Origin of the sequence: Polaromonas sp. YR568 (genome assembly GCF_943369675.1) — a bacterium.
Classification (GTDB): domain Bacteria; phylum Pseudomonadota; class Gammaproteobacteria; order Burkholderiales; family Burkholderiaceae_C; genus Polaromonas.
Window position 1 is genome coordinate 56,256 of sequence record NZ_CALROB020000002.1, and the last position, 53,691, is coordinate 109,946.

Sequence of the window (53,691 nt, forward strand, 5' to 3'; positions counted from 1 at the left end):
CGTCCATCAGCCGGCCCACGCGCAGGCAGCCTTGCAGTCCCAGCGTGATTTCGGTCTGCATGTCGGCGAGTTTTTTCTGGATCAGCTGGTTTTGCGCCAGCGGGCGGCCGAACTGCTGGCGGTCCATGGTGTACTGGCGCGCGCGGAACCAGCAGTCCTCGGCCGCACCCAGGGCGCCCCAGGCAATGCCGTAGCGTGCCTTGTTGAGGCAGCCGAAGGGGCCCTTGAGGCCGCTCACGTTGGGCAGCAGGTTTTCTTCCGGCACAAACACGTCGTCCATCACGATTTCGCCGGTGATGGAGGCGCGCAAGCTCATCTTGCCTTCGATCTTGGGGGCGGAAAGGCCCTTCATGCCTTTTTCCAGCACAAAGCCGCGGATGCTTTCCTGGCCGCCGACCTTGCCGTCCGGGTCCTGCAGCTTGGCCCAGACGACGAACACGTCGGCGATGGGGCTGTTGGTGATCCACATCTTGGCGCCCTTGAGGATGAAGCCGCCGTCCACCGGCTTGGCGCGCGTCAGCATGCTGGCCGGGTCGGAGCCGTGGTTGGGCTCGGTCAGGCCGAAGCAGCCCACCCATTCGCCGGTGGCCAGCTTGGGCAGGTATTTCTGCTTCTGTGCTTCGCTGCCGTAGGCGTTGATGGGGTGCATGACCAGCGAGCTTTGCACGCTGATGGCGCTGCGGTAGCCGCTGTCGACACGCTCGACTTCGCGCGCCACCAGGCCGTAGCTCACGTAGTTAAGGCCGGCGCAGCCGTAGCCTTCAATCGTGGAGCCCAGGAAACCCATGGCGCCTGCTTCATTCATGATCTCGCGGTCGAATTTTTCGTGGCGCGCCGCCATCAGCACGCGTGGCTGCAGCTTTTCCTGGCAGAAGGCGTGGGCGGCGTCGGCAATGGCGCGCTCGTCCTCGCTCAGTTGCTCCATAAAGAAGAACGGGTCTTGCCAGTTGAAGGTGGTTTTCATGGGTCTTGTCTCCGAAAAAGGGGGATGGGCGCTTGGTTGCAGTGTAGGGCGCGCGGCCTGGGCGGCTGCAACCATGGCTGATTGTTTGACAAGCATGAATAGTTGTCTAATATCAATTATTGATTCAACGATATTATTTTTGTATTCATGGAATTCCGCCACCTTCGTTATTTCCTGGTCTTGGCCGAAGAGCTGCACTTTGGCCGTGCGGCCCGGCGCTTGTCGATCTCGCAGCCGCCGCTGTCGCTGAACATCCAGCAACTGGAAGCCTCCATAGGTGCGAAGCTGTTCACCCGCAGCAGCAAATCCGTGCAACTGACGGCGGCGGGCCTGGCTTTTGTGCCGGCGGCGCGCGCCTTGCTGGACCAGGCCGCGCAGGCGGCCGGCCATGCGCGCGACGTGGGGCAGGGCATGGCCGGCAGCCTGGCCATAGGCTTTTCGGGCACCATGCTTTACAGCGGGTTGCCCCATATCCTGGAGCGCTTCCAGGCCGAGCATCCGCTGTTGCGCCTGACGCTGAAGGAGCTCAGCTCCAGCGAGCAACTGGTGGAGCTGGCGCATGACCGGCTGGACCTGGGTTTTGTGCACACCACGCGCGTGCCGCCGGAGCTCTCGCAAATCCTCGTGTCCAGCCAGGCCTTCGTCTGCTGCCTGCCCGCCGGCCATGCGCTGGCGCGCAAGCGTTCGCTGTCGCTTTCGGCCCTGCAGGGCGAGCCTTTTGCCGTGGTGTCGCGCGCGGTCTCGCCCGACTACCACGAGCGCATCCTGGCGATCTGCACCGAAGCCGGCTTTTACCCCGAGATGCGCTACGAACTGCGGCATTGGCTCAGCGTGGTCTCATTGGTGTCGCAAGGCATGGGTGTGGCGCTGGTGCCGGCCGCGCTGCGCCAGTCGGCCATGGCCGGCGCGGCCTTTGTGCCGCTGGATGCGGCCACCACACCTTACGACACGCACTGCCTGTGGAAGACCGCGCGCGGCGGCCATGCGGCGCTGTCGGCCTTTGTGCAGGCCGTGCAGGCGGCTTCGATGCTTCCTGGCGCACCAAACGGCCCAGGAAAAGCTACAGTGAATTGAAACGGGCGCCGGCCGGCCCTATATGGAATCGTCCACCTGCACTTACCACTACACAAGGAAACACCCTATGAGCGAATCGCAAACCATCACCCTGGGCGGCGGCTGCTTCTGGTGCACCGAGGCTGTCTACGTCAAGGTGCGCGGCGTCACCGACGTCGAGTCCGGTTACAGCAACGGCCAGGCCGCACGGCCCAGCTATGAAGAAGTCTGCACCGGCCACACCGGCAGCAACGAGGTGGTCAAGCTGACTTACGACCCGGCTGAAATCACGCTCAAGGAAATCCTCGAGATATTCTTTGTCATCCACGACCCGACCAGCCTGAACCGCCAGGGCAACGATGCCGGCACGCAGTACCGCAGCGGGATTTATTACTCGACACAAGAGCAAAAAGAAGTCATCGACGGCTTCATCCGCGACGTCAGTCAGGACAAGACCTTCGGCAAGCCCATCGTCACCGAAGTGCTGCCGGTCGAGAACTACTGGCCGGCCGAGGACTACCACCAGGATTACTTCGAGAACAACCCCAACCAGGGTTACTGCGCGTTTGTGGTCGGCCCCAAGGTGGACAAGTTCCGCAAGACCTTCGCGTCGCGCGTGAAAGACTGAGTCCGGCGCTCATCCGCCCAGGTGTGCGGCCAACTGGTCGAAGGTGCCGCCGTAGCCCTGCGTCATCGACGGACGCAAATCCTCGAAAAACTGCCGCTCCGCCGCGCTCTCTCCGAAAGGCTGCGCGCGCAGGGACACGATGGTGCTGCCGTCCCGCTCCGTGAAGCTCACCGTGTTTTCGATTTCGAGCGGGCAGTCCTCGCTGAACGGCGCGCGCGCGATGCCGCAGTGTTCGTTGGCGAACGAGTTGAGCCAGACGATGCGTTCCTGCGGGACGATCTCGCGGTAGTTGAAGCGGCCCCACATCGTGGGCGCATTCGGGAACTGCATCGCGTAATGGAAAAAGCCGCCCGGCCTGAATTCAAATCGGGAAATCTCGACGGTGCAGCCCTTGGGGCCCCACCAGTGGCCGAGCTGGGCGGCATCGCTCCAGGCTTTCCAGACGCGTTCGCGTGGCGCCTTGAAGATGCGGTCTATCAGGAAGGCCGGGCTTTCGGCTGTCTCGTCGTCACTTGCGGGCATTTTTCTTTCCTTTTGTTGGGCTGGTTTGGGTGGCTTCGGCCGATTGCAAAAACGCATCGAGCCGCTCAAAACTGTCTTCCCAGACATGGCGGTACAGCGCCATCCAGTTTGCGACGTCCTGGAGCGGCGCCGCCTCCAGCCGGCACGGCCGGGTCTGCGCCGCGCGCCCGCGAGAAATCAGGCCCGCGCGTTCCAGCACCTTGAGGTGCTTGGAGATAGAGGGCTGGCTCATGTCAAAAGGAGCGGCCAGTTCATTGACCGTAGCCTCGCCGGCGGCAAGCCGGGCGACGATGGCGCGGCGGGTGGGGTCGGCAAGTGCGGCGAAGGCCTTGTTTAGGGTATCGAGCATCATATTTCCATTTGGATATATATCTATATGGCTATATTACGGTGGTTACGGCGAAGCGTCAATTGCGGCTGCCGGCCGCGTTGTTACAAATTGCAGCGTGCTGTCACTCCCTGCGACATAAGGTCTTTCTCGATGGGGGCTGGTGTCACCAGCGAAGTTGGGGAGAATAACAGAATAGATTTTTTCTGAATATCAGAGTAGATTTTTATTGAATACCAGAGTAAAATTTCAATAAATAACAGAATAAATTTATGACCCAGTCTGCTGCAAAAAAAGGCAACCCCGAGCTGGCCGCAGCCCTGCGTGTTCTCAAGCGGCTGCAAGAAAAACACCAGGGTGTGGTCGAAGCATCAGACCTCTCCGAGGGGCACCGAGATTTGCTGACGGATACGGGGTTTTTGAGGCCTATCATGAAGGGCTGGTACGTCTGCGGCAACCCTCGCGACGGCGCTGGTGACACCACGTCCTGGTACGCCACTTTTTGGGCCTTCGTGTCGGGCTATCTGGGCAAACGATTCGGGAAGCGCTACTGCCTGAATCCCGAAGCCTCGCTGATGCTCCACACCGGCAACACCACAGTTCCCCGTCAGGTTACGTGCGTCACTATCGAGAGCGGGAATTCCAAGGTCGATTTGCCTTTTTCCACCTCGCTGCTCACCTACCCTCAGCCCAAGAACGTGCCGTCCTCGCGCGTGGAGGTCCGAGGCCTGCAGGTTTGGCCGGTGAATGAAGCGCTGTGCATGACAGGCCCGCAGTTCTTCGTGAACAACCCCCGCGAGGCCGAGATCGCGCTGGCCATGGTGCGCAATGCCTCTGAGCTGCTCACGACACTGCTGGCGGGCGACATGATGGTGACGGCGGCCGCCCGCCTGGCCGGCGCCTTCCAGTTCGTCAAACGCCCTGACGACGCCGACAGGATCGTGAAGGCCTTCGCCCAGGTGAGGGTCAACCTCAAGCCGGTGAATCCCTTCAAGCTCCCCGAACCGACTCTTGAGCCGACCCGTGATCGCTCACCTTACGTGCTGCGCCTGCGGTCCATGTGGGCGGGCTGGCGTCAGGATGTCATTGACGTCTTCCCTCCGGCGCCGGGGCTTACGGGCACGGCCGACGAATACCTTGCGCAGGTCGAGGAGCGCTATGTCTCTGATGCCTACAACTCCCTGTCGATCGAAGGTTACCGCGTCACCGACGAGCTCATTGAGCGGGTGGCGCGGGGCGACTGGGACCCTGACGGAGACCCGGAGCACAACAAGACGAAAGACGCGCTGGCCGCGCGTGGATATTTTCAGGCCTTTCGCGCCGTCAAGCACAGCATCGGCAAGGTGCTGGGGGGCGAGGACGCCGGGGCCGTGGTTGGTCGCGATCACCACGATTGGTATGCCGAGCTGTTCGGGCCGGCGGCTACCGCCGGCATTGTTGAGCGCAGCCAGCTGGCCGGCTATCGGCGCGGCCCGATCTTCATCCGGAACTCGATGCACACACCTGTGCCGCGCGAAGCCATCCTGGACTCGCTGGAAGCCCTCTGGGATCTGCTGAAGGCGGAGTCCGAGGCGTCGGTTCGCGCGGTACTGGGACATCACCTTTTCGTGTTCATTCATCCCTATTTCGACGGAAATGGCCGCATCGGCCGGTTCCTGATGAATGCCCTGCTGGCCTCCGGCGGCTACCCCTGGACAGTAATCCGGGTGAGCCGGCGCGACGAGTACATGAAGGCCCTGGAAGCCGCGAGCGTGGAGGGTCGGATCACCCCTCTGGCCGAATTCATCGCCCAGGAGATGGCTGAATGGTCTCCCGAGCGCGAACACAAGCCGGGAACCAAGGCATGAGTCATCACATGTCCCCACAGGAATGGGTACCGTAAGGGACAGGTTTTACCGTTTCCGCACGATTTTCCGAATAGTCCAAATATAGATATAGCGGCTAACGGTTAACGGCTCAATGCCTGCGGCTGCAACCGCTTTGACTTCAGGCCCTGCGCTGCGCGAAATAAAACCATTCTTGGCCCACCTCGCCGCGCGGGTTGGGAAACACCACAAAGCCATCGGCCGGCGCGGTGATGGCTTCGCCGCCGTGCCGCGTGCCTATCGCTTCGCCAGCTTTCACCGCGTCAAAGCTGCGCCACTCGCGGGTGAAGCTGTCGCCCTCATGTTCGCGGTCCATCACGTCGACCAGGCGCAGGATTTCACGCTCCATAGGAACCGGTGCGGCCGCTTGCGCGATCAAGCCCAGCAAGCCCAGTGTTTGCAAGATCGCATAACGCGCCACCTGCACCGCCTGCGGGTCTTCATGCTGGCCGCATTCCAGCGTCACGCCGTAGCCGCCGCGCGAGCGCATGTACTCGGTCGTGCCCACGCCATAGTTGGGGTCCGTCACCAGGCTTTGCGCGCGGCTTGCGCCGCTCGCTTCCGCCAGCGCCGTGCGCCGCTTCACGCCGCGCGCATAAGTCTCAAGCCAGCCTTCAACGATGCGGTGCGGCCCGGTGTGCAGCGCCAGTTGCATTTCCTCGGGCGCGTGGGTAAAGGGCTCCAGCGCGCCCTGGTTGTTCTGCGGGCCGATCATCACAAAAGGCGCACCGCCCGTGTGGAAGGAATGCAAATCCAGCAGCACGTCGTGCGCATCCAGCAACGGGCACAGCACGTTGGCGATGCGGTCTTCAAAGTCCTGCGGGATCGCGCTGGGTGCCATGTTGCGATTCAGGTTGCGCTCGCCCATGCGTTGCTTGAGCCGGTAGGCCAGCGGATTGGTCACCGGCACAAAGGTCACGGTGCCGCGCTCAATGGCCAGCGCACCGCCGTCGATTTCTTCCAGCAGCTGCGTGATGGCCCGCGTGCCGCAGGTTTCGTTGCCGTGCACCGCGCCGGTGACCAGCAGGCGCGGGCCGGGGGCCAGGCCGTGGTAGGTGTGGGTGCGCAGGTGGGTGGGGTGTTGGGTGGTCATGGTGAATACGGGGTGGAGGAGGGCTTGATGGCGTCGGGTGACGTCGCGCCTATGTGACGTTATAGCGCAGCCGCGCATGGATGGCCGGAATCCCCGGTATACATTAGCCTGCATCGCGGTCATGCCGCAGCGCGGCAAACAGCACGGAACACGCACACGAAAGGCCAGCCGGTATGCACACAGCTTGCAAAGCCCTCTTCCTGGTCCTGCTCATCAGCTTGGCGCTCTTCACCGTTGCCTTCGGCACTCCGGTCCTGAGCATGTTCACCTCGGCCAAAGTGCTGGGATGGGTGGGCTGCTCGTCGGCCGGCTTTGACACGCCGGCCATCCGTTGCAACTACAGCGGTGGCGGTGCGGTGAGCGAGCGCTTCGGGCCGCTGAGCTATTGGTTCACCACATTGCTGGCGCCTTATTTTCTGGTCAAGCACTTCTGGGATGTGTTGCTGGGCTGGCTCGCGCTGACGCTGGTGTTTGGCGGGTTGGCCGCATTCAGCAGCGGCAAGCCCGGGCAGAAAAAATCGATTGCATGGCCGGATACGCGCCCTGAAACCTGAGGGCCCGTTTGCCCTTGCCTGACAACTGAAACAACTCGTGAGGCCCGCGGTCCTGCAAGGTTTGCCGCCTATCATGGACACGGTGTTTTTTCAGATACGGAGGCATCATGGACGCTGACCTGGACGGCTTGTCGCGTGAACAACTCATAGTGGAAGTGAAGAAGCTGCGGCAAGGTATTCGCGAGCACCGCGACAGCACGGGCCATGAATTGTGCTGGCACCATCCCGCGCTGTGGGCGCTGCTGCCGGAAAAATCCGACCCGCTTCCCGTGGTGCCCGATTGGCCGCAGTTCCTGCGGGGCTGCCTGCACTACCGGCAATCGCTCGACGAGCAATTGCCCCTGGCCCCCAGGAGCGACAAGCCCTACCGCAGCTAAAGGCCCGGTCAGTTCTGTTTCATTCCCGATACCAGCTGCGTCACGTTGTGCCGCATCAGCCTGAGGTAGGTATCGGCCGGGCCGCCCGAAGCCGACAGGGCATCGACATAAAGCTCGGGCCCCACCGTCACGCCCGCATCCTTGCTCAATTGGGCCAGCAGCTTGGGGTTGCTCATGTTTTCCACAAACACGGCCTTGATCTTTTCGCGCTGGATCTGCCTGATCAGTTGGGCGACTTCTTTGGCGCTGGGCTCGGCTTCGGTTGAAAGGCCTTGCGGCGCGAGGAAGCCGACCTGGTAGTGGGCGCCGAAATAGCCGAAGGCGTCATGCGAGGTGATCACCTTGCGTTTGGCGGCCGGGATGGCGGCGAACTGTTCTTTGGCCCATGCGTCCAGCGCCTGCAGTTCTTTGACGTAGGCCTCGCTGTTTGCCTGGTAGCTTGAGGCGCTGGCCGGATCGAGTTGGCCCAATGCCGCGGCGATGTTGCGCACATAGACCATGACCAGGGTCGGGTCCTGCCAGGCGTGGGGGTCGGTTTCCGCGTGGCTGTGGCCTTTTTCGGAGGGCAGGGTGCGGGGCTTGACGCCCTGCGACGCGACGACGCTCCGGCCTTTGTAGCCGGCGGATTGGACCAGCTTTTGTGCCCAGGGCTCAAAGCCCAGGCCGTTGGTCACCAGCAGCCTGGTTTGCAGGATGTTTTTGGCGTCCTGCGGTTTGGGTTCGAACACATGGGCGTCCTCATCAGGGCCTACCAGGGTGGTGACGGACACCCGCTCACCGCCGACCACGCGCACCAGGTCGCCAAGGATGCTGAAGCTGGCGAGCACCGGCAATTTGTCGGCGGCGTGGCTGGTGGCGGCCACCGCGAAAAGCGCGAGCGCCGCCAGCTGGGTGATGAATTTGCTAAGAGGGATTTTCATGAGGTGCCTTGGAGTGAGGAAAAAAGAAGAGAGAAAAAGAAGATTCACGCGGCGCGGTGCCTGCGATGGAGCGCACGCGGCAACCAGCCGCCGGGCGCCAGCAGCAAGGAGGCAAAGTACAGCGCGCCCGCGCAGCCGATGATGGTGGGGCCGGAGGGTGTGTCGAGGTGGTAAGACAGCAGCAAGCCGAGGTAGCCGGCCAGCATGGCCTGCAGGCTGGCGTTGACGAGTTGCGCGGGCAGGGTGTCGTGCCAGAGCCTGCTGGAGACGGCGGGCAGCATCATCAGGCCCACGGCCATCAGCGTGCCCAGGGTCTGGAACCCCGCCACCAGGTTGACGACCACCAGCATCAAAAAGCCCTGTTGCCACACCCAGGGCCTCAAACCCCGGCGGCCGGCCGCGCTTAAAAACACCGGGTCAAAACTCTCCAGCACCAGGCCGCGGTAAGCGGCGGCCAGCGCCAGCACGCTCACGCTCGCCACCGTGGCCACCAGCAACAAGCCGGGCGTGTCGACCCCCAGCGCGCTGCCAAAGAGGATGTGCAGCAGGTCGAGCTGCGTGCCGTGGCCGGAGATCAGCGTGACGCCCAGCGCCAGGGCCACCAGGTAGATGGCGGCCAGGCTGGCGTCCTCCTTCAGCACGGTGGAGCGGCTGACAAACCCGGCGAGCGCGGCCACCAGCATGCCGGCGATGACGCCGCCCGCCGCCATCGCGGTGAGAGACAGGCCGCACAGCATGAAGCCGATGGCGACGCCGGGCAGGATGGCGTGGCTGAGCGCGTCTCCCAGCAGGCTCATGCGCCGCAGGCTCAGGAAAACGCCCAGCGGTGCGGCACTGAGCGACAGCGCCAGCGTGGCCACCAGGGCCCGGCGCATGAAGGCAAACTCGGCAAACGGGGCCGCCAGCAGCTTCCAGGCGCCCAAGGCCACGCTCTGGTGGAGATTCAGGCCGGCGTCCATCAGGCCGCGACCTTTTCGATGCTGAAAACCTCGGCTGCTTCGTCCCATGCTTCGGCCATGGCGCGGGACTGCGCGAGCCTGGCGTCGGTCACCACCTCCGCGGTCGGCCCCCACGCGACCAGCTCACGGGCCAGCAGCAAGGCCTGCGGAAAGTGGCGGCGCACCTGCCCGTCGTCGTGCAGCACGGCGATCACGGTGCGCTGCTGCTGGTGCCATTGCCTGACCAGCGCGAGCAGCGCCGAAGTGGTTTTGCCGTCCATGGCGCTGAAGGGCTCGTCCAGCAGAATCAGCTCGGCGTCCTGCACCAGCAGGCGGGCAAACAGCACCCGTTGCAACTGCCCGCTGGAAAGGGCGCTGAGGGGCCGGCGTTCAAACCCCTCCAGTCCCACGGCATGCAGGGCGGCATCAACGCGCGCCAACTGCGCGCCTTGCACGCCGCCCAATGCGCCTTGGGTGGGCCAGCAGCCCAGCAGCACGCAGTCGCGCACGTCGATCGGAAAACCGCGGTCAATTTCGGCGAGTTGCGGCAGGTAAGCGATGCGCGCGCGCGGCACGGACACGGCCACCCGCCCAGCCGTGGCCGGCAGCAACCCGGCGATGCTTTTGAGCAGCGTGCTTTTGCCGGAGCCGTTGGGGCCTATCACCGCCGTGAGCGAACCCCGCGCGAAGTGGCCGCTTATGTGATGAAGGGCAGGATGCCGGCGGTAGCTGACGCTAAGGCCTTCGAGCGTCACCACGGCGCGGCCTCCAGGCTGGCCCAGCTGACCGCCAGCCACAGAAGCGCCACCGCAGGCACGACGGCCAGCACGCGCAGCCAGGCGGGCCAAGCCAGCACGCTGCGCGCGGCGCGGGTTTTGTTCATCGAGGGGAAGGGTGTCGGTGAGGGCGGCAAGTGATATCCCGTCTTTACAAAATTCAGGCTGGAGGGTGTGCAAAAAAACCGCTGAATCAACGCGATAATGCAACTCGATTGCAGTATAGTTTAATGAAACTGTGTTGCGTTATTCTGTGGCCTGACGTATTTCATGATTTATTGCCCGGCACTGGCAGACGGAAAACCCAAAGACCCATGGCCTCATCCATTCCCCCAAGCGGCTTCGCGGCCGACCCCATCGACACGCTGCTGTCCGCCCACGGCCTGCGCCGGACGGCGGCGGCGCGCCGTGTGCTGGGCTGGTTGCTTGCGCACCCGGATACCAGCTACACGCATGCGCAACTGCAGGCGGCGCTGGAGGGCGATGCCGATGTGGCGCTGGACCGCGTCACCTTGTACCGGCTGATCGACCGGCTCACGCAGGTTGGTTTGCTGCTGTGCCGGGTCGATGCCAAACGCGTGCGGCGCTACCAGGCCATGCCCAGCAGCGTGCATGCGATTCCGCACTTTGAATGCCAGAGCTGCCACCGCGACAGCCCTTTGTCTGGAGCGCTTTCAGGCGCGCGTTCGGGGGCCTTGAAGGCCAGCGCCAAAGACCTGGAGCGCGCGGCGCAGACCGCGCTGGAAGCGCTCAAGGCGCTGGGCTACCAGGGCATGAGCATGGACTTCGCCGTGCGCGGCGTGTGCGCCGACTGCGCCACTTCCGGATCGGGTGCGGCCGCGTCATGATCAGCACGCGCCAACTGGTTTACCGCTACGCCAAGGGCCCCGAGCTTCGCTTCGAGGACGTGGACGTGGCCCAGGGCGGGGTGCTGCTGCTGCGCGGCGCTTCGGGGTCGGGTAAGTCGACCTGGCTGGCGCTGGCTGCTGGTTTGCTGGCACCGGCTGAAGGCGAGATCACGGTGGCGGGGCAATCATTGAAGACATTGGGCAAGCTGGCAAGTGATGCGTGGCGGGCCGCCACCATCGGCTTTCTTCCGCAAAAACTGCATTTGAGCGCGGCGCTCACAGTGCATGGCAACCTGGCGATGGCGCAGTGGGCCGCGGACTGGCCGGCCGATGAGGGCCGCATCACCGAAGCGCTGGCCGCGCTGGACGTGCAGGCACTGGCGCAGCGCAAACCGGCGCAGCTCTCGGGCGGGCAGGCGCAGCGCGTGGCGCTGGCGCGCGCGGTGCTGCTCAAACCGCGGGTGATCCTGGCCGACGAGCCCACGGCCAGCCTGGACGACGAAGCCGCGTCGGCTTCGCTGGATTTGCTGCGGGCCACGGCGCGCCAGCAGGGTGCCACGCTGGTGATCGCCACGCACGACGCGCGCGTGGCGGAATTTTTCAAGGACGAAAAAGGCCTCAAGGCCTTGCAACTCGGGCGAAGCCGGCCATGAAGACCATCGCATTCGCCTGGCGTTATTTGTGGTCGCGCCCGCTGGCCGCGGCGCTGAACCTGTTGCTGCTCACCTTGGGACTGGCGTCCATCACTTTCCTGCTGCTGGTCGGCCACCAGATCAACCAGGCCTTTGACCGCGACCTGGCCGGCATCGACGTGGTGGTGGGCGCCAAGGGCAGTCCCATGCAACTGATCCTCTCGGGCGTGTTCCACCTCGATGTGCCGACCGGCAACGTGCCGCTGGCCGCGGTGAAGGAACTCGAAAAACATCCCCAGGTCGCCAAGGTCATTCCCATCAGCCTGGGCGACAGCTTTCGCGGCTTTCGCATCGTGGGCACCATGCCCGACTACATCAACCACTACGACGCGCAACTGGCCCAGGGTACGTTGTGGGCCAAGCCCATGCAGGCGGTGATTGGTGCACAGGTCGCGCAGCAAAGCGGCCTCAAAGTGGGCGATAGCTTCACCGGCACGCACGGCCTGGGCGGCGGCGGTGAAGAACACAAGCTGAGCCCTTATGTGGTCTCCGGCGTGCTGGCGACCAGCCGCACGGTCCTGGACCGCCTGGTGCTGACGGCCACCGAATCGGTCTGGCAGGTGCATGAGACCGACACCGCGCTGGACGACGACGACCGCAAGGTGCTGGAAGAAGACCGCGAAATCACGCTGGCGCTGATCCAGTACAAAACGCCGCTGGCGGCGGTGACTTTCCCGCGCTACATCAACAGCAGCACCGAGATGCAGGCCGCCGCGCCGGCGCTGGAAATCACGCGCCTGCTCAGCATGGTGGGCGTGGGAACCGACGTGCTGCGCGCGCTGGCCGGTGTGCTGCTGCTGACAGCCGGCCTCAGCGTGTTCATCGCGCTCTGGGGCGCGGTGCGTGAGCGCCGGGCCGACCTGGCGCTGCTGCGCATGCTGGGCGCGCCGCCGGGCAAGGTGGCCGGCCTGCTGCTGTGCGAGGCGCTGTGGCTGGCGCTGCTGGCCACCGTGCTGGGTGTGCTGGCGGGGCAGGGCCTGACGGCGCTGCTGGCCTGGGCGCTGCAGCTGGAAAATTCCGTGTTGATCGGCGCGATGGTGTGGCCGGTCGAGCTGGTCAGTGTGCCGGTATTGGCCCTGGGGGTTGCGCTTGCGTCCGCGCTGCTGCCCGCCTGGGAGGCCTACCGGGTTAATGTGTTTGAACTTCTCCAATCAAGGTAACTTTTTTATGACAAGCCTTCGTTCCGTCAAGACCTTCCTCACCGTCTCGCCCATCCTGGCCGCCGTTGCCGCGGTGGCGCTCAGCGTCAGCTTCTCCGTCGCCCATGCGCAGCACAACGACAAGGACAGCAAGGAAACCAAGGAAGACATCCAGCGCCACCGCGCCATGGCTGCCGCCCACGAAGGCGCGGCCAAATGCCTGGAGTCGGGTAAAAAAGACGAAGTCTGCGAAAAAGAACTGCAGGCTGCTTGCAAAGGGCTGGCCGTCGGCAAATACTGCGGCATGAAACACGTTCACTGAGCCTCGCGAAAATCAGCTCTTGAACCGGCGCCACACCTCCAGGAGTTCCGTATGCATCCCATCCTTCGTCATTGCCTGAGCCATGCTGCTGTGCTGGCCTGCGGCCTGTTCACCATCGCTGCGGGCCTGCAGGCGCAGACCCTGTCTTCGCCTGTGGCGGGCGGCGCCAAACCGGCCGCGCCCGCGCCGGGTTTTGATTTGCCGGCAGGCCAGGGCGCGGGCGTGCACGGCGCCAACAGCCCGTTTCCGCCGCTGGCGGCGCGCGGCGACGTGGTGCCCTGGTCGGTTCTGACGGCGGTGAAAACCAAGAACGAAAAGAACCGCATCCTGCCGGTGTTCAACCTGGACCAGATGGCGCTGAACCAGAAAACCCAGCGCATCCAGGGGTTCATGATGCCGCTGGACCCGGGCGAAAAACAAAAGCATTTCCTGCTGTCATCGGTGCCGCTGACCTGCGCTTTCTGCCTGCCCGGTGGGCCCGAAAGCATGGTCGAGGTCAAGACCAAGACGCCGGTGAAATACAGCATGGAGCCGGTGGTGGTGGAGGGGCGTTTCCTCGTCCTGAACGACGACTCTTACGGCCTCTACTACCGAATCACGGATGCCACCAGCGTCAAGTGAGCGCCTGGGTGTGAATCGTGCCGGGGCCATGGTCTGGCTGCTGGCGGCCGCGCTCCTGCTTGCGCAACTGCTGGGGCTGATGCACGGCGTGGTGCATGGACCGCAGGCGCACATCCATTCGCATTCACATGCCCATCACGGCGGCCATCACCAGGAACATTCCGCGCTTGCGCATGCCGAAGAGGCGGCTGAGCGTGCGGATGAGGGCGGCTGGGTGGCCTCGCTGTTTTCTTCGCACGACGGCGATTCGGACTGCCGCCTGTTTGACCAGGCCAGCCACGGCCAGGCCGCGCCCACAATTCCCATGCTGAGTTTGCCGCTGGTGCTTTGCACCGTGGCGTTTGACATTTCCCGCGGCGAAGCACTCGCCCGCTGGGCGGCGCTGTTCGACGCGCGCGGCCCGCCTTCCATTCGCTGATCTTCCCCGTTGGCTTTGCGCCGGCCGCCAGGCCAGGCGCAGCCATGCTCTTTTTGTTTTTCCCGATTCAGCGAGTCACCATGAAACCACCTTTTATCAGCCGCGCGCTCTGCGTCGCGGCAACGCTCTCTTGCGGCCTGGCGAGTGCCCAGACCGCATCGCCGGCACCCGCGTCCAGCCTTAAAGAAGTCACCGTCACCGGCAACCCGCTGGGCGCCACCGACCTGATCGCGCCGGCCGCGCAGTACTCGGGCACCGGGCTGCTGCTGCGCAGCAAAACCACGCTCGGCGAAACCCTGGACGGCGTGCCCGGCGTGAGCAGCACCTACTTCGGCCCCAATGCCAGCCGCCCCATCATTCGCGGCCTGGACGGCGACCGCATCCGCATCCTGGGCAATGGCGGCGCGACGCTGGATGCGTCCAGCCTGAGCTACGACCATGCGGTCACTAGCGACCCCATCAGCATCGAGCGCATCGAGGTGCTGCGCGGCCCCGGCGCCTTGCTCTACGGTGGCAGTGCGGTGGGCGGTGTGGTCAACGTCATCGACAACCGCATCCCGCGCGAGGCGCTGTTCGATGAAAAGGGCGGCGTGGGCGGCAAGGTCGACCTGGGCCTCGCCAGCGGCAACCGCGAAAAAAGCAGCGGCGTGCTGCTGGAGGGCGGCAACAACCGTTATGCCCTGCATGTGGACGTGTTCAACCGCGAAACCGGCGACGTGAAGGTACCGACGGACCTGGCCTGCGGCAAGGGCGGCATCAACACCTTCACCAACCGCATCTGCAATTCCGACAGCAAGGTCCGCGGCGGCGCGGCCGGCGGCTCGGTGTTTTTCGACCATGGCTACCTGGGCGCCGCCGTCAGCACCTACCGCAGCAACTACGGCACAGTGGCCGAGGACGACGTGACGATAGACATGAAGTCGAATCGTGTGGCGCTGGAGGGCGAGGTGCGTGATCTCGGTGGCTTTATCCAAAGCGTGAAGGGCCAGCTCAGCCACACGGATTACCAGCACACCGAGTTCGAAGGCCCCAACCCCGGCACCGTGTTCAAGAACAAGGGCAGCGATTTCCGGCTGGAGGCCCGCCATGCCCGCATCGGGAACCTGGACGGTATGGTCGGCTTTCAGGCCGAAAACAACCGCTTCTCGGCCGACGGCGCCGAGGCCTTCGCGCCCTACAGCAAGACCTCGCAAAATGCCGCGTTTGCCTACGAGGAATACGCCACCAGCTGGGGCAAGCTGAGTTTTGGCGGGCGGCTGGAGTCGGTCAAGGTGGAGTCGCTGGGCAACCCGCTGGTGGCGCGCTTTGCGCCCCTGACGCGCGACTTCACGCCGCACAGCTATGCGCTGGGCGCCTTGTGGAATGCGGCGCCGGGCTGGCAGCTCACCAGCAACCTGGCCTACACCGAACGCGCGCCCAAGGACTACGAGCTTTTTGCCCAGGGGCCGCACGTGGCGACCAAAGCCTGGGAAACCGGCGACGCCACGCTGGGCAAGGAAAAATCCACCAGCCTGGACGTGGGCGCCAGCTGGAAATCGGGCGCTAACAGCTTCAGCGCCAACGCCTATGTGCACCGCTTCAAGAACTACATAGGCCTGCTGGCCACCGGCAACAACTATGGCCAGGAAGACGGCGCGCTCAACCCGGCCGACCTGGACGGCGACGGCGCGGACGACAAGGACCCGGACAACAAGTTGCTGCCGGAGTTCGCCTATACCGGCGTGCGTGCGCGTTTTGTGGGCATGGAAGCCAGCGGCAACATCAGGCTGGTCGAGGGGGCATCAAGCCTGGACCTGGCGCTGCGCGGCGATGTCGTGCGCGCCACCAACCTCAGCAATGGCCAGCCGCTGCCGCGCATCGCGCCGGCGCGTGTGGGCGCCAGCCTTATCTGGGCCAGCGGGCCCTGGGGCAGCAGCATAGGCTTTGACCATTCGATGGCGCAAAACCGCGTGGCCGCCGGCCAGCGCGCGACGTCTGCCTATACGCTGTGGAATCTTGCGGCCACCTACCGCACGAAGGCGGGCGTCAGCAGTGTTCTCTGGTACGCCAGGCTGGACAATCTGACCAACCAGCTGGCCTACAGCGCGGCCTCGGTGCTGACGACCACGGCATTCCCCAAGGCGCCACTGCCGGGACGCAGCCTGAAAGTGGGCATGCAGCTCGCGTTTTAAGCAATGCCGGGAACGGGGGCGGTGGGGACCGCAAGCTAAGATTGCGCGCATGAACCAGCTTGTCTTTGAGTCCCTGTTCCCCGTTGTGTTGTTGATTGCCGCGGGTTATGCGGCGGGCCGGGCGCAATGGATCCGGGCCGATGCCGTCAAAGACCTGTCTAACCTGATTTTTTTGCTGCTCACGCCGGCCCTGCTGTTCCGCACCATGAGCCGGGTGCGCATCGAGCAACTGGACTTCAAGCCGGTGCTGGCTTACTTCCTGGCCGTCGTCATCCTGTTCGGCGGCACCTTGCTGCTGCAAGGCTTCAACCGCCGCGCCGCCGTGCTGGCGCTGGCCAATACCTTTTCCAACACCGTCATGATCGGCATCGCGCTGATAGGCCTGATGTACGGGCCCGAAGGGCTGGTGACGCTGTTCACGCTGGTCTCGGTGCATTCGCTGGTGCTGCTGACCAGCGCCACGGTGGTGCTGGAGCTCGCGGTGGCGCATGAGCAAAAGCTGGGCACCAACGACGAGGTAACCTCCGCGCCGCGGCACCCGGTGGCCACCGTGATGATGGCCGTGAAGAACGCGCTGCTGCACCCGGTGCCCTTGCCCATCATCGCCGGGCTGTTGTTCGCGCAGACAGGTTTGTCGATTCCCGCGGTGGTCGACAAGCCGCTGGAACTGCTGGCCAACGCCTTCGGTCCGCTGGCGCTGGTGATGGTGGGCGTGACGCTGGCCAACACGCGCGTGGGTGAACACTGGCGCCAGGCGCTGGCGCTGGCAGGCGTGAAGAATCTGCTGCACCCGCTGCTGGTGTTCGGCCTGTGCCGGCTGCTGGGCGTGAGCGGCGTGCCCATGGCGGTGATGGTGGTGGCCTCGGCCCTGCCGATTGGCGCCAACGTGTTTTTGTTTTCGCAGCGCTACAAGGTGGCCGAGGAGCTGATCACCGCCAGCGTGGTGGTGTCCACCGCGCTGGCCATGGTGACGCTGACCATCGTGCTGTTGCTGGTCGGCCATTTCGGCTGATGCTTACACCGGAGTCCTTCTGATGCAATTTCTCCAATCCCTGCCGGTGTCGGCGCAAACCATAGGCCTGCTGTTGCTGTCCAATGTGTTCATGACCTTTGCCTGGTACGGGCACCTGAAGAACCTCGCGACGTCGCCCTGGTACATCGCGGCGCTGATCAGCTGGGGTATCGCGCTGTTTGAATACCTGCTGCAGGTGCCCGGCAACCGCATCGGCTTCACCCAGTTCAGCGTGGGCCAGCTCAAGATCATGCAGGAGGTCATCACGCTCACCGTGTTCGTGCCCTTCGCGGTGTTCTACCTGAACGAGCCGCTGAAGCTTGACTATCTGTGGGCGGCGCTCTGCATGGTCGGCGCTGTGTATTTCATTTTCCGTAGTGCGTAAAGCCCCCACGGTCGCTCACTTCGTGTAGCTTCCTGCCCCCCGAGGGGGCCGCTGCGCCTGCGGTCTGGCAAAGCCAGTCCCGCGGCCCCTGCTTGGGAAGAGTCCAGGGCCCGCGAGGTTCGGCGGTTAAACTTCTGGCTGTCATAAAAACGTCATATTTCTGACACATTCCCCAGGAGTTCTCATGCTGTTTGGCAAATTGCTGCCGCGCGAAGGCAATTTTTTCGAGATGTTCAACCAGCATGCCGAACGCATCGTCGAGGCGGCGCATGCCTTTTCGAACCTCGTGGCGAACTACAGTGATGTGGAAAAGCGCGAATCGTACAACCGTGAAGTCGACCACGCCGAGCGCGCCGCCGACCGCATCACGCATGAAGTCAACCGCGCGCTGCACAAGACCTTCATCACGCCGATAGACCGCGAGCAGATCCACAAGCTCATCAACACCATGGACGACGTGGCCGACCTGATCCAGGACTCGGCGGAAACCATGGCGCTTTACGACGTGCGCCACATGACGGATGACATCGTGCGGCTGACCGACCTCAGCGTCAAATGCTGCGAACGTCTGCAGGACGCCGTGGCGCTGATCGAAAAAGTCAGCGATGCCGCGACGGCCGAAGCCGCGCTCAAGACCTGCGAGGAAATCGACAAGCTCGAATCCGACGCCGACCGCGTGATGCGCTCGGCCATGAGCCGGCTGTTTCGCGAAGAGCCCGACGTGCGCGAAGTCATCAAGCTCAAGGCGGTCTACGAGCTGCTCGAAACCATCACCGACAAGTGCGAGGATGTGGCGAACCTGATCGAGGGCATCGTCCTCGAGAACTCCTGAACGCGGGCGCCTGAATCATGCAAACCGTACAGGCCGCCCTGTGGGTGGTGTTCCTGCTGGTCTTCCTGGCCATCGCCTTCGACTTCATGAACGGCTTTCATGATGCGGCCAACTCGATTGCCACGGTGGTGTCGACCGGCGTGCTCAAGCCGGGGCAGGCGGTGCTGTTCGCCGCCTTTTTCAACTTCCTGGCGTATTTCATCTTCCACCTGAGCGTGGCGGCGACCATCGGCAAGGGCATCGTGATGCCGGGCGTGGTCGATACGCACGTGGTGTTCGGCGCGCTGATGGGCGCCATCACCTGGAACATCCTGACTTGGTTCTACGGCATCCCCAGCAGCTCCTCGCATGCGCTGATAGGCGGCATCGTGGGCGCTGTGATCGCCAAAGCCGGCGCCAGCGCACTGATCGCCTCGGGCGTGTTCAAGGTGGTCGCCTTTATTTTCGTGTCGCCCTTGCTGGGCTTTTTGCTGGGTTCGCTGATGATGGTGGCGGTGGCCTGGCTGTTCCGCCGCTCGACGCCGTCACGGGCCGACCGCTGGTTCCGCCGATTGCAGCTCGTATCCGCGGGCGCCTACAGCCTGGGGCATGGCGGCAACGACGCGCAGAAGACGGCCGGCATCATCTGGCTGCTGCTGATCGCCGCGACCACCAGCAACGTGCAGGGCCTGCCGGTCTGGATGATGGCGACCACCGAGCACCTGCCAATCTGGGTGGTCATCGTCTGCTACATCGCCATCGGCTTCGGCACCATGTTCGGCGGCTGGCGCATCGTGAAAACCATGGGCCAGAAAATCACCAAGCTCAAACCCGTGGGCGGTTTCTGCGCCGAGACCGGCGGCGCGCTGACGCTGTTCCTGGCGACCGGGCTGGGCATTCCGGTGTCGACCACGCACACCATTACCGGCGCCATCGTCGGGGTAGGTTCCACGCAGCGCGCTTCAGCCGTGCGCTGGGGGGTGGCCGGCAATATCGTCTGGGCCTGGATTTTCACGATTCCCGCCTCGGCCTTCGTGGCAGCAATTGCTTACTGGGTCAGCCTGCAGGTTTTCTGAAGCCCCCACGGTCGCTCACTTCGTGTAGCCTGCGGCATCTCCCTGCCCCTTTAATCACCATAGGGGCCGCCCGCCTGCGGCCCGGCAAAGCCGGTTCCGCGGCTCATGCTGGATTGAAGAGCTCCTATTGAGATATCTTTTTCGCTTCTTCGACCTGATATTCGAAGTAGCGCTGGAAGCTGAAGACGATGCTGGACATAAGCGAGATCGTGCCGAACAGCAGCGCAAACACGACGGCGCCTATGGTCAGCCAGTTGGTGTTGCCGGCCTGGGTGGCCGGCGTGCCGGCGTTGTGCAACGCGTTCCATTTTTCCGTCGGCATCAGGCCGTAATAAATCGCGGTCAGCGCCGTGCCGGCCAGGGTGAAACCCAGAAGTGGAATCAGCACCCAGGCGAGGTGATCGTCCTGGCCATAGAGCCGCACGCGTTCCACCCCCCACCAGCCCAAGGCCGCGGCGATGGGGTGCAGCCAGGCCCAGACGTCACCCAGGCCAAACAGGTAGAGGCGGTGCACGCCGAGCTGGCCGGTGATAAAGGCCAGCCAGGCGGCCAGGGTTTTGTTTTTGGGGGATCTGGGAGAGGAGGCGATGGCGGTCTGCATGGGCTGATTATGCGGCTGGCACATCCTGCGGTGGCAGCGTGTCGCCAGCGCCCAGGGTTTTTTCCATGATGACGATGTCGCGCCAGGCGCCGAACTTCCAGCCGCAGGAGCGCACGGTGCCGACCTCGCTGAAGCCCAGCGAGCGGTGCACGCCCACCGAGCCGGCGTTGGCCGAGTCGCCGATCACCGCCATCGCCTTACGTATTCCGACGGCTTCAAACCGCGCCAGCAGTTCGGCCAGCAGGGCGCGGCCCAGGCCTTTGCGGTGCTGGTCGGGCGCCAGGTAAATCGAATCTTCCACTGAAAAGCGGTAGGCCGGGCGCGGCTTGAACCAGTTGCCGTAGGCGAATCCGGCGATCTTGCCATCCTGCTCGGCAACCAGGTAGGGCAGGCCCTTGGACAGCACGTCGGCGCGGCGGGCCGTCATGTCGGCGACGCTGGGCGGCTCGGTTTCAAAGGTGCCGGTGCCATGCAGCACGTGGTGGCCGTAAATGGCGGTGATGGCGGGAATGTCTTCGTCGCGGCTCGGGCGTATGAGGGGCATGTCGGTGGCAGGGAGGGTTGAAAGGGGCTTGAATGGGTGGGGGAAAGAGCGCGAAGAAGGGCGAATTTCCGGCAAAACCGTTCCGCAGGCTATAATCTCAGGCTTTGCAGCAATTCGCTGGCCGGGTGGCCATGTCGTGTGTCTCAAGCGCTGCAGAACATTGGGGTACCTACTTTACCGGTAAGCCCCCCACCCGAAGGATTAATTATGGTCGTCATCCGACTTGCACGCGGCGGTTCCAAGCACCGTCCTTTTTTCAATATCGTTGTGGCTGACAAACGCGTTCGCCGCGACGGCCGTTTCATCGAGCGCATCGGTTTTTACAACCCGATCGCCAAAGGTGGCGAAGAAGGCCTGCGCATTGCGCAAGACCGCCTGACCCACTGGATCGGCGTCGGCGCACAGCCGTCCCCGACCGTTGAGCGCCTGGTCAAGCAAGGCGCTGCGGCTGCTGCCAAAACGGCCTGAGCTTTAGAAGTTTGATGCAGCCCGGCCTTCAGCCGTCCGCAGGCTTGACGCCTTCAAGTCTGCCGGACGACGCTATCGAAGTCGGGCGCATCCTGGATGCCTGGGGCGTCAAGGGCTGGGTGAAAATCCTGCCGCACAGCACCGATCCGGAGGCCCTTTTTGCGGCCAAATCCTGGTTTCTGCAGGCGCCTGACGCCAAGTTCCGCCCAGGGTTCACCTTGTTTTCCGGCACCGTCACACTCAGCGTGGACGAGGCCAAAATTCACTCCGACACCGTCGTCGCCAAGTTCCTTGGTGTGGACGACCGCAATGCCGCCGAGGCCTTGCGCGGCGCCCGCATCTTTTTGCCGCGCAGCAGCTTCCCCGCCGCCTCCAAAGACGAGTACTACTGGGTCGACCTGATCGGCCTGAAGGTGGTCAACCGTGAAGGCGTTGACCTGGGACTGGTGCGCGACCTGATGGCCACCGGCCCGCATTCGGTGCTGTGCGTCGAATACACGGTCCCGCAGGAAGACGGCAGCAGTTCCACCGCCGAACGCATGATTCCCTTTGTCTCGGTCTATGTCGACGCGGTCGACATTCCCGGCAAGTGCATCACCGTAGACTGGCAGCCCGACTACTGACGCCTGCCGCTTTCCGGTGCCGATTGCTTACTGGCGCCCGGCTCGCGCACAATGGCCTTCCCATGCGCTTTGACGTCATCACCCTGTTTCCCGAGCTCTTCGCGCCCTTCCTGGCCAGCGGCGTCACCCGCCGTGCTTACGAATCGGGCCTGGTCGAGGTCAAGCTCTGGAACCCCCGCGTATTCGCCGATGGCAATTACCGCCGCGTGGACGACCGGCCTTTCGGGGGCGGCCCCGGCATGGTGATGATGGCCGAGCCACTTACCTTGTGCCTTGAAGCCATACGCGCCGACCGTGCCGCCGCTGGCGCGCCCAAGGTTCCTACTGTGTTGTTTTCCCCCGTCGGCAAGGCGCTGGACCATGCCGGCGTCGAAAGCTGGTCGGCCAGCGCCGGCGCGGTGCTGATTTGCGGGCGCTACGAGGGCTTGGACCAGCGCTTCATTCAGGCCCACGTCGACCTGCAGGTCAGCCTGGGCGACTTTGTGTTGTCGGGCGGCGAGATCGCCGCCATGGCTTTGCTGGACGCGGTAGCCCGGTTGCAGCCCGGCGTGCTCAACGACGAGGGCAGCCACCAGTTCGACAGCTTCAACCCGGCGCTCGACGGCCTGCTCGACTGCCCCCATTACACCCGGCCCGAAAGCTGGCGCGGCCAGCCCGTACCAGCCACCCTGATGTCCGGAAACCATGCCCACATCGAGCGCTGGCGGCGCGAGCAGCGCCTGGCCCTGACGCAGCGCCAGCGCCCGGAATTGGTGCAAAAAGCGCGGGAACGTGGCCATTTAAGCGAAAGTGATGAGGCTTTTCTGGCCGATCTGGTCGAAAACCCGGACAAGGACGCTTGAGCAAAGTCCCAGCTTGCTATAATCAAAGGCTTTTCGATCCTCTGGCGGCCACTGCAACCATCTGAATCATCCCCGGATGAATCCATGGATTTGCGGTCTTTAGCGTAGCGCGTGCATGAACGAAGAAGTTAGATGGAAAAATCATGAATCTGATCCAGACCCTCGAGCAGGAAGAAATTTCCCGCCTCAACAAGACCATTCCCGCTTACGCACCTGGCGACACCGTCATTGTCAGCGTGAACGTGGTTGAAGGTACCCGCAAGCGTGTGCAGGCTTTTGAAGGTGTGGTGATTGCCAAGCGCAATCGCGGCCTCAATTCCAGCTTCATCGTCCGCAAGATCTCCAACGGCGAAGGCGTCGAGCGCACCTTCCAGGTGTACAGCCCGCTGATCGCCAAGATTGAAGTCAAGCGCCGCGGTGATGTGCGTCGCGCCAAGCTGTACTACCTGCGTAGCCGCAGCGGCAAATCCGCACGTATCAAGGAAAAGCTGGGCGCCTGATCTGCAGGCCCGGCACTGCCGGGCGCAGGGCAGCCTCAACAGCCCCTTTGAAAAAAGCCGCTCACCGAGCGGCTTTTTTTATGTCCGCAGCCCTGCCGCAAACAACACATCGCTCCACGCCCACGCGCCCATGAATTCCTCCAAGCCGCTGCCCAAGTTTGACCCTCGCAGCATTCCCGTGCTCGGCATTGACGACCACCTGGCGGGCGTGCCGTTGGAGCGGCTGTCACCGCAGGCCCTGCGCGAGCGCTTCCGGCATCCACCGGTCTGGACGCCCGAGCACAGCGTCGAGAAAAAATTCACCGACCGCACGCCGGCGCTGGCGGCCGTGTTGCTGCCGCTGGTCATGCGCGAGGAATTGATGCTGCTGCTGACCGAGCGCACCACCAATCTTTCAACCCATTCCGGCCAGGTGGCCTTGCCGGGCGGCCGCACGGACGACACCGACCGCGACGCGGTCGACACCGCCTTGCGCGAAGCCCACGAAGAAGTCGGCCTGCCGCGCGACCATGTGGAAGTGCTGGGCACCTTGCCCACCTACGTCACGGGCACGGCCTTCATCATCACGCCGGTGGTGGCGCTGGTAAAACCCGGCTTCGCGCTGCAGCCCAATCCCGGCGAAGTGGCCGACGTGTTCGAAGTGCCGCTCGGCTACCTGATGAACCCCGCCCACCACCGCCGCCACGAAGTCGAGTTCGACGGTGTCGTGCGCCAATGGCTGTCCATGCCGTACTCCGACCCAGCCGGCGAGGGTGACAGCAGCGAAGCCAGGGAGCGCTACATCTGGGGCGCGACGGCCGGCATGCTGCGCAATCTCTACCGTTTCCTGAGCGCTTAGAGAAGCACACCCCCGTCCAGGCTCACTGCGTGTAGCCTGTTCCCCCCTCAAGGGGGCGGCGCCCGGGGCCGGCGAAGCCGGACCCGCGGCCCCCGCTGGTGAAATACCTCCATCGGTGGCCACGCCCACAGAATTCTTCAACCCAGCAGGGGCCGCGGAACCGGCTTTGCCGGGCCGCAGGCGCAGCGGCCCCCTCGGGGGGCAGCGACCCACACGAAGTGGGGGAGCGTGGGGGCCGCTATGATTCGTGCATGAGCTTTTTTGCCGTTTTGTTTGCCCTCATCATCGAACAGGCCAGGCCACTGGCCCGCGGCAACTGGATCCATGCGGGCTTTCGCGGGTGGGCGCGCTGGACCAACCGCAGCCTGGACGCCGGAAAACCGCATCATGGCTGGATCGCCTGGACGGTCGCCGTCATCGTGCCGGCACTGGTCACCATGCTGATCCACTGGCTGCTCTGGCGCATCAACATCGTGCTGGCCTTTGCCTGGAGCGTGGCGATCCTTTACGTCACGCTGGGCTTCCGGCAATTCAGCCACTACTTCACCGACATACGCGACGCGCTGGACGACGGCGACGAGGCCACGGCGCGCGAACTGCTTGCGCAATGGCGACAGGTCGACGCCAGCGAATTGCCGCGCAGCGAAATCGTGCGCCACGTCATTGAATACTCCGTGCTGGCCGCGCACCGCCACGTGTTCGGCGTGCTGGGCTGGTTCTCGGTGCTGGCAGCGCTGGGCTTGGGACCTGCGGGCGCGGTGCTGTACCGCATGAGCGAATTCGTCTCGCGCTACTGGGCCTACAAACGCAAAACCGCCGCAGCGGCCGGCGAGGGCGCCAGCATGGCGCTGCAACTGGCCGCCAGCCGCGCCTGGGGTGTGATCGATTACGTTCCGGCGCGCGTCACCTCGCTGGGCTTTGCGGTCGTCGGCAGTTTTGAGGATGCCATCGACGCCTGGCGCAATTACACGCAGCGCTTTCCGGTCAACGCCCCGGCAGCCGCGGAGAACCGCAACGACGGCATCATCCTGGCCGCCACCTCCGGCGCCGTGAACGTGCGCCTGGGCGGCGAGGCGCTTAAAGCCACTTTTTCGCCGGACAGCTCGCAAGGCTTCCAGGCCGGCGGGCTGGACGCGGAGGACGGCATTGCCACTGAAGCCACGCCGGGCCGCGAACCCGAGATTGCGCACCTGCGCAGCATCGTGGGGCTGGTGTGGCGCTCCGTGGTGTTGTGGATGGTGTTGCTGGCGCTGCTGACGCTGGCCCGCTTATTGGGTTGAGCGGCGCGGGGCCGCCAACACCTCAGTAACGGCTCTGCGACAGCTCCGCGAACAACTCGCTGTACAGGCGATAGCGGTTGGCGCTGATGCTGCTGGGGTGGTCGGTCGCGTTGACCTCGGCAATCACACCGCATCCCGGTTCATGCAGGTGCGTACAGTTATAAAACTTGCAATTCTGCGCATGGATCTTGAGGTCGGGCATGTAGCCGGTCAGCCGCATCGGTTCGATGTGGTGCAGGCCGAACTCCTGGAAACCCGGCGAATCGATCAGCGCCGTTGTCCGCGTGTTTCCCTCCCCGGTGTCCACCCAATAAAGCGTGGTGCTTGTGGTCGTGTGTTTGCCTGAATTGAGCGCCTGCGAAATCTCCGCCGTCAGCACGCGTGCGTCGGGCACCAGCAGGTTAGTCAGGCTGCTTTTGCCGGCGCCTGAGGGGCCCAGCACCAGGGTCTTCTTGCCGCGCAACAACTCCACCAGTTCCTGCAGCTCCGCCGCCTGTGTGTTCGCCGGCCTGGACGCTTCGGTTTTGGGCTTGATCGCCAGCGAGAGCATGCGGTAGCCCATGACCCGGTACGGTGCCAGCTTGGCCCATGCACGGGTGAAGGGTTCGCCCAGGTCGCTCTTGTTCAGCGCAATGACGGGCGTGATGCCTTCGGCCTCGGCGGCGATAAGGGCGCGGGTCAACTGGCTTTCCGAGAACTCGGGTTCGGCCGCGATCAGGATCAGCACCTGGTCCAGGTTGGCCGCGAAGGACTTGGTGCGCATCTCGTCCTGGCGGTAAAACAGGTTGCGGCGCTCCTCGATCTTTTCGATGGTGCCTTCGTCTTCCGAGGGCAACCAGCGGATGCGGTCGCCGACCACGGCCTGGCTTTTTTTGCCGCGCGGGTGGCAGATCAGACGCTCGCCGGCGTCGGTTTCCACCAGCACGTGGCGGCCGAAGCCGGCCACCACCAACCCCGGCTGCGTGCCCGCCATGGGGGCCGCGGCGGGGCGCGCCGGTTTGCTCAAGCCAGCAAGGCGTCTACCTTCGACGCGCAGAAAAAGTCACTGACGGAGATGCCGTTCACATCGTGCGTGTTGAAGCGCACCGTGCACTTGCCGTAGCTCACCGCGAGGTCGGGGTGGTGGTCTTCGGCGTTGGCGATGAAGGCCAGTGCGTTGACGAAGGCGATGGTCTCGTAGTAGTTCTTGAAGCTGTAGGTTTTTTCGAGCGAGCCGTCGATCAGGCGCCAGCCCAGGGCCTGCTCGCCGTTGAGCTTGCTCAGCTGCGTCACGATCTCGGTGGCGCTCAGGGCCCGGCGGTTCTGGTGGATGGGGTTGCTCATGTCGCTGCGCTTTCAAGGGAAGGGGTCATGCGGCCCAGGCGCTCTGAAGCGGGCGGGTGCGAGTAGTAGAACTTCACGAACACCGGGTCGGGCGTCAGCGTGCTGGCGTTGTCCTGGTAGAGCTTGAGCAGCGCGCTCTGCAGGTCCCTGCCGTCGGTCTGGGCCACGGCATAGGCGTCGGCCTCGAACTCGTGCTTGCGCGAGAACTGCGCGAACAGCGGCGAGATGAAAAAACTGAAGAGCGGCACCACCAGCAGGAACAGCAGCAGGGCCAGCGCGTCGTTGGCGCCATTCAGGTTGGGCCGCACGCCCAGACCCGTGTAGAACCACACTTGCGACGACAGCCAGCCCAGCAGCGCGAAGCCGGCCAGGCTCATGGCGAACATCGAGACGATGCGCTTGATGATGTGTTTGTGCTTGAAGTGGCCCAGCTCATGCGCCAGCACGGCGTCGACCTCGCCGGGGCTCAGCTGCTTGAGCAGGGTGTCGTAAAACACCACGCGCTTGGCCGCGCCGAAGCCGGTGAAGTAAGCATTCGCGTGGGCCGAACGTTTGCTCCCGTCCATGACGAACAGGCCTTTGGCCGCGAAGCCGCAGCGCTGCATCAAGGCCGTGACGCGCGCCTTCAGCGCTTCGTCTTCGAGCGGCTTGAATTTATTGAACATGGGTGCGATGACAGTAGGGTAGAGCACCAGCACCAGCAGGTTGAAACCCATCCACGCGCCCCAGGCCCAGAGCCACCACAGGCTGCCCGCGCTGCCCATCAGCCAGAGGATCAGCGCCACGATGGGCAGGCCTATGACCAGGCCCACCAGCGTGGATTTCACGAGGTCGGCCAGCCAGAGCTTGAAGGTCATTTTGTTGAAACCGAAACGCTCCTCGATGCGGAAGGTGCTGTACAGGGTGAAGGGCAGGTCCAGCACGCCGCTGATCAGGCCGAAGGCGGCCAGCAGGGCCAGTTGCGGCGCCAGCTTGCCCCAGGCGGCAAGGCCCGAACCGGCCAGCGCCTGGTTGAGCGCGTCTATGCCGCCCAGCAGGGTCCAGCCCAGCAGCACGGCGGCGCCAAATGCCATCTCCAGCATGCCGAAGCGCGCCTTGGCGATGGTGTAGTCGGCCGCCTTCTGGTGTGATTCGAGCGAGATGGTGTTGGCAAAGGCCGCAGGCACGGCATCGCGATGGTGTGCCACGTGGCGGATCTGCCGCGAAGCCAGGTAGAACTTCACGAGCAGGCCCAGCACCAGCACGGCCGAGAACACTGCGGTGAAAACAAGCGAATAGTCGGTCATAGCGGGCAGTTTAGGCGATCAGCGAGAATCACAACATGCCCGAAATTGAAACCACACTCAAAAAATCAGACCAGAACCTCGTCTGGCTGGACTGCGAAATGACCGGGCTGGACCCGGAAAAAGAGCGCATCATCGAAATCGCCATCATCGTCACCGGCCCGCAGCTTACGCCGCGCATTGAGGGTCCGGTCCTGGCGATCCACCAGACCGACGAGTTGCTGGACCAGATGGACAGCTGGAACAAGGGCACGCATGGGCGCAGCGGCCTGATCGACAAGGTCAAGGCCAGCACCGTGAGTGAGGCGGACGCCGAAGCGCAGATACTGGCCTTCCTGGCCCAGTACGTCCCCAAGGGCGTTTCTCCGTTGTGCGGCAACACCATCAGCCAGGACAGGCGCTTCCTGGTCAAGTACATGCCCAAACTGGAGGCCTTTTTGCACTACCGCAACGTCGACGTCAGCACCTTCAAGGAGCTTGCCAAGCGATGGAGTCCCGAGGTTTACAGCGCTTTCAAGAAGCGCCAAAGCCATACGGCCCTGGCCGACGTGCATGAATCCATTGATGAGCTGGAACATTACCGGGAACACTTTCTGAAGTAATTCGGCTGGTGTTTGGGTCGATTTACGAGACTGGATCTGTATATGGTGCTCCTGAAATGAGAGCACCTTCGTGCCGCAATAGCCGTTGAACAACAAGGGGGCTGGTAGAAACCCGTAAAGCACGCTATAATCGTGGGCTTGCAGTTGCACTGGGTGCGCTGCATTTGTACATCTACCTCACACTTTTGGACTCCACAACGGAGTCACCGCTTCAGGCACATTTCTGCCGCCTGAGCCGCATATTCGTTTGATGGTTGATGTTTTATTAACCATGAACGAAGCCTTCCGCATCGCGGGAGGTAAAGTTTCCTGTTCCTTCGCCAAAAGCGCTGCGAACAGGTGATTAGTGAGAAACACATGACTGACTCTTTTGAGGCTCGTGGCGACTTTTTGCCTGAAGCCATTGCCAACGACAACAACGACACCGCTTTCAACGCCGTTCCGGATTTTTCCGACGCGCCTGAAGCCACCCCCACTTCGCTCGACGCGATCGCCGCGGAACCCAATGGTTTTGTAGCGCTTGGCCTGGCCAAGGAACTGCTGCAGGCCGTCGCCGACATGGGCTTCACCAAGCCCACCGCCGTGCAGATGGCCACCATCCCCAAGGCCATGCAGGCCCTGGATGCCGATCCCAAGGCTACCAAGTTCACCGACCTGCTGGTTTCCAGCCAGACCGGCAGCGGCAAGACCGCCGCTTTTCTGTTGCCCGTGCTGCACACCCTGCTGATGCAGCAGGAAGAAGCCGAGCGCAATGAACGCGCCGAATTCGAACGCCTGAGCGCCGAAGCCGTCGCCCGCGGCGAAGCGCCGCTGAAAAAGCCCAAGCGCAAAGACCCGACCAACGCCCGCAACTTCAAGGCCGCCACGCCCGGCGCGCTGATCCTGTGCCCCACGCGCGAGCTGGCCCAGCAGGTCTGCGCCGACGCGATCGACCTGGTGCGCCATTGCCGCGGCCTGCGCATCGCCAACGTCGTTGGCGGTATTCCTTACCAATTGCAGATCGCCAAGCTGCAGAACGCCAACCTCGTGGTCGCCACGCCGGGCCGCCTGCTCGACTTGCAGCGCAGCATGCAGATCAAGCTGGACCAGGTGCAGTTCCTCGTCGTCGACGAAGCCGACCGCATGCTGGACCTCGGCTTTGCCGACGACCTGACGGAAGTCAACCAGCTCACGATCGAACGCAAGCAGACCATGATGTTCAGCGCCACGTTTGCGCCCCGCATCATGCAGCTGGCCACCCGCGTCATGCGCACGCCGCAGCGCGTCGAAATCGACTCGCCGCACGAAAAACACACGTCCATCACGCAGTCGCTGCTGTGGGCCGACAACATGACCCACAAGCGCAAGCTGCTGGACCACATGCTGCGCGACACCACCATCAACCAGGCCATCGTGTTCGCGAGCACCCAGGTTGAGTGCGACGGCCTGGCCAACGACCTGGTCCAGGAAGGCTTCAGCGCCGTGGCGCTGCACGGCGCTCTGGGCCAGGGCCTGCGCAACCGCCGCCTGATGGCTTTCCGCGACGGCCGCGTGCAGATCCTCGTGGCGACCGACGTGGCCGCCCGCGGCCTGGACGTTCCCACCATCACCCACGTGATCAACTACGGCCTGCCGATGAAAGCCGAAGACTATGTGCACCGCATCGGCCGCACCGGCCGTGCCGGCCGCGAAGGCAAGGCCATGACGATCGCCGAGTTCCGTGATCGCCGCAAGATCCAGGACATCGAGCACTACATGCAGCAAAACCTCAAGCCCAGCGTGATCGCCGGCCTCGAGCCTCAGCAGCGTTTCGCACCGACCTCCGAGCGCCCTCGCGGCAACTTCGGCGGTGACCGCGGCGGCCGCAGCTTCGGCGGCGGCGGTGGTGATCGCGGCGGCTACGCCGGCCGCAAGCCGGCAGGTGGTGGTTTCGGCGGCGGTGGTGGCGGTGGCGGCTTTGGCGCTCCCCGCAACCATGAGCGCGACGACCGCGGCGGCTCCTTCCAGGGCCGTGCTCCGGCACCGCAAGGCAACTACGCCGACCGTTCCGGTTTCAATGACCGCGGCCCGCGCCGCCAGGACGACCGCGGCTTCAGCGGTGGTAACAACGCCGGCTTCGGCGGCGGCAACAACAACGGCGGCTTCGCCCAGCGCGATGACCGTAACTTCGGCGCGCGCAACGAAGGCTTCGCACCGCGCCCCGACTTCGCCAACCGCAAGCCTGGCTTCGCCAAGCCGGCCGGCAAGGTGTTTGTGCCCCGCGATGCCGCCAAGAAGGCCGGTGGCAAGTTCTCCAAGCCCGCGCGCGACTGATCTTTAGATCCCCCGCACGGCAAAAAAAAAGCCGCTGCAGACATTGTCTGCAGCGGCTTTTTTCATGGGCGATTGATTTATTCGACCTTGATGCCGATTTCTTTCACGACCTTACCCCATCGCTCCATCTCCTTGACCATGTAGTCGGACATCGCTTCAGGCGTGGACGGCGTCGGCTCCACGCCGGCGTCGTACAAGGCCTTTTTGGCGTCCGGCGTGGCCATTAGCTTGGCGATCTCCGAGTTGAGCTTGTTCACGATCTCTTTGGGCGTGCCGGCCGGGGCCAGCAATGCCAGCCAAACCGAGGCTTCGTAACCCGGCACGCCGGCTTCCTGCATGGTCGGAACGTCAGGCAGTTGCGGAATGCGCTTGGCGGTGGTCACGGCAAAAGCCTTGAGCCGGCCCTGCGGCACCTGCGAGAGCGCATTGGGCACGCCGGCAAAACTGGTTTCCACCACGCCCGCCACCAGGTCGGTCGCCGCGCCGCCGCTGCCGCGGTAAGGCACGTGCTTGAGCGGCGCGCCCGTCATCGACACGAACAGCCCGCCCATCAAATGCTGCGAACTGCCGTTGCCCGACGAGGCATAGTGAATCGTCTCGGGCGCGGACTTGGCCAGCGCCACCAGTTCCTTCACGTTGTTGGCCGGCACCTTGGGGTTGACCAGCAGCACGTAAGGCGAATCGACCAGCTTGGAAACCACCGCGAAGCTCTTGATCGGGTCGTAGGACATGGTCTTGTAGATCCACGGGCTGATCACGTGCGTCGTGGAAATCATCACCAGCGTGTAGCCGTCGGGCGCTGCCTTGGCGACGAAGTCCGTGCCTATGGTGGAGCCCGCGCCGGCCTTGTTCTCGACGATGAACTGCTGTCCCATCGCGACCGACAGCTTCTGCCCCAGGATGCGCGCCACCACGTCGGTGAAGCCGCCGGGCGCGAACGGAACGATGAGCTTGACCGGCTTGTTCGGATAAGCCTGCGCGCACGCTGTGCCCACGGCCAGCGACATCGCCACACCCAGCAAAGCGGATTTGAAGATCGTTTTCATGGCGCTACCCCTTGTAGGAAGGCTCGGGCATGGTGAAGAAGCTGTGCAGGATCTGGTAGACCATCATGTAGTTCTTCTGCTGGAAACTCGCGTGCGAGATGCCGCGCATCACGCTGAACTGTTTGTTCATGTTGGGCAGCAGCTTGAAGTAGTCGATCAGGTCGTCCATGCCGGCGATGCCGTCGTACTCGCCGCGCAGGATGATGGTGGGCACGGTCAGCTTCTTCGGGTCCAGCAGCGGCAGTTTCGAGCACATGTCGACGTAGGTGCCGGTGGGCATGGAGTCGTCCAGCGTGAGGATGGCATCGGCGAAGGCCTCGACCACGCGCTGCTCCACCGTGTCGGGATGGTCGCGCTGGAAGATGCTGTGCACGAAAGGCCGATCAATCGGGCGGCGGTTCTTGGCCAGGAACTCCGGCAGTTTTTTCTTGCGCTGCTCCAGCGTGTGGCTGCCTTCGCCGGTCCATACAAAGGCGTCCAGCGCCACCTTGGCGATGCGCTCCGGGTGCCGTTCGGTGAAGAGGCCCGCCTTGAGCGCGCCCGATGAAATGCCGTACATCAGCAGCGACTTGGCGCCCGAGACCTTCATCGCATATTCGGTGCCGGCGGCCAGGTCGTCGGCGCCGTTGCTGATGTCGAAGTTGATGTTGCGGTGCTTGTCCGAGCGGCCGTAGCCCTCGTTGTCCATGGTCCAGGTGTCGAAGCCGTGCTCGGCGAACCAGTCCATGGCCGATGAATGGGGCCGGCCCGGCACATGCAGGTCGAAGGTCGGCTGCGAGGCCATCGACGAGCCGTGCACAAAAAAGATCGTGCCCGCGTGCGGCACCTTGGCCGAAGCCTTTTTCTCCCAGAGGAAAAGTTTGATATCGCCCTCAGGCGTCTTCTTGGTGGTCCAGTGTTCCACGCCGCCCGTCCACGTCACCTTCACGTCGCTCATCAATGTCTCCTGTTATGGCGCTTCGCGGCGCCTTGTTCAAAACAACCCAACTTCAAATCTTCAAAAACCGATTCACACAAAACGGTTTTCAATTTCGCCTATGCCGTCGATCTCGACGCGCACCACGTCGCCCGCCTTGAGGTAGCGCGGCGGCGTCATGCCCATGCCCACGCCGGCCGGTGTGCCGGTGGCGATCACGTCGCCGGGGTAGAGGGTGATGCCGCGCGAGCAGGTTTCGATCAGCGTAGGGATGTCGAAGATCAGGTCCGTGGTCTGCCCGTCCTGACGCAGCTCGCCGTTGACCCAGCCGCGCACGCGGGTGCGCGTGCCGTCCAGTTCGTCGGCCGTGACGATCCACGGGCCCATGGGGCAAAAGGTGTCGAAGGACTTGCCCAGGTCCCATTGCTGGTGGCGCATCTGCACGTCGCGCGCGGTCACGTCGTTGACGATGGTGTAGCCGTACACATGGCCCATCGCCTGGTCGCGTGAAATGTTGCGGCCGCCCTTGCCGATGACGACGGCGAGTTCGGATTCATAGTCGATCTGTTCCGACACACCCGCCGGCAGCACCACGTCGTCGCGCGGGCCGACCACGCACTCGGGCACCTTGGTGAAGACGATGGGCCAGGACTCGGGGTTGGCGTTGTTGTTTTTGAAAACCGAAGCCGACAGCTCCTTGGCATGGGCGTGGTAGTTGCGGCCCACGCAAAAGATATTGCGGCGCGGCAGCGGCAGCGGCGCCTCCAGCTTGACGGCGCTGATGGCGATGGGGCTGCTGCCTTGCAAGGCGGCTTGCGCGAGGTCGCTGCCGGCCTCTATGAACGGCAGTGCACCGGTGCGCGCCTGTTCGGGCGTCAGCTCAAACGGCGTGACGCTCTGGCCGTCACTCGAAACGAGGCCGACGTGCCGGCGGCCCTGGTACTGGAAAGTCGCGATGCGCAAATCTTGTCTCCTGTTGCGGCCTGAAGAGCCTTTTGATCTTGCGCCCATCGTAGAACCAACTCATACCAATATGCAACCAGTGAAGTTGAAACTGGTGCAGTTTCCCGGGAAAACACCTATCTGATAAAGGTGATTAGGAGGAGAATGCGATAAAACCAATTAAAACCAATTTGATGGGTGATGCGGCCGCCGAACAGGGGCCGCTATCATCGGAGCCGTTCCCCCATCTCCCTCTGTTCCCACCACCTTGCCCCACCCTATGGACAGCGCCGCAGCCCTGCAGGAAGCCATCCTCGACAACCTGAAGTCGCGCAAATGGCGTGCGGGCCACCGCATCCCGACAGAGCGCAGCTTCAGCGAGCAAAGCGGGCTGAGCCGCGCGGCGGTGCGGCGCGTGCTGGCCGGGCTGAAGGAGCGCGGCCTGATCACGCAGACGGTGGGCAGCGGCACCTACGTCAGCGCCAACATTTCCGAGGCGCTGGCCGCCACGCCCGAAGGCGCGCCGGCGCGCTCGGCCAGCCCGGCCGAACTGATGAGCGCGCGGCTCGCGCTGGAGCCGGCCATCATCGACATGGTGATAGGCAATGCCAACTCAGCCGACTTCGAGCGCATGCATGAATGCTGCAGCAAGGCCGAAGCGGCCACCACGCTGGAAGACTTTGAACGCTGGGACAGCCTGCTGCATGAAGTCATTGCCGACGCCGCGCACAACAGCTTTATCTCCTGCGTCTTTCACCTGATGAACCAGGCGCGCTCGGACGCCGAGTGGGGCATGCTCAAGCGCCGCAGCGCCACACCCGAACGCCGGCTGGATTACCAGCGCGAGCACCGCGCCCTGGTGGAGGCGCTCCAGCAGCGCGACGCGGCGCGCGCCAGGGAACTCTGCATCGGCCACCTGCTGCATGTGCGCGTCAACATGCTGGGCTCCTGAGAGGGATGTGATTCAGCGGGCGGTTCAGCTCATGCCGTTGCGGCTGGCCAGCTCGACAAACAGCGCCGACTGGTCCAGGTCCGTCAGGCCGTGGTCCACGCCCTCGGCATAAAGCTGCTCGAACAGCGCCGTGATGGGCGCCTCAAAGCCGATCTCCTGCGCGGTCGCCAGCGCGTTGCGCATGTCCTTGAGCTGGATGTCCATGCGCGCGCGCGGCGCAAAGTCGCGCTCCAGCATGCGCTGGCCGTGCAGATGCAGCACGCGGCTGTCGGCAAAGCCGCCGGTGATGGCTTCCCTGACTTTGGCCATGTCGGCGCCGCCGCGCGACGTGAACAGCAGCGCCTCGGCCACCGCGCCTATCGTGATGCCCACAATCATCTGGTTGGCCAGCTTGGCGAGCTGGCCGCTGCCGTGCGGGCCCACATGCGTCGCGCGCCCGAAGTGGCGGAGCACCGGCAAGGCCCGTGCGAAATCGTCCGCCTTGCCGCCGGCCATGATGGCCAGCGTGCCGCTTTCCGCGCCGCCGGGGCCCCCCGACACGGGCGCATCGAGATGGGAGACGCCCAGCGCGCCCAGGCGCGCCGCGTGGTCGCGCGCTTCGCGGGGCTGGATGGACGCCATGTCGAGAAAGAGGGCGCCCGGTTTCATCGCGGTCGCCACGCCATGCGCGAACAGCACGTCTTTCACCGCGGGGCCGCTTTCCAGCATGCTGATGACGATGTCGGCCGATGCCGCCGCGGCGTCGGCGTACGCGTGAACGGTAGCGCCCAGTGCGGCCAGCGGGGCGGCTTTGTGCGCCGTGCGGTTCCACACCTGCGGTGCATAGCCGGCCCCGCACAGGCGCACGGCCATGGGAAGCCCCATGATGCCCGTGCCCAGAAATGCAATGTTGGGAAGGGGCGTGTGGCTGTCAATCGTCATTCGGGTCCTCGTGCTTGATGGCTTGAGCCATCATGAAGCACCCCGCGCGAGAAGGCTGTCAGCGAGCTTTCGTGTCGGCGTTTTATGCAGGTTTTTACGCGGCTTTTTTCAGCGCCGGCGCGAACATGGCCTCCATCTCCTGCCGCACTTTGTAGGCGGGCGTGGAGGTGTCCATGGCCACGTCGTCCCAGCTGAGGCTCTGGCCCTTCTTCACCGCGCGCACGACCTTGACCTGGTGCGCCAGGCCCAGCGGCAACCCGCCCATCTTCATCGACGTATCGGCCGGCAGAAGCTTGCCCCAGACGGTGTAGCCGCCTTCGCCGTCCAGCATGTCGCCGGGCTGCAGGTCGCGCTTGGCCGTGGCCACCACGTCGGCGTTCCAGCAGGTCGCCACGCCGGTCGGTTCACCGCGCAGCGCGACGCTGGCGACCGAGACGCCGACCTCCAGGCCAATCAGGTGCCAGCGTTTGTACAAGGTGAAGTAGCGCCCGCTCGGGTCGGTGTGGGCGTTGTATTCCTCAAAGCAGTTCTTGATGTAGTCGGTCTCGGCCTCGACGGTGACCCAGACGCCCATGCGGATGTCGTAGGGAATCTTGCGGCCGTTGGCTTCCAGCGAAGAGATGACTTCCACCATGCCCTTGCGCTCCAGCACGCCGCCTTCGCTGATGGGGCGCGTCACGTAGGGAATGTCTTCCACGCTGGCCGGCGGATAGAGCAGGCCGTTGCTGGGCACTGTGAGGCCCGTGGCATTGGCCACGGCGGTGGATTCGATGGAGGGCTTGGAACCGTCGAGGAAGCTGTTGAACATCTTCGGGTTCAGCCCGCCGCGCGCGGCCTGCGCGGGTGTGAGGCCGTAGTTGCCCCAGACCGTGTCGGGCGTGGATTCTGAAAAGTGCGGCAGCCATTTGTGGCCGCGGCCCGCCGCCACCACCGGGAAGCCGCAGGTACGCGCCCAGTCCACCAGGTCGCAGATCAGCGCCGGCTGGTCGCCGAAGGCCAGCGAATACACGACGCCGGCCTCCGCCGCCTTGCGCGCCAGCAGCGGGCCGCAAAAAGCGTCGGCCTCGACCGTGACGTTGACCACGTGCTTGCCGTGCGCGAAGGCCTGCAGGCAATGCTCCACCGCGGCGATCGGGTTGCCGGTGCACTCCACGATGATGTCGATCTGCGGATGCGTGACCACCGCCTGCCAGTCGTCGGTGATCCAGGTCGTGCCGGCCTTGATCGCCGCCTGTGCCGAGGCGGCCTGGGCCATACCAGGCTTCCATCCCACGCGGGCAAGATTGGTTTTCGCGGCCTCGGGCGAGAGGTCGGCAATCGCCACCAGGTGCACGCCCGGCGTGCGCGGGATTTGCGCGAGGTACATGGCGCCGAATTTGCCGGCGCCTATCAGGCCTATGCGCACCGGCTTGTTGTCGGCGGCGCGTTGCTGGAGTTTGGAATAAAGATTCATGGGTACTTCCGTAAATTCATTTTTCGGGCGAATTGCGTCGTTGCGCGGTGCTCGCAATCCTCATGTACCGGAAGTACATTCCGGTTGCTGTGCTCCGGGCGCCTTGCACTTCATCCCGAAATTCTGAATTTCCGGAAGCACCCAAAGCCGGGATTTGTCTAGGCTGCCTTGCGCTCAGGCGCAATCTCCTCTATCGAGGTCTGCAGCGCCGTGGCGGGCACGCCGTCCTTCCAGGGCAGGTCCACCGGGTAGTCTTTCATCAGGCAGTCGTCCGGCAGGCAACTGATGGGCGTGAAGTCGCGGTGGGCGATGTACTCGGGGCGCTTGTGGCGGCGGATGTGGTTGCTGATGGCACACAGGCTCAGGTAGACGCTGACCCGGTTGAAGGGCGAGAGGTTGCTGCCCGAGGCATGGACCAGGCAGGAGTGGAACAGGATCATCGAGCCGGCCGGGCCCTTGGGGCTGACGATGCCGCCCTGCTTGCCGCCGGCGCGCTGCACCAGCTGGCGTATCAGGTCGTTGTCCACCGTCCACAGCGGGTAGCTGGTAGTGGTGAGGTCGTGCTTCGCATCGACCACGCCTTTTTTGTGGCTGCCGGGGATGAACATCAGCGGGCCGTTGTGTTCGGTCACGTCGTCCAGGAAGATGGCCACGTTCATCGCGCGCTCGGTCGGCATCATGTCGTCGTTGAGCCAGGTGCCGTAGTCCTGGTGCCATTGCCAGACGTCGCCTTCGAACGCCATCTTGCCGTTGATCTTGAACTGGTGCATGTAGAGCTGCTCGCCCAGCAGGTCCTGCACCGGCTCGATCATGCGCGGGTGCCGCGCGAGCCGGGCAAAGGGCTCGCTGTACATGTGCGCCGCGAAGTTGGTGCGCACCGCATCCTTGCCTTTTTCACGGATGTTGTAGTCTTCGCGCCGCTCATAAAGCTCGGGCACGGCTTCGTTAAGCGCGCGGGTTTCTTCCGGCGTGAACAGGCCGGGGAAAAACAGGTAGCCGTCGCGGTCGAATTGCGCGAGTTGTTCGGGGCTCAGTCTCATCGCTTGTCTCCTTCGGTAGTTGTTGGGTACGTTTCAGGGGGCGGTGGAAGCGGCGGGCTGCGCCAGCGCGCTGGACAGCAGCGCCGCCAGGTTGTGGCCGGCTTCCTCGCCGTGCTCGCGTATCAGCGCTTCGGCCTTGTCCGCGTCGCCGGCGGCGATGGCCTGGGCGATCGCTTCGTGTTCGTCCCAGATCGACTCGCGCATGGTCGACACCTGCAGCACGGCGCCCATGGCGCGGCGTATGTGGTGCCAGTGCAGCTGCGCGCTCTGCGCGATCAGCGGGTTGCCCGAGGCTTCATAAATCGCCGCGTGAAAACGCGCGTCGGCCGCCATCATTGCTTTGACGTCGCTGCCGCGCGCGGCCTTGCGGCCCTGGGTGATCAGTTGCGGGTCCAGCCGGGCGCGGGCCTGCGCGGCCAGCCGGGCGGCCAGTGCATCGAGCGTGCTGCGCACCTGGTAAATCTGCACCAGCGAGGCCACCTCCAGCGGCGCGACCAGCACGCCGCGGCCGGGCGCATCCAGCACAAAACCGTCTTTTTTGAGCAGGCGCAGGGCCTGCAGCACCGGCTGGCGCGACACCGCAAGCTGCGCGGCAATTTCTTCCTGCGTGATGCGCGCGCCCGGGGCCAGCGAACCGTCGCTGATGGCGTCCAGCAGGCTGCGGTAGACCTGGTCGACCAGGTCGGGGGTGGATTCGATTTTGATCAGTTGGGATGTCATGTCTGTACTCTGTATACAGAATACGCTGATCTGTTTTCCCGTGATTCAGGGTTTACCCTTGACTGAAGGTGCGAAGGCCGGGCTGTGCCAAGATGGCGGCCGCTGGATATCTTTTGCCCTTTTCAGGAGAACAACAATGAACCCCTTTGACCCCGCCTGGCTGGACCGCATGTACAACAACCGCGCGCTGGTGCCGGACCACCCGGCTTACTTCGCGCGCTGGGCCGAGAGCTCGCAAGCCGTGCGCAAGCGCCTGCCGTGCCAGATCGACGTGCCATACGGCGACCGCGCCGGCGAAATGCTGGACGTGTTTCCGGCAGGCGGTTTCGGCACGCAAGGCGTCAAGCCGGGCAAGGGCGCGCCGGTGCTGGTGTTCATCCACGGCGGTTACTGGCGCTCCCTGGACAAGTCCGACCACTCCTTCATCGTGCCGCCCTTCACCGAGGCCGGCGCCTGCGTGGTGGTGCCCAACTACGCCCTGTGCCCCGCGGTGACGATTCCCGAGATCACGATGCAGATGGTCAAGGCCTTGGCCTGGACCTGGCGCCATATCGCCCGCTACGGCGGCGACCCCGGCCGCATCACGGTGGCCGGGCATTCGGCCGGCGGACACCTGGCGGCCATGCTGCTGCTGTGCGACTGGAAGGCCTATGCCGGTGACCTGCCGGCGGACCTGCTGAAGAATGCGCTGTCGATTTCAGGCCTGTACGACCTGGAGCCCATGCGCCACACGCCCTTCCTCAAGGACTCGCTCAAGCTCACCCCCGAGCAGGTCGCCAAGGCCAGCCCAGCCCTGCTGCCGGCCCCACGCCGCGGCAAGCTCTACAGCGTGGCGGGTGCGGATGAAAGCGCCGAGTTCCTGCGCCAGAACCTGCTGATCCAGCAGGCCTGGGGCGAGGGGGTTGTGCCGGTGTGTGAATCGCACCTGCGCCGCAACCATTTCAGCGCGCTGGACGCACTGGCCGAAACCGACCACCGGCTGCACAGCCTGGCGCTGGATTTGCTGGGGCTTGAGGCCAGGCCTGCGTAGGCCTTACATCAGCAGGTGCTCACCCGCGTTGTCGCCGCCCAGCGTGACGTAGTTGACCTTGCGGATGTCCAACAGTTTGGTGCCGCCGGCATAGCTGACGGAGCTCTGGATGTCTTCCTCCATCTCGCGCAGCGTGTCGACCAGCGTGCCCTTGACGGGCTCCAGTATGCGCTTGCCTTCGACGTGCTTGTACTCGCCCTTGTTGAAGTCCGAGGCGCTGCCGTAGTATTCCTTGAAGAGCTTGCCGTCGACCTCGACGGTCTTGCCGGGGCTTTCTTCCAGGCCGGCCAGCATGGAGCCGATCATCACCATGGTCGCGCCGAAGCGTATTGATTTCGCGATGTCGCCGTGCTCGCGGATGCCGCCGTCGGCAATGATGGGCTTGGTCGCGACGCGCGCGCACCACTTGAGCGCCGACAGCTGCCAGCCGCCGGTGCCGAAACCGGTTTTCATTTTGGTGATGCAGACCTTGCCCGGGCCTATGCCGACCTTGGTCGCGTCGGCGCCCCAGTTCTCCAGGTCTATCACCGCCTCGGGTGTGCCCACGTTGCCGGCGATCACGAAGGACGCCGGCAGCTTTTGCTTCAGGTAAGCGATCATCTTTTGCACCGTGTCGGCGTGGCCGTGCGCGATGTCGATGGTGATGTAGTCGGGCACCAGGCCTTCGGCGGCCAGGCGGTTCACCGTGTCGTAGTCGGGCTTCTTTACGCCCAGCGAGATGGAGGCATAGGCGCCCTGAGCCTTCATGTCTTTCACGAATTGGACGTTGTCCAGGTCGAAGCGGTGCATCACGTAGAAGTAGCCGTTCTTTGCCATCCAGGCGCAGATCTCCTCGTTGATCACTGTCTTCATGTTGGCCGGCACCACCGGGATGCGGAAGCTGCGCCCGCCCAGCGTGGCGCTGGCGTCGCATTCGGAGCGGCTCTCCACGCGGCATTTGCGCGGCAGCAGCAGGATGTTGTCGTAGTCGAAGATTTCCATGATTCCCAAGCCTTAGAAAAAACTGTTGAAGAACAGAAGGCGCTTGGACTGGACCGGTTTTGTTTGCGGGCACTGGCGAGAAGGCAAGGCTGAAACAAAAAAACCGGGCGCAATTGCTTGGGCCCGGTGATTGATTCTATGCGCCTCTCATGCCGGCGGCACCCGCCAAAGCGGTATAGCCTTTATACGCATCCGGGCATCTTGCCCAACGGCAGGCATCAGCGCACCTCAACCTCGGCCACGCGCACGGTCTCCTGGCCTCGCGTGAGCCGCAGGGTGGTCCACTCGTCGCGCGCCTGCGGCGTGCCGAAACCGGTGGTCACGCGCACCATCACCGTGGTGCCGGCCGACAGCACCTGCTGGCGCTGGCCGTAGAACTGCGCCTGCACGGCGTACTTGCCGGGCTTGGCCGCCTTGAGCGAGAACTCCTCGGGGCCGTAACCGCCCGTGGCGTCGGGGCTCATGGCGCCGCCCTGGCGGCTCAGCCGGTTGGCGTAGCTGGCTTTCTCGCCGTTCGGGTCGGTCACCCACATGTCGATGTCCGTGTCGTCGCTGTCCCAGGCCATCACCACACGCAAGGCCAGCGGCAGGTTGCGGCGCAGGCGCGTGTCCACGCGGCCCAGGTCCAGCGCCGGATGGCCGCTGGAAGCCGCCTGCGCGGCAATCGCGTTGAGTTCGGCCAGCGCGATCATGTTGATGCCGGCAAAGCGGCCGTTCCAGGGCTGCGACACCACTTCCCACAAGGCGCTGACCGCGCGCTGCGGCTGGCCGCTCTCGGCCAGCGCCAGGCCCAGGTCGCGCCACGACTGCGGCTCGTTGGGCGCCAGTTCACTGATGCGTTCGAACACCGGCACGGCCAGGTCATTGCGTTTTGCCTGCACCAGGCGGTAGGCATACAGGCGCAGCAACTGGCGGTTTTCCAGGTTCATCTCAGCCAGGTTGGAGAGCACGCGCAGGCCCAGTTCGGGCAGGCCGCGCTCAAAGAACACGCCGGCCGCATCCATGTAGAAAGAGCTGCTGCTCAGGTAAGCGGCGCGCTCGTCGAGGTAGACGCTGTACAGCTCATCCTTGCCGGCATCCTGCAGGCGCTTCATGTAGGGTGCGTCGGCTACCCAGGCTTGCAAGGCAATGGTGGAAGAGGACGTCGCAGCGGGTGCGCTCTTCGCCTGGCGGTTTTCCGCGTCGGCCATGCGCGCCACCGGCGCGGCGGGGGCTGCCGCCGCAGCGACAGGGGCGGCCTGCGCTGGCGCTGGCACAGGGGCGCCTGCGAAAGCCTGGTCCTTGCGGGCCATGGCCGCGGCTTCAGACTGCTCGCGCGCCCGCGCAATGCTGCCCATCGCAGCGATCCCGCCGTGCGCCTCCGCCTTCGGTTCTGCCCGCTTGGGCGCGTCTTTGGGAAAGTCCTTGTCCCACCAGCGCTGTTTGTTGTCGAACTGTTGCACCATCAGTTCGATGTGCGCCTGCCGTGTTTGTGTCGCTTGCGCCATCAACTGCTGACTGAGCCGTGCCACTTCATCGGCGAGCTCGGGTGGCGCTGGCAGGTTGTAGCGCGCGTAGTCGCTGGCGAATTCCAGCACGATCAATGAGCTGTTCGGGCCCACGATGCCGTGCACCGCGGCAATACGCTGAAGCTCACCGCTGTGCAGCGCGGCGTTTTCTGCCAGTTCGGCACTGCGCCACTGGGCCCATTGCTGGCCGGGCCAGCGGCCGCTCACCGGTTTGGCGTTGACTTGCAGCGCCAGTGTGCGCCTGCGGCCGTCCGGGTGCGCCAGCGTGACGTCGATGCGGGCGCTGCTGTCCAGCAACTCGCCGGCCACCGAGATGCGGCCCTGGTTCACGCGCGCCGTTGGCGCCACGAGTTGCCGCGCCGACAGGCTGGCCAGTTTCTCGATGCGCCAGCCGTGCATCAGCATGGCCTGCGCGCCTTCGTCGGCAGACAGCAGCGCGGCATCCACCAGCGCGCCGCCGGTGCGGTCGGCCAGCCTGGCCAGCCGCGCCATGTCGGCAGAGGCGGCGCCGTTGATCACCATGACCGGCGCGGTGTGCGTGTAGCGGATGACTTTTTTGCCGTCCGTCATCAGGCCGTCGGTCACCATCAGCGTGGTGTCCACGTCGGCGGGAATCGGCAGATCGTCGAAATTGCTGGAGCCGTCAAAGGGCTCGGCACGCAACACATCGGCCAGTTCACCAAAGCGGCCCGGCGCCAGCGTGAAGCTGCGCACCGGCTCGGCCTTGTTGCGCACCACCAGCAGGCTGAGCCTGACGGGTTTGCCCAGCTTGCGGAAGTAGGCCTCCAGCACCGGCAGCATCCGGGCCTGCGCGGCCGCCGAGGCCGAGGCGTCCCACACCAGCGCGATGTGCGACGGCGCGGGGCGCCTCACCGGTTCGTCGCGCACGTCGACTTGCCCGGCAAAAAAAGTTTTACCGCCGGTCTCGCCCACCATGACCTGCGGCTTGCTGGTGCGGCGCAGCGCCAGCTGCAGCCAGCCGGCGGGGCCCTGGGGCACCTGCCAATGGTTTTTTTGCAGCGTCAGTTCCATGCCGGTGGCGCCGGCGTTCAGCTCGGTGCCCGCAGGCGCCTGCAGCAGTTGCACATCCTGGCGTGCGGCGCCATGGGCGCGCACCCTGAGCTGCAACTGCCCCACGCTGGACGCGAACGCCAGCGGCACCCGCAGCACGCCGGCATCGCGCTGGCGCGCCAGGGTTTCGGTGACGGTGATGACGACGCGCCTTTCGCCCATCGCCGGGATCGGGTAGACGCGCAGCTTGTACTGGTTGCCGGCCGCGGCTTCCAGCAGCCCCGGGTCCACACGGCGGCGGCGTATGTCTTCAAAGATTTCCTGGCCCTTGGCCTTGGGCACCGGCGCCGCGTCGCGCAGCCGGCCGTTCACGTCCAGCGCGAAGCCGGTCACCACCTGGCCCTCCTGCAGCGGGAACTGCAACTCGCCCTCGAGTACGCGATGGTTGGGGTTGAAGAGGCGCAGCTCGACGCTGGTGCGGGCCTGGTCGCCGAAAACGTCGACTTCGACCGAAGCTGCGCGCAGCTGGATGGGCTGGCCGGTGTTGTTGTTGATGGCGATAAACGGCGGCCGCCAGTCGGGCGGCGGCATGAACTTGATCCCCTCGGGAGGCTGGGCCACCGGGCTGAGCGCCAGCGCCTGCAGGCTGAAGCAGGCGGCAGCGGCGGCCAGGATAAAGCGCATGGCGATGCGCGCGGTACAGGTAGAGCCGTGTGGCATGAAAACCCCTTGTGGTTGGCGATGCACCCTGAAACGGGGCTCGCGGCAAAAAGGGGTTAAACGGGCGTAACTTTTTTAAGGCGCGCAGCGGGACTCCGCTGCGGCCAGCACCCGGCCCTTGTCATCCTCCACCCAGCCGACCACCCGCATGCGCTCGGGATTGGCGCCTGGCGCGACGCTCATGGAGCGCGCGTCGAAGAAACGGCTGGGCGCGCCTTTGGCCGGCGGCTTGCGGCCGTCCCAGGGGGCTTGCAGCACATTCCTGACCAGGTTTCGCTCCACTGGTGAGCCTTCGGTGCCCGCCGGCAGGGTTTCGACCAGGGCCAGCCAGGCCGTCCACTGCCGGCCTTTGGCGGCGGCAGGGATGGGCTTGAGTTCAATCGAGGCGCCCAGGTAGCCGCTGAGCGGCAAGCCGTGGGCCACGCGCAAGGTGGCGCCTTTGAGTCCCTGCACCGGCAGCGTGCTGGCCAGGCTTTGCGCGGGAGGGCTTTGGCGCAGCGCAGCCAGGCGATCCAGCGCCTCGCGGGCGGCCACGGCCGACAGCGGCGCTTCGTCGCCCTTGTCTCCCGGCAGCACCCAATCCAGCGCGAGCTGGCCGGCGCCGGCCTTGGGCGTGGCCGGGTCGGCCCAGCAGCTGTCGCAATTGGCGTTGATGAAGCGTTCCAGGAGTTGCGCGGGCCGGGGCTGGCCGTCGCTGGCGCAAAAGGACTGGGCCCCGGCCTGGCCGGCGGCCAGCGCCATCAGGGCCGCCATGAAAGAGGCCATGAATGGCAGGGCTGAAGGGCGGTGCAAAAACGGTTTCATCGGGGCTTTCTACAATGAGGGATGTTCTCAGAAGTCGCGCCAACATCCCCACTCTTACAAAATCTTAACCCGGAGCAACTGGCCGCGGTGACTTTGCCCCCCACGCATGCGCTGATTCTCGCGGGGGCGGGCTCCGGCAAGACCCGGGTTCTCACGACGCGCATCGCCTGGCTGCTGCAGACCGGCCAGGTCTCGCCGGGCGGCATCCTGGCCGTGACCTTCACCAACAAGGCCGCCAAGGAAATGATGGCGCGCCTGTCGGCCATGCTACCTGTGAATGTGCGCGGAATGTGGATTGGCACTTTCCACGGCCTGTGCAACCGCTTTTTGCGCGCCCACTACAAGCTGGCCAACCTGCCGCAGAGCTTCCAGATCCTGGACACGCAGGACCAGCTCTCGGCCATCAAGCGCCTGTGCAAGCAGCACAACGTCGACGATGAGCGTTTCCCGCCCAAGCAGCTGATGTGGTTCATCGCCGGCAACAAGGAAGACGGCCTGCGCGCCAAGGACGTCCAGGTGCGCGACGAAGAAGGCCGCAAAAAAGTCGAGATCTACGCGCTGTATGAAGAGCAGTGCCAGCGCGAAGGCGTGGTCGATTTCGGCGAGCTGATGCTGCGCAGCTACGAACTGCTGCGTGACAACGCGCCGGTGCGCGAACATTACCAGCGGCGCTTCCGCCACATCCTGATCGACGAGTTCCAGGACACCAACAAGCTGCAGTACGCCTGGATCAAGATGCTGGCGGGGCAGGGGCCCGATGCCATCCAGGGGGCGGGCGCCATGCCGGGCGGCTCGGTGATTGCGGTGGGTGACGACGACCAGAGCATTTACGCCTTTCGCGGCGCGCGCGTCGGCAACATGGCCGATTTCGTGCGCGAGTTCGAGGTGCAGAACCAGATCAAGCTGGAGCGCAACTACCGCAGCTTCGGCAACATCCTGGATTCGGCCAACGAACTGATCAGCCACAACAGCAAGCGCCTGGGCAAAAACCTGCGCACCGAGGCCGGCCCCGGCGAGCCGGTGCGCGTCTATGAATCGGCCAGCGATTTTGCCGAGGCGCAGTGGTTTGTCGACGAGGTCAAGCAACTGGTTCGCGACGGCGTGGAGCGCAAGGAGATCGCGCTGCTCTACCGCAGCAATGCGCAAAGCCGGGTCATGGAAACGGCGCTCTTCAACGCCGGCGTGCCTTACCGCGTCTACGGCGGCCTGCGCTTTTTCGAGCGTGCCGAAATCAAGCATGCGCTCGCTTACCTGCGCCTGCTGGAGAACCCGCGCGACGACACCAGCTTCATGCGTGTCGTCAACTTCCCGCCGCGCGGCATAGGCGCGCGCAGCATCGAGCTGCTGCAGGACACCGCGCGCGCCGCGGGCTGCTCGCTGTACGACGGTGTGAGCGCCGTGGCCGGCAAAGCCGGCGCCAACCTGGGCGCCTTTGTGGCCAGGATCGACGTGATGCGCGAGCAGACCTCGGGCCTGAGCCTGCGCGAGATCATCGAGTTCGTGCTGCAGCACAGCGGGCTTGAAGAACACTACAAGACCGAAAAAGAAGGTCAGGACCGGCTGGAAAATCTGGCCGAACTGGTCAATGCCGCCGAATCCTTTGTGAGCCAGGAGGGCTTCGGCCGCGATGCGGTCGCGCTGCCGGTCGACGAGCTGGGCGGGCGTCTCACGCAGTCGCCGGCCAGCCAGGGGCTGGACCCGTCCGCACCGCTGGTGGACGAACCCTCGCCCGAAGCCCTGGCGCCCGACAGCGAGACCGGCGAAACGCTGTCGCCGCTGGCGGCTTTCCTCACGCATGCGGCGCTCGAATCGGGCGACAACCAGGCGCAGGCCGGGCAGGATGCAGTGCAGCTCATGACGGTGCATTCCTCCAAAGGCCTGGAGTTCGACTGCGTCTTCATCACCGGCCTGGAAGACGGCATCTTCCCGCACGAAAACTCCATGAGCGACCGCGACGGGCTGGAAGAAGAACGCCGCCTGATGTACGTCGCCATCACACGCGCGCGCAAACGGCTCTACCTCAGCCATTCGCAAACCCGCATGCTGCACGGCCAGACGCGCTACAACCTCAAGAGCCGTTTCTTTGACGAGCTGCCGGAAGCGGCGCTCAAATGGATCACGCCCAAGAACCAGGGCTTTGCCTCGGGCATGGGTTCCGGTGCCTGGGGCGGCGGTGGTGCGAATGCGGGCGGCGGGCGCAAGGACTGGGCCAGCAGCGTGTTTTCGTCCAAGGCCGGGGCTTCAGACCGCTTTGCCAACCCGCCGGTGCCGCCGCAAAAAAGCGCGCCTTCGCATGGGCTCAGGACCGGCATGGAAGTGTTCCACGCCAAATTCGGTGAAGGCAAGGTGATGATGCTCGAAGGCAGCGGCGACGATGCGCGTGCCCAGATCAACTTCACGCGGCACGGCGTGAAGTGGCTCGCACTTAGCGTAGCGAAACTGACCGTCGTCTAGCGCACGACCGGCGTTTGCGCCGGGTATTGCTGGGCGGGGGGCTGCGGGTCCATATAACCGCGGCCATCCTTGACGCCTTTGCGGCCGGCAATCTGCCAGGCGGTCTGCTGGCCGACCAGGCCGGCCAGGAACTCCAGTTCCTCGTCGGTGTGGTTGATCGCGTTGGCGGGGGTCAGCTGGCGGCCGTCCCTGGGCTCTACCTCTCCCCAGAAAGCCTGGTGGTAGCTGGACTGTGACAGGGTTCTCTGGCCGTTCGACTCCATGTCGACCGTGCCGTAGCAGTTGCAGAAATAGCTGCGGTTGCCCTGGGAAGGGAAGACCTCGGCATACACGCCGGTGCCGCGTATGCCGGCCGTCAGGGTCGGCATGATGATGGAGCGGCTGCTGCCCTTGCCCCAGACGCTGACCACGGCGCCCGTGATCATGCGCAGCAGGCTCACGGTGTTGAGCGTGGTGCCGCGTTCCACCGTGATCACCGAGTTCTCGCGCACCTGGAAGGCCGAGTTGCCGATGACGAACATCAGGTTGGAGCCCGGCCCGGTCTGGAGCTGGTCGCCGGTCATGATGGTCTGGCCGTTTTGCAGCCGGTTGCCGTTGATCAGGGCGTCGCCCCGCAACTCGACGATGTTGCTGCGCTGCTGGGCCATGGCCGCGGGCAGCCCGCCCATGGCGACCCAGGCCGCGGCGGCCTTGAGCGTGTCACGCCTCTGGAACCACAAAATCTCTTTTTCGCTACGGCCTTGCAACTGGTGCTGGGTCATGAAGGATCTCCTGGAGTGACAGTGGGGTCTTGAGGTGTGTCGCCGGCGTTGTTGGCGTTTTCAGTGGAATCGGTTGCGTCGCCCGGTGGCGTGGCCACGAAGCTATCACGAAACGTGAAGTAAATCGAGGTGGAAAACATCGCCGCCATCAGCAGGGCCAGCGGCATCATGGCCGCGGCCATGAGGGTGGCGCTGCCTGTCAGGCCGGTGATCACGCTGAGCACGATGCCCATGCCCAGGAACACGCCGAACCAGCCCAGGCCGTACATGAAGAAGGCGCCGGCGTTGCGTATGCAGGCGACAAAGCTGAAAAACAGGCTCTTGACGGGCGAAATGCCGTGCCAGTGCACCAGCGCCGGCGCATGCCAGAACAACAGCGAGATGGGCAGGTACAAGGCCATGGTGACCAGCATGGTCAGCTGAAACTGCGGCGCCAGCATGGCTTCGCGGCCGGCCTCGGCCGTTGCGGCCGGTGCGACGGGCGCGTCCACCAGGAAAGGCACGACCATCACGATCAGCAGGCAGGCCGCGGCATACAGCGCGCCCAGCACCAGCATGGCACGCATGCGCTGGCGGCCGGCGCTAAAGGCGCTGACCAGCACCGTGGGCATGGGGAACTTGCCTTTGAGGGCCTCCTGCGTGGCGGCCATCAAGCCCAGCGTGGCGGCCGGCACGATCATGAAGGCGAGGATCAGCCCCAGCACCGGCAGCAGGGACAGCAGCGTGCCTACCGCCATATAGAGGAAGAACAGGCCCGACATGGCCAGGGGCTGCTGCAAAAAGGTTTTGACGCCCAGCTTGACCCAGGTGATGCCGGTGCTCGCGGGAACGATGTTGAGTTTCATGGTCTTCGGGGACTTCGCGGAAAAGGGCGGCCGGGGTGGAACCGGCCGGGGATTGCAGGGGCAGTGTGCCTGAAAGCGGCAGCCTGGTGGGCCGGATGTGGATCCGCCCCCACGGGGCTACAGCAGATAAGGCTGCGCAAGCCGCTCGCGCAGCACACGTTCGAAGTGGCTGGGGTCATGCGCCTTGAGCACGGCGGCTTCGCGCGGCAGGTGCAGGTCCCAGAGGCGCGACAGCCAGAAGCGCAGGGCGCCGGCGCGCTGCATGGCCGGCAGCAACTGGCGTTCCTGCGCGGTCAGGGGGCGCACCGACTGGTAGGCCGCCATAAAGGCCGCCGAACGCTCGTCGTCCCTGGCGCCCGTGGCCAGGTCCACGCACCAGTCGTTGAGGCAGACCGCGACATCGAACAAAAAGCTGTCGCAGCCGGCGAAGTAGAAATCAAAAAATCCGGTGAGCTTGCCGTCCTCGAACATCACGTTGTCGCGGAACAGGTCGGCATGCACCACGCCGTGCGGCAGGCTGCGGCAGGCGGAAGAAGCCGCCACGTGGTTCTGGTAGGCCAGCTCGCCCAGGATGAGGCTGCTTTGCTCGGGCGTGATGTAGGGCTGCACCACGGGCACCGTTTCGTTCCACCATTCCAGGCCGCGCAGGTTGGGTTGGCGCCGGGGATAGTCCAGGCCCGCCAGGTGCATGCGCGCCAGCGCTTCACCCACGCCAGCGCAGTGGTTGGCCGTGGGCGCGAGTTCGCTGTGGCCGCGCAGCTTGCTGACCACCGAGGCGGGCTTGCCCTTGAGCTGGTGCAGGATGTTGCCTTTGGCGTCGGCTGCGGGGTCGGGCACGGGAATGCCGTGCGCCGCCAGGTGCCGCATCAGGTGCAGGTAGAAAGGCAACTGCTCGAAGCTCAGGCGCTCGAACAGGGTCAGCACATACTGGCCCTGGTCGGTGTCGACAAAGTAGTTGGTGTTTTCGATGCCGCCGGCGGCACCCTTGATGTTTTGCAGCTGCCCCAGATTCAGGGCGTTCAAGAACGCTGCAGCCTCGTCAAACGAGACTTCGGTGTATACGGCCATGCCTGGACTGAACCCTGGAGATCTTGAAAAAGTGTGTCGAAGAAATTGTCTGGGGAAGAGCTCAGAATTTCAGCACGTTCCACACGCGCGAGCCGTTGGTTTCGTTGCTGGTGGATGCCGGTGCGGTGCCCCGGGCGCCTTCGGCCGGTTTGACTTCATAGGCCGCGCCACCGGTCTTGGGCTGCACGGTGATTTGCTGGGTCTCGCCGCCTACGCGCAACTCGTCGATGCGGGTGCCGGCATCTTCGGTGCGTATGCGCTGGACGGCCTGGTCGGGGCGTCCGGAAGTGGCGGGCGCCGGTGCCTCCACCCTCGCGGGAGGCGCCGCGACTGGCGCAGGTGCCTGGGCCATGGCCGCGGCCAGCGGCAATGCTGCGGCTGCAGCGGCAAGGAGGCGTAGAGGGTGTTTCATGCCTGCATTGTAGGCCTGCGAGGGGCAGCGTACAAAGCCCTGTTGCCGTAATAAATGACCAGTGCCTGTAGGCCAAAAGCCCCTGTGCGGGCGGGTTTCAGCCGCTTGCGCCGCCTGCGGCATGGGCGGGCCGATATCCCCGACAATCAGGCCCATGAGCACCGACAAAAAAACACTGCTGCTGGTGGATGGCTCCAGCTACCTGTACCGCGCCTTCCACGCCATGCCCGACCTGCGCGCCAACCCGGGCGACCCGGCCAGCCCGGCCACGGGTGCCATACGCGGCATGGTCAACATGATGCAAAAGCTGCGCAAGGACGTGCGCGCCGATTTCGCCGTCTGCGTGTTCGATGCCAAGGGGCCGACCTTCCGTGATGCCCTTTACCCTGAGTACAAAGCGCAACGCTCGCCCATGCCCGACGACCTGCGCAGCCAGGTCGAGCCCATCCACGAGGTGGTGCGCCTTCTGGGCTGGAAGGTACTGGACGTTCCGGGTGTGGAAGCCGACGACGTGATCGGCACGCTGGCCTGCCTGGCGTCCAGCCAGGGCATTGAAGTCATCATCTCGAGCGGCGACAAGGACTTGAGCCAGCTGGTCGATGAAAACATCACCGTCATCGACACCATGAACGACCGCCGCCGCGACATGGCCGGGGTGGAAGCCGAATTCGGCGTGCCGCCGCGGCTGATGGTGGATTACCAGGCCTTGGTCGGCGACGCGGTAGACAACGTGCCCGGCGTGCCCAAGGTCGGCCCGAAGACTGCTGTGAAGTGGCTGCTCGAATACGGCTCGCTGGACGCGCTGGTGGCCCGCGCCGGCGAGATCAAGGGCGTGGTCGGCGAGAACCTGCGCCAGTCGCTCGACTGGCTGCCCAAGGGCCGCGAACTGCTGACCATCAAGAAAGACTGTGAGCTGGACGCCTACATCGCCGGCCTCCCCGCGCTGGACGAAATTGCCATGGGCCCGCAGCAGACGGAGGCCCTGAAGGCGTTTTACGAACAGTACGGCTTCAAGGGCCTGGTCAAGCAGATCGAGATTGAAAGCACGCCGCCTGAACTGCTGGGCGGACCGGAAGGCCGGCATGCCAAGCCGGCGGGCAAGGCCAGTGCGCCTTCCTCCGATTCACCGGGCCTGTTCGACGAGCCGGCTGCTGCGCCCGAGGCACCGCTGGCCGAGCGCACCAGCAACCTGAAATACGACACCATCTTCACCTGGGAGGCCTTCGACGCCTGGCTGGCAAAAATCGAAGCGGCCGAACTCGTCGCGTTGGACACGGAGACCACCTCGCTTGACGAAATGCTGGCCGAAATCGTCGGCCTGAGTTTCAGCGTCACGCCCGGCGAGGCGGCCTACATCCCGCTGACGCACGACTACCCCGACGCGCCCGAGCAGTTGCCGCGCGACGAGGTGCTGGCGCGCCTCAAACCCTGGCTGGAAAACCCGGCCAAGGCCAAGCTGGGCCAGCACGTCAAATACGACCGCCATGTGTTCGCCAACCACGGCGTGGAAGTGCAGGGCTATGCGCACGACACCATGCTGCAAAGTTATGTGCTGGAAGTGACCAAGCCGCACGGCCTGGCCAGCCTGGCCGAACGGCACGTGGGCCGCAGCGGCATCAACTACGAAGACCTGTGCGGCAAGGGCGTGCACCAGATCAAGTTCAACCAGGTCGACATCGCCAAGGCCGCCGAGTATTCGTGCGAAGACTCCGACCAGACCCTGGACGTGCACCTGGTGCTGTGGCCGCAGATTGAGGCCAACGAGAAGCTGCGCTTCATCTACGAGCTGGAGATCAAGAGCAGCGAAACGCTGTACCGCATCGAGCGCAACGGCGTCATGATCGACGCGCCCACGCTGGCCGCGCAAAGCCATGAACTGGGCCAGCGCATCATCCAGCTCGAAACCGAGGCCTATGAGATCGCCGGCCAGCCCTTCAACCTGGGCAGCCCCAAGCAGCTGGGCGAAATTTTCTTCGACAAGCTCGGCATGCCGGTCATCAAGAAAACCCCCAGTGGCGCGCGCAGCACCGATGAAGAGGTGCTCGAAAAACTGGCCGAAGACTATCCGCTGCCTGCCAAGCTGCTGGAGCACCGCTCGCTCAGCAAGCTCAAGGGCACGTACACCGACAAGCTCGCGCAACTGGCGCTGCCGCGCACGGGCCGCGTGCATACGCACTATGCGCAAGCCGTCGCGGTCACGGGGCGGCTTTCCAGCAACGACCCCAACCTGCAGAACATTCCCATCCGCACCGTGGAAGGCCGGCGCGTGCGTGAAGCCTTCATCGCGCCCCCCGGCAGCGTGATCGCCAGCGCCGACTATTCGCAGATCGAGCTGCGCATCATGGCGCACATCAGCGGCGACGAAGCGCTGCTCAGCGCCTTCACCAACGGCCTGGACGTGCACCGCGCCACGGCCGCCGAAGTGTTCGGCGTGGCGCTGGAACAAGTCAGCAGCGAGCAGCGCCGCTACGCCAAGGTCATCAACTTCGGCCTGATCTACGGCATGAGCAGCTTCGGCCTGGCGCGCAACCTCGGGATTGAGACCAAGGCCGCGGCGGCCTACATCGACAAATACTTCCAGCGTTATCCCGGCGTCAAGAACTACATGGACCAGACCGTGGTGTTCGCCCAGGAAAACCATTTCGTCGAAACCGTCTTCGGCCGGCGCCTCTACCTGTCGGAAATCAACGGCGGCAACGGCCCGCGCAAGAAGGCTGCGGAACGCCAGGCCATCAACGCGCCCATGCAGGGCACGGCGGCCGACCTGATCAAGCTCAGCATGAACAAGGTGCAGCAGGTGCTCGACGAAGAAAAGCGCGGCACCAAGATGATCATGCAGGTGCACGATGAACTCGTGTTCGAGGTGCCCGAGGCGGAGGTCGAATGGGTGCGCACCGAGATCCCGCGCCTGATGGCCGGGGTGGCGGACTTGAAGGTGCCGCTGCTGGCTGAAATTGGTATTGGGCCTAACTGGGACAAGGCGCACTGATCAGGCCGGCGACCCTTTGGCGTTCGCCGGCTTGCGCGCGGTGACCATGTAGTAGCCAAATCCCGGCAACCAAGCTCCCAGCAGGAAGGCCGCATAGGATGCCACGATATGGCCGCGGCGCAGCGGCGACAGGCGAAACCGGGCCCGCCAGAGTTCACGCAAGGCAAAGCGTGTGGCGAACAGCGGGATTTGCAGGGCGCTGGGCGCCAGGCGCAGGCTGACGTCGTGGAACCGGATGTCGGTGAAGCCCTGGCTCGCAAGCGCGGTGTGCAGCGCTTCTTTTTCGGCCAGCTCATTGACCGCCCAGTGATGGCACCACAGCCTGTAGATGCGTTCCATGAATCCCGGCAGCGGCTTGTTGTTGCGCCGCAGCGCGTCGGCTATTACCAGCGTGCCGCCGGGCCGCAGC

At 64.5% G+C, this 53,691-nt stretch carries 56 protein-coding genes (2 of these 56 running past the window's edge); 28 read left to right on the top strand and 28 right to left on the bottom strand.

The window, feature by feature from the left end; translation table 11 throughout:
• Nucleotides 1-964: the 5' portion of an acyl-CoA dehydrogenase gene (locus ACLV8F_RS01360; RefSeq protein WP_411882449.1), read on the bottom strand. The gene continues 233 nt to the left of window position 1, outside the view; the window shows 964 of its 1,197 coding nt (coding positions 1-964); its start codon is at nt 962-964; its stop codon lies beyond the left edge, outside the window.
• A gap of 147 nt (nt 965-1,111) precedes the next feature.
• On the opposite strand from ACLV8F_RS01360, the gene ACLV8F_RS01365 reads away from it, so the two are divergent.
• Entirely contained in the window at nt 1,112-2,038 is a 927-nt protein-coding gene (locus ACLV8F_RS01365) for a LysR family transcriptional regulator (RefSeq protein WP_411882450.1), read from the top strand.
• 67 nt (nt 2,039-2,105) lie between these two features.
• Nucleotides 2,106-2,645, top strand: a complete 540-nt coding sequence (msrA, locus tag ACLV8F_RS01370) for a peptide-methionine (S)-S-oxide reductase MsrA (protein ID WP_411882451.1) — start codon at nt 2,106-2,108, stop codon at nt 2,643-2,645.
• A gap of 9 nt (nt 2,646-2,654) precedes the next feature.
• Here msrA and ACLV8F_RS01375 read toward each other — a convergent pair whose 3' ends face one another.
• Both ACLV8F_RS01375 and ACLV8F_RS01380 read right to left on the bottom strand, forming a co-directional pair.
• Nucleotides 2,655-3,167 carry an SRPBCC family protein gene (locus tag ACLV8F_RS01375; protein ID WP_411882452.1) on the bottom strand — a complete coding sequence of 171 codons (513 nt, stop codon included), beginning with the start codon at nt 3,165-3,167 and terminating at the stop codon, nt 2,655-2,657.
• The gene (locus ACLV8F_RS01380) at nt 3,154-3,516 is read right to left on the bottom strand and encodes an ArsR/SmtB family transcription factor (RefSeq protein ID WP_411882453.1); all 363 of its coding nucleotides are present in this window, start codon (nt 3,514-3,516) and stop codon (nt 3,154-3,156) included. The genes ACLV8F_RS01375 and ACLV8F_RS01380 overlap by 14 nt, the downstream gene beginning before the upstream one ends.
• A gap of 251 nt (nt 3,517-3,767) precedes the next feature.
• Between ACLV8F_RS01380 and ACLV8F_RS01385 the strand changes: the two genes are divergently transcribed.
• A complete protein-coding gene (locus ACLV8F_RS01385) occupies nt 3,768-5,342 on the top strand; it encodes a Fic family protein (protein WP_411882454.1) in 1,575 nt (524 codons plus the stop codon).
• 139 nt (nt 5,343-5,481) lie between these two features.
• On the opposite strand, the gene ACLV8F_RS01390 is transcribed toward ACLV8F_RS01385, so the two are convergent.
• The gene (locus ACLV8F_RS01390) at nt 5,482-6,453 is read right to left on the bottom strand and encodes a succinylglutamate desuccinylase/aspartoacylase family protein (RefSeq protein WP_411882455.1); all 972 of its coding nucleotides are present in this window, start codon (nt 6,451-6,453) and stop codon (nt 5,482-5,484) included.
• Nucleotides 6,454-6,626: 173 nt separating this feature from the next.
• Here ACLV8F_RS01390 and ACLV8F_RS01395 point away from each other — a divergent pair, with 173 nt between their 5' ends.
• Both ACLV8F_RS01395 and ACLV8F_RS01400 read left to right on the top strand, forming a co-directional pair.
• Nucleotides 6,627-7,007 (top strand): hypothetical protein, encoded by a 381-nt coding sequence (locus ACLV8F_RS01395; protein WP_411882456.1) that lies wholly within the window; start codon nt 6,627-6,629, stop codon nt 7,005-7,007.
• A 107-nt stretch (nt 7,008-7,114) separates the two neighbouring features.
• On the top strand, nt 7,115-7,384 hold the full coding sequence (locus ACLV8F_RS01400) for a hypothetical protein (protein ID WP_411882457.1): 270 nt from the start codon (nt 7,115-7,117) through the stop codon (nt 7,382-7,384).
• Between the two features lie 8 nt (nt 7,385-7,392).
• Here the strand turns inward: ACLV8F_RS01400 and ACLV8F_RS01405 are convergent, their stop codons facing one another.
• Genes ACLV8F_RS01405 through ACLV8F_RS01420 form a run of 4 tightly spaced genes read right to left on the bottom strand, consistent with a single transcriptional unit; the run spans nt 7,393 to nt 10,125 of the window.
• Complete coding sequence (locus ACLV8F_RS01405; protein ID WP_411882458.1) at nt 7,393-8,304, bottom strand: metal ABC transporter substrate-binding protein; 912 nt, start codon at nt 8,302-8,304, stop codon at nt 7,393-7,395.
• A gap of 44 nt (nt 8,305-8,348) precedes the next feature.
• Nucleotides 8,349-9,263, bottom strand: a complete 915-nt coding sequence (locus tag ACLV8F_RS01410; RefSeq protein WP_411882459.1) for a metal ABC transporter permease — start codon at nt 9,261-9,263, stop codon at nt 8,349-8,351.
• Nucleotides 9,263-10,000: a metal ABC transporter ATP-binding protein gene (locus ACLV8F_RS01415; RefSeq protein ID WP_411882460.1), complete on the bottom strand. Its 738-nt coding sequence runs from the start codon at nt 9,998-10,000 to the stop codon at nt 9,263-9,265. Before ACLV8F_RS01415 ends, ACLV8F_RS01410 begins: the two co-directional genes overlap by 1 nt.
• On the bottom strand, nt 9,994-10,125 hold the full coding sequence (locus ACLV8F_RS01420) for a hypothetical protein (protein ID WP_411882461.1): 132 nt from the start codon (nt 10,123-10,125) through the stop codon (nt 9,994-9,996). The genes ACLV8F_RS01415 and ACLV8F_RS01420 overlap by 7 nt, the downstream gene beginning before the upstream one ends.
• Nucleotides 10,126-10,332: 207 nt before the next feature.
• Here ACLV8F_RS01420 and ACLV8F_RS01425 point away from each other — a divergent pair, with 207 nt between their 5' ends.
• The 11 genes from ACLV8F_RS01425 to ACLV8F_RS01475 all read left to right on the top strand — a co-directional run bounded on the left by ACLV8F_RS01425 (nt 10,333) and on the right by ACLV8F_RS01475 (nt 19,513).
• Nucleotides 10,333-10,866 carry a Fur family transcriptional regulator gene (locus ACLV8F_RS01425; protein WP_411882462.1) on the top strand — a complete coding sequence of 178 codons (534 nt, stop codon included), beginning with the start codon at nt 10,333-10,335 and terminating at the stop codon, nt 10,864-10,866.
• The gene (locus tag ACLV8F_RS01430) at nt 10,863-11,519 is read left to right on the top strand and encodes an ABC transporter ATP-binding protein (RefSeq protein WP_411882463.1); all 657 of its coding nucleotides are present in this window, start codon (nt 10,863-10,865) and stop codon (nt 11,517-11,519) included. Before ACLV8F_RS01425 ends, ACLV8F_RS01430 begins: the two co-directional genes overlap by 4 nt.
• Nucleotides 11,516-12,718, top strand: coding sequence for an ABC transporter permease (locus ACLV8F_RS01435; protein WP_411882464.1), 1,203 nt, complete (start codon nt 11,516-11,518; stop codon nt 12,716-12,718). Before ACLV8F_RS01430 ends, ACLV8F_RS01435 begins: the two co-directional genes overlap by 4 nt.
• A 7-nt stretch (nt 12,719-12,725) precedes the next feature.
• Entirely contained in the window at nt 12,726-13,019 is a 294-nt protein-coding gene (locus tag ACLV8F_RS01440) for a hypothetical protein (RefSeq protein ID WP_411882465.1), read from the top strand.
• 51 nt (nt 13,020-13,070) lie between these two features.
• A complete protein-coding gene (locus ACLV8F_RS01445; protein ID WP_411882466.1) occupies nt 13,071-13,640 on the top strand; it encodes a DUF3299 domain-containing protein in 570 nt (189 codons plus the stop codon).
• Nucleotides 13,641-13,650: 10 nt separating this feature from the next.
• Nucleotides 13,651-14,058 (top strand): hypothetical protein, encoded by a 408-nt coding sequence (locus ACLV8F_RS01450; RefSeq protein ID WP_411882467.1) that lies wholly within the window; start codon nt 13,651-13,653, stop codon nt 14,056-14,058.
• 80 nt (nt 14,059-14,138) lie between these two features.
• Nucleotides 14,139-16,229: a TonB-dependent receptor gene (locus ACLV8F_RS01455; RefSeq protein WP_411882468.1), complete on the top strand. Its 2,091-nt coding sequence runs from the start codon at nt 14,139-14,141 to the stop codon at nt 16,227-16,229.
• 49 nt (nt 16,230-16,278) lie between these two features.
• Nucleotides 16,279-17,241, top strand: a complete 963-nt coding sequence (locus ACLV8F_RS01460) for an AEC family transporter (protein ID WP_411882469.1) — start codon at nt 16,279-16,281, stop codon at nt 17,239-17,241.
• Between the two features lie 22 nt (nt 17,242-17,263).
• Nucleotides 17,264-17,626, top strand: coding sequence for a DMT family protein (locus ACLV8F_RS01465; protein ID WP_411882470.1), 363 nt, complete (start codon nt 17,264-17,266; stop codon nt 17,624-17,626).
• A 184-nt stretch (nt 17,627-17,810) separates the two neighbouring features.
• On the top strand, nt 17,811-18,458 hold the full coding sequence (locus tag ACLV8F_RS01470; protein ID WP_411882471.1) for a DUF47 domain-containing protein: 648 nt from the start codon (nt 17,811-17,813) through the stop codon (nt 18,456-18,458).
• Between the two features lie 17 nt (nt 18,459-18,475).
• The gene (locus ACLV8F_RS01475) at nt 18,476-19,513 is read left to right on the top strand and encodes an anion permease (protein WP_411882472.1); all 1,038 of its coding nucleotides are present in this window, start codon (nt 18,476-18,478) and stop codon (nt 19,511-19,513) included.
• Nucleotides 19,514-19,637: 124 nt separating this feature from the next.
• Here the strand turns inward: ACLV8F_RS01475 and ACLV8F_RS01480 are convergent, their stop codons facing one another.
• Both ACLV8F_RS01480 and ACLV8F_RS01485 read right to left on the bottom strand, forming a co-directional pair.
• Nucleotides 19,638-20,114 (bottom strand): hypothetical protein, encoded by a 477-nt coding sequence (locus ACLV8F_RS01480; RefSeq protein ID WP_411882473.1) that lies wholly within the window; start codon nt 20,112-20,114, stop codon nt 19,638-19,640.
• 7 nt (nt 20,115-20,121) lie between these two features.
• On the bottom strand, nt 20,122-20,658 hold the full coding sequence (locus tag ACLV8F_RS01485) for an N-acetyltransferase family protein (protein WP_411882474.1): 537 nt from the start codon (nt 20,656-20,658) through the stop codon (nt 20,122-20,124).
• A 207-nt stretch (nt 20,659-20,865) separates the two neighbouring features.
• Here ACLV8F_RS01485 and rpsP point away from each other — a divergent pair, with 207 nt between their 5' ends.
• From rpsP to ACLV8F_RS01515, 6 genes are all read left to right on the top strand, one after another.
• On the top strand, nt 20,866-21,126 hold the full coding sequence (gene rpsP, locus ACLV8F_RS01490; protein ID WP_411878120.1) for a 30S ribosomal protein S16: 261 nt from the start codon (nt 20,866-20,868) through the stop codon (nt 21,124-21,126).
• Nucleotides 21,127-21,140: 14 nt separating this feature from the next.
• Nucleotides 21,141-21,749 (top strand): ribosome maturation factor RimM, encoded by a 609-nt coding sequence (gene rimM, locus ACLV8F_RS01495; RefSeq protein ID WP_411882475.1) that lies wholly within the window; start codon nt 21,141-21,143, stop codon nt 21,747-21,749.
• Between the two features lie 62 nt (nt 21,750-21,811).
• Nucleotides 21,812-22,591 carry a tRNA (guanosine(37)-N1)-methyltransferase TrmD gene (gene trmD / locus ACLV8F_RS01500; RefSeq protein WP_411882476.1) on the top strand — a complete coding sequence of 260 codons (780 nt, stop codon included), beginning with the start codon at nt 21,812-21,814 and terminating at the stop codon, nt 22,589-22,591.
• A 143-nt stretch (nt 22,592-22,734) separates the two neighbouring features.
• Nucleotides 22,735-23,091 carry a 50S ribosomal protein L19 gene (gene rplS, locus ACLV8F_RS01505; RefSeq protein ID WP_007865865.1) on the top strand — a complete coding sequence of 119 codons (357 nt, stop codon included), beginning with the start codon at nt 22,735-22,737 and terminating at the stop codon, nt 23,089-23,091.
• Nucleotides 23,092-23,221: 130 nt separating this feature from the next.
• On the top strand, nt 23,222-23,929 hold the full coding sequence (locus ACLV8F_RS01510) for a CoA pyrophosphatase (protein WP_411882477.1): 708 nt from the start codon (nt 23,222-23,224) through the stop codon (nt 23,927-23,929).
• A gap of 251 nt (nt 23,930-24,180) precedes the next feature.
• A complete protein-coding gene (locus tag ACLV8F_RS01515) occupies nt 24,181-25,209 on the top strand; it encodes a CobD/CbiB family protein (RefSeq protein WP_411882478.1) in 1,029 nt (342 codons plus the stop codon).
• Between the two features lie 22 nt (nt 25,210-25,231).
• Here the strand turns inward: ACLV8F_RS01515 and rsgA are convergent, their stop codons facing one another.
• The 3 genes from rsgA to ACLV8F_RS01530 are packed head-to-tail and all read right to left on the bottom strand — an operon-like array spanning nt 25,232 to nt 27,818.
• Nucleotides 25,232-26,215: a ribosome small subunit-dependent GTPase A gene (gene rsgA, locus ACLV8F_RS01520; protein WP_411882479.1), complete on the bottom strand. Its 984-nt coding sequence runs from the start codon at nt 26,213-26,215 to the stop codon at nt 25,232-25,234.
• Nucleotides 26,212-26,532 (bottom strand): 4a-hydroxytetrahydrobiopterin dehydratase, encoded by a 321-nt coding sequence (locus ACLV8F_RS01525; protein WP_411882480.1) that lies wholly within the window; start codon nt 26,530-26,532, stop codon nt 26,212-26,214. Before ACLV8F_RS01525 ends, rsgA begins: the two co-directional genes overlap by 4 nt.
• Nucleotides 26,529-27,818 (bottom strand): M48 family metallopeptidase, encoded by a 1,290-nt coding sequence (locus ACLV8F_RS01530; RefSeq protein WP_411882481.1) that lies wholly within the window; start codon nt 27,816-27,818, stop codon nt 26,529-26,531. The genes ACLV8F_RS01525 and ACLV8F_RS01530 overlap by 4 nt, the downstream gene beginning before the upstream one ends.
• Before the next feature lie 35 nt (nt 27,819-27,853).
• Between ACLV8F_RS01530 and orn the strand changes: the two genes are divergently transcribed.
• Both orn and ACLV8F_RS01540 read left to right on the top strand, forming a co-directional pair.
• A complete protein-coding gene (gene orn, locus ACLV8F_RS01535) occupies nt 27,854-28,417 on the top strand; it encodes an oligoribonuclease (RefSeq protein WP_411882482.1) in 564 nt (187 codons plus the stop codon).
• A gap of 357 nt (nt 28,418-28,774) precedes the next feature.
• The gene (locus ACLV8F_RS01540) at nt 28,775-30,709 is read left to right on the top strand and encodes a DEAD/DEAH box helicase (protein ID WP_411882483.1); all 1,935 of its coding nucleotides are present in this window, start codon (nt 28,775-28,777) and stop codon (nt 30,707-30,709) included.
• A 77-nt stretch (nt 30,710-30,786) separates the two neighbouring features.
• On the opposite strand, the gene ACLV8F_RS01545 is transcribed toward ACLV8F_RS01540, so the two are convergent.
• The 3 genes from ACLV8F_RS01545 to ACLV8F_RS01555 all read right to left on the bottom strand — a co-directional run bounded on the left by ACLV8F_RS01545 (nt 30,787) and on the right by ACLV8F_RS01555 (nt 33,634).
• Complete coding sequence (locus tag ACLV8F_RS01545) at nt 30,787-31,755, bottom strand: Bug family tripartite tricarboxylate transporter substrate binding protein (protein ID WP_411882484.1); 969 nt, start codon at nt 31,753-31,755, stop codon at nt 30,787-30,789.
• A 4-nt stretch (nt 31,756-31,759) separates the two neighbouring features.
• Nucleotides 31,760-32,692 (bottom strand): alpha/beta fold hydrolase, encoded by a 933-nt coding sequence (locus tag ACLV8F_RS01550; RefSeq protein ID WP_411882485.1) that lies wholly within the window; start codon nt 32,690-32,692, stop codon nt 31,760-31,762.
• A gap of 72 nt (nt 32,693-32,764) precedes the next feature.
• The gene (locus ACLV8F_RS01555; RefSeq protein ID WP_411882486.1) at nt 32,765-33,634 is read right to left on the bottom strand and encodes a fumarylacetoacetate hydrolase family protein; all 870 of its coding nucleotides are present in this window, start codon (nt 33,632-33,634) and stop codon (nt 32,765-32,767) included.
• A 259-nt stretch (nt 33,635-33,893) separates the two neighbouring features.
• On the opposite strand from ACLV8F_RS01555, the gene ACLV8F_RS01560 reads away from it, so the two are divergent.
• On the top strand, nt 33,894-34,565 hold the full coding sequence (locus ACLV8F_RS01560) for a FadR/GntR family transcriptional regulator (protein WP_411882487.1): 672 nt from the start codon (nt 33,894-33,896) through the stop codon (nt 34,563-34,565).
• Nucleotides 34,566-34,589: 24 nt separating this feature from the next.
• Here the strand turns inward: ACLV8F_RS01560 and ACLV8F_RS01565 are convergent, their stop codons facing one another.
• The 4 genes from ACLV8F_RS01565 to ACLV8F_RS01580 all read right to left on the bottom strand — a co-directional run bounded on the left by ACLV8F_RS01565 (nt 34,590) and on the right by ACLV8F_RS01580 (nt 38,699).
• Nucleotides 34,590-35,486, bottom strand: coding sequence for an NAD(P)-dependent oxidoreductase (locus ACLV8F_RS01565; protein ID WP_411882488.1), 897 nt, complete (start codon nt 35,484-35,486; stop codon nt 34,590-34,592).
• A 94-nt stretch (nt 35,487-35,580) separates the two neighbouring features.
• A complete protein-coding gene (locus ACLV8F_RS01570; protein WP_411882489.1) occupies nt 35,581-36,939 on the bottom strand; it encodes an NAD(P)H-dependent oxidoreductase in 1,359 nt (452 codons plus the stop codon).
• Between the two features lie 158 nt (nt 36,940-37,097).
• Nucleotides 37,098-37,979 carry a phytanoyl-CoA dioxygenase family protein gene (locus ACLV8F_RS01575; RefSeq protein ID WP_411882490.1) on the bottom strand — a complete coding sequence of 294 codons (882 nt, stop codon included), beginning with the start codon at nt 37,977-37,979 and terminating at the stop codon, nt 37,098-37,100.
• A 33-nt stretch (nt 37,980-38,012) separates the two neighbouring features.
• A complete protein-coding gene (locus ACLV8F_RS01580) occupies nt 38,013-38,699 on the bottom strand; it encodes a GntR family transcriptional regulator (RefSeq protein WP_411882491.1) in 687 nt (228 codons plus the stop codon).
• Nucleotides 38,700-38,835: 136 nt separating this feature from the next.
• On the opposite strand from ACLV8F_RS01580, the gene ACLV8F_RS01585 reads away from it, so the two are divergent.
• Nucleotides 38,836-39,729, top strand: coding sequence for an alpha/beta hydrolase (locus tag ACLV8F_RS01585; protein WP_411882492.1), 894 nt, complete (start codon nt 38,836-38,838; stop codon nt 39,727-39,729).
• Nucleotides 39,730-39,732: 3 nt separating this feature from the next.
• On the opposite strand, the gene ACLV8F_RS01590 is transcribed toward ACLV8F_RS01585, so the two are convergent.
• From ACLV8F_RS01590 to ACLV8F_RS01600, 3 genes are all read right to left on the bottom strand, one after another.
• The gene (locus tag ACLV8F_RS01590) at nt 39,733-40,710 is read right to left on the bottom strand and encodes a GMP reductase (RefSeq protein ID WP_411882493.1); all 978 of its coding nucleotides are present in this window, start codon (nt 40,708-40,710) and stop codon (nt 39,733-39,735) included.
• Between the two features lie 218 nt (nt 40,711-40,928).
• Nucleotides 40,929-43,949: a VIT domain-containing protein gene (locus tag ACLV8F_RS01595; protein WP_411882494.1), complete on the bottom strand. Its 3,021-nt coding sequence runs from the start codon at nt 43,947-43,949 to the stop codon at nt 40,929-40,931.
• A gap of 75 nt (nt 43,950-44,024) precedes the next feature.
• Entirely contained in the window at nt 44,025-44,714 is a 690-nt protein-coding gene (locus tag ACLV8F_RS01600) for a hypothetical protein (RefSeq protein ID WP_411882495.1), read from the bottom strand.
• A gap of 60 nt (nt 44,715-44,774) precedes the next feature.
• On the opposite strand from ACLV8F_RS01600, the gene ACLV8F_RS01605 reads away from it, so the two are divergent.
• On the top strand, nt 44,775-47,207 hold the full coding sequence (locus ACLV8F_RS01605) for a UvrD-helicase domain-containing protein (RefSeq protein ID WP_411882496.1): 2,433 nt from the start codon (nt 44,775-44,777) through the stop codon (nt 47,205-47,207).
• Here ACLV8F_RS01605 and ACLV8F_RS01610 read toward each other — a convergent pair.
• From ACLV8F_RS01610 to ACLV8F_RS01625, 4 genes are all read right to left on the bottom strand, one after another.
• On the bottom strand, nt 47,204-47,968 hold the full coding sequence (locus ACLV8F_RS01610) for an iron dicitrate transport regulator FecR (protein ID WP_411882497.1): 765 nt from the start codon (nt 47,966-47,968) through the stop codon (nt 47,204-47,206). The two genes, ACLV8F_RS01605 and ACLV8F_RS01610, sit on opposite strands and share 4 nt — an antisense overlap.
• Nucleotides 47,965-48,813 (bottom strand): BPSS1780 family membrane protein, encoded by an 849-nt coding sequence (locus ACLV8F_RS01615; protein WP_411882498.1) that lies wholly within the window; start codon nt 48,811-48,813, stop codon nt 47,965-47,967. Before ACLV8F_RS01615 ends, ACLV8F_RS01610 begins: the two co-directional genes overlap by 4 nt.
• Before the next feature lie 117 nt (nt 48,814-48,930).
• Nucleotides 48,931-49,881, bottom strand: a complete 951-nt coding sequence (locus tag ACLV8F_RS01620) for a homoserine kinase (protein WP_411882499.1) — start codon at nt 49,879-49,881, stop codon at nt 48,931-48,933.
• Nucleotides 49,882-49,942: 61 nt separating this feature from the next.
• The gene (locus tag ACLV8F_RS01625) at nt 49,943-50,293 is read right to left on the bottom strand and encodes a hypothetical protein (protein WP_411882500.1); all 351 of its coding nucleotides are present in this window, start codon (nt 50,291-50,293) and stop codon (nt 49,943-49,945) included.
• A 154-nt stretch (nt 50,294-50,447) separates the two neighbouring features.
• On the opposite strand from ACLV8F_RS01625, the gene polA reads away from it, so the two are divergent.
• Complete coding sequence (gene polA / locus ACLV8F_RS01630) at nt 50,448-53,282, top strand: DNA polymerase I (RefSeq protein WP_411882501.1); 2,835 nt, start codon at nt 50,448-50,450, stop codon at nt 53,280-53,282.
• Here polA and ACLV8F_RS01635 read toward each other — a convergent pair whose 3' ends face one another.
• Nucleotides 53,283-53,691: the 3' end of a methyltransferase domain-containing protein gene (locus tag ACLV8F_RS01635; RefSeq protein ID WP_411882502.1), read on the bottom strand. The gene runs 533 nt beyond the window's last position; only the last 409 of its 942 coding nucleotides appear in the window; its start codon lies beyond the right edge, outside the window; it ends in the stop codon at nt 53,283-53,285.

Excerpts from the sequence above, each read along its gene's own strand:
- orn (WP_411882482.1), top strand. The coding sequence starts at position 27,854 with ATGCCCGAAATTGAAACCACACTCAAAAAATCAGACCAGAACCTCGTC.
- ACLV8F_RS01485 (WP_411882474.1), bottom strand. The coding sequence starts at position 20,658 with ATGCCCCTCATACGCCCGAGCCGCGACGAAGACATTCCCGCCATCACC.
- ACLV8F_RS01390 (WP_411882455.1), bottom strand. The coding sequence starts at position 6,453 with ATGACCACCCAACACCCCACCCACCTGCGCACCCACACCTACCACGGC.
- ACLV8F_RS01610 (WP_411882497.1), bottom strand. The coding sequence starts at position 47,968 with ATGACCCAGCACCAGTTGCAAGGCCGTAGCGAAAAAGAGATTTTGTGG.
- rplS (WP_007865865.1), top strand. The coding sequence starts at position 22,735 with ATGAATCTGATCCAGACCCTCGAGCAGGAAGAAATTTCCCGCCTCAAC.
- ACLV8F_RS01400 (WP_411882457.1), top strand. The coding sequence starts at position 7,115 with ATGGACGCTGACCTGGACGGCTTGTCGCGTGAACAACTCATAGTGGAA.
- ACLV8F_RS01590 (WP_411882493.1), bottom strand. The coding sequence starts at position 40,710 with ATGGAAATCTTCGACTACGACAACATCCTGCTGCTGCCGCGCAAATGC.
- ACLV8F_RS01510 (WP_411882477.1), top strand. The coding sequence starts at position 23,222 with ATGAATTCCTCCAAGCCGCTGCCCAAGTTTGACCCTCGCAGCATTCCC.
- ACLV8F_RS01385 (WP_411882454.1), top strand. The coding sequence starts at position 3,768 with ATGACCCAGTCTGCTGCAAAAAAAGGCAACCCCGAGCTGGCCGCAGCC.
- ACLV8F_RS01515 (WP_411882478.1), top strand. The coding sequence starts at position 24,181 with ATGAGCTTTTTTGCCGTTTTGTTTGCCCTCATCATCGAACAGGCCAGG.
- ACLV8F_RS01560 (WP_411882487.1), top strand. The coding sequence starts at position 33,894 with ATGGACAGCGCCGCAGCCCTGCAGGAAGCCATCCTCGACAACCTGAAG.
- ACLV8F_RS01575 (WP_411882490.1), bottom strand. The coding sequence starts at position 37,979 with ATGAGACTGAGCCCCGAACAACTCGCGCAATTCGACCGCGACGGCTAC.
- ACLV8F_RS01375 (WP_411882452.1), bottom strand. The coding sequence starts at position 3,167 with ATGCCCGCAAGTGACGACGAGACAGCCGAAAGCCCGGCCTTCCTGATA.
- msrA (WP_411882451.1), top strand. The coding sequence starts at position 2,106 with ATGAGCGAATCGCAAACCATCACCCTGGGCGGCGGCTGCTTCTGGTGC.
- trmD (WP_411882476.1), top strand. The coding sequence starts at position 21,812 with ATGCGCTTTGACGTCATCACCCTGTTTCCCGAGCTCTTCGCGCCCTTC.
- ACLV8F_RS01465 (WP_411882470.1), top strand. The coding sequence starts at position 17,264 with ATGCAATTTCTCCAATCCCTGCCGGTGTCGGCGCAAACCATAGGCCTG.
- ACLV8F_RS01570 (WP_411882489.1), bottom strand. The coding sequence starts at position 36,939 with ATGAATCTTTATTCCAAACTCCAGCAACGCGCCGCCGACAACAAGCCG.
- ACLV8F_RS01625 (WP_411882500.1), bottom strand. The coding sequence starts at position 50,293 with ATGAAACACCCTCTACGCCTCCTTGCCGCTGCAGCCGCAGCATTGCCG.
- ACLV8F_RS01540 (WP_411882483.1), top strand. The coding sequence starts at position 28,775 with ATGACTGACTCTTTTGAGGCTCGTGGCGACTTTTTGCCTGAAGCCATT.
- ACLV8F_RS01470 (WP_411882471.1), top strand. The coding sequence starts at position 17,811 with ATGCTGTTTGGCAAATTGCTGCCGCGCGAAGGCAATTTTTTCGAGATG.
- ACLV8F_RS01615 (WP_411882498.1), bottom strand. The coding sequence starts at position 48,813 with ATGAAACTCAACATCGTTCCCGCGAGCACCGGCATCACCTGGGTCAAG.
- ACLV8F_RS01445 (WP_411882466.1), top strand. The coding sequence starts at position 13,071 with ATGCATCCCATCCTTCGTCATTGCCTGAGCCATGCTGCTGTGCTGGCC.
- ACLV8F_RS01405 (WP_411882458.1), bottom strand. The coding sequence starts at position 8,304 with ATGAAAATCCCTCTTAGCAAATTCATCACCCAGCTGGCGGCGCTCGCG.
- ACLV8F_RS01525 (WP_411882480.1), bottom strand. The coding sequence starts at position 26,532 with ATGAGCAACCCCATCCACCAGAACCGCCGGGCCCTGAGCGCCACCGAG.
- ACLV8F_RS01545 (WP_411882484.1), bottom strand. The coding sequence starts at position 31,755 with ATGAAAACGATCTTCAAATCCGCTTTGCTGGGTGTGGCGATGTCGCTG.
- ACLV8F_RS01550 (WP_411882485.1), bottom strand. The coding sequence starts at position 32,692 with ATGAGCGACGTGAAGGTGACGTGGACGGGCGGCGTGGAACACTGGACC.
- ACLV8F_RS01430 (WP_411882463.1), top strand. The coding sequence starts at position 10,863 with ATGATCAGCACGCGCCAACTGGTTTACCGCTACGCCAAGGGCCCCGAG.
- ACLV8F_RS01565 (WP_411882488.1), bottom strand. The coding sequence starts at position 35,486 with ATGACGATTGACAGCCACACGCCCCTTCCCAACATTGCATTTCTGGGC.
- ACLV8F_RS01420 (WP_411882461.1), bottom strand. The coding sequence starts at position 10,125 with ATGAACAAAACCCGCGCCGCGCGCAGCGTGCTGGCTTGGCCCGCCTGG.
- ACLV8F_RS01530 (WP_411882481.1), bottom strand. The coding sequence starts at position 27,818 with ATGACCGACTATTCGCTTGTTTTCACCGCAGTGTTCTCGGCCGTGCTG.
- ACLV8F_RS01365 (WP_411882450.1), top strand. The coding sequence starts at position 1,112 with ATGGAATTCCGCCACCTTCGTTATTTCCTGGTCTTGGCCGAAGAGCTG.
- ACLV8F_RS01435 (WP_411882464.1), top strand. The coding sequence starts at position 11,516 with ATGAAGACCATCGCATTCGCCTGGCGTTATTTGTGGTCGCGCCCGCTG.
- ACLV8F_RS01455 (WP_411882468.1), top strand. The coding sequence starts at position 14,139 with ATGAAACCACCTTTTATCAGCCGCGCGCTCTGCGTCGCGGCAACGCTC.
- polA (WP_411882501.1), top strand. The coding sequence starts at position 50,448 with ATGAGCACCGACAAAAAAACACTGCTGCTGGTGGATGGCTCCAGCTAC.
- ACLV8F_RS01410 (WP_411882459.1), bottom strand. The coding sequence starts at position 9,263 with ATGGACGCCGGCCTGAATCTCCACCAGAGCGTGGCCTTGGGCGCCTGG.
- ACLV8F_RS01380 (WP_411882453.1), bottom strand. The coding sequence starts at position 3,516 with ATGCTCGATACCCTAAACAAGGCCTTCGCCGCACTTGCCGACCCCACC.
- ACLV8F_RS01395 (WP_411882456.1), top strand. The coding sequence starts at position 6,627 with ATGCACACAGCTTGCAAAGCCCTCTTCCTGGTCCTGCTCATCAGCTTG.
- ACLV8F_RS01620 (WP_411882499.1), bottom strand. The coding sequence starts at position 49,881 with ATGGCCGTATACACCGAAGTCTCGTTTGACGAGGCTGCAGCGTTCTTG.
- ACLV8F_RS01595 (WP_411882494.1), bottom strand. The coding sequence starts at position 43,949 with ATGCCACACGGCTCTACCTGTACCGCGCGCATCGCCATGCGCTTTATC.
- rpsP (WP_411878120.1), top strand. The coding sequence starts at position 20,866 with ATGGTCGTCATCCGACTTGCACGCGGCGGTTCCAAGCACCGTCCTTTT.
- ACLV8F_RS01460 (WP_411882469.1), top strand. The coding sequence starts at position 16,279 with ATGAACCAGCTTGTCTTTGAGTCCCTGTTCCCCGTTGTGTTGTTGATT.
- ACLV8F_RS01475 (WP_411882472.1), top strand. The coding sequence starts at position 18,476 with ATGCAAACCGTACAGGCCGCCCTGTGGGTGGTGTTCCTGCTGGTCTTC.
- ACLV8F_RS01585 (WP_411882492.1), top strand. The coding sequence starts at position 38,836 with ATGAACCCCTTTGACCCCGCCTGGCTGGACCGCATGTACAACAACCGC.
- ACLV8F_RS01425 (WP_411882462.1), top strand. The coding sequence starts at position 10,333 with ATGGCCTCATCCATTCCCCCAAGCGGCTTCGCGGCCGACCCCATCGAC.
- ACLV8F_RS01580 (WP_411882491.1), bottom strand. The coding sequence starts at position 38,699 with ATGACATCCCAACTGATCAAAATCGAATCCACCCCCGACCTGGTCGAC.
- rimM (WP_411882475.1), top strand. The coding sequence starts at position 21,141 with ATGCAGCCCGGCCTTCAGCCGTCCGCAGGCTTGACGCCTTCAAGTCTG.
- ACLV8F_RS01440 (WP_411882465.1), top strand. The coding sequence starts at position 12,726 with ATGACAAGCCTTCGTTCCGTCAAGACCTTCCTCACCGTCTCGCCCATC.
- ACLV8F_RS01605 (WP_411882496.1), top strand. The coding sequence starts at position 44,775 with ATGTTCTCAGAAGTCGCGCCAACATCCCCACTCTTACAAAATCTTAAC.
- ACLV8F_RS01480 (WP_411882473.1), bottom strand. The coding sequence starts at position 20,114 with ATGCAGACCGCCATCGCCTCCTCTCCCAGATCCCCCAAAAACAAAACC.
- ACLV8F_RS01600 (WP_411882495.1), bottom strand. The coding sequence starts at position 44,714 with ATGGCCTCTTTCATGGCGGCCCTGATGGCGCTGGCCGCCGGCCAGGCC.